Here is a 57,671-nt window from a genome sequence, read left to right as displayed (position 1 = left end):
AAAATTCTATCTCTTTTTCGATATTAAATTTTCACTTTTCAAGAAAAAAATCGGGGAAACCGTTTACGGTATCGGCTGGTTGCCTCTTGGGGGGTATGTGAAGATTGCCGGTATGATCGATGAGAGTATGGATACCGAAGCTATGAAAGAAGAACCTAAAGAATGGGAGTTTCGAAGCAAACCGGCCTGGCAGCGTTTGATCATTATGTTGGGTGGGGTTACGGTAAACTTTATTTTGGCCGTAATTATCTACGTGGGACTCGCTTTTGCCTATGGCGATGAATATGTACCTGCAGATAGTTTAAAAGACGGGTTTTTAGTGACCGAAAAATCCCTTGGTGATAAATTAGGTGTGCAAACCGGGGATAAGATCATTGCTGTAGATGGTAACAAGATAGAGGCCTTTAGGAATATATTGCCCGAAATCGTTTATGGTGAGACCATGACCGTTGTGCGGGATGGGGATACTTTTGAACAGGAAATACCTGTTGATTTTATCGCTACCCTGTCAGAGGATAAGGACAAAGTTCGTTTTTTAAGCTACCGTCTGCCTTTTATCATTAAGGATGTTGCAGAAGGTTCGTTGAATAAAGATGTTGGTTTCCAGGCTTTCGATGAGGTTATAAAGGTAAACGGTACAGCAGTATCTTATGTAGATCAGGTAAAACCCATTTTAGAGGCTAATAAAGGTAAGGAAGTTGTGGTAACCGTAAAAAGGCAAGGTGGTGATCTTGTTGATTTGAACACAAAGGTGAGCGATGAGGCAACCATTGGGGTTCATATTGGCGGATTGACCATGGAGGACTATGCGGAAAGGGGTTATTTTGATATAAAAACGAGGAAATATTCCTTTTTGGAGTCGATCCCAGCAGGAGTTGACAAAGGTGTCTCAACCTTGAGTACCTATATAAAGGGTATGAAGAAAATATTCAATCCGGATACGGGGGCTTATAAAGAAGTTGGTGGCTTTGCAGCCATTGGTGGTTTGTTCCCCGAAAGTTGGAACTGGCCTGTCTTTTGGAACACAACGGCATTTATTTCCATTATATTGGCCTTTATGAACATTCTACCTATACCTGCATTGGATGGTGGCCATGTAGCCTTTTTACTCTATGAGATGGTTACGGGAAGAAAACCGAGCGACAAATTTTTAGAATATGCCCAGATGATCGGGTTCTTTATATTAATAGCACTATTGCTTTTTGCAAATGGTAACGATGTTTATAAATGGTTATTTAAATAGAATATTTATTTAATAAAAGTATCCATTATTTAGGGGTATACTTTCCATTAAGAAACGGATATTCAAATTGCCTACAAGGGTTTGGAAAACCAATTAACAATAATTTAAGATTACCCCCTTCTTTTTATTGAGTATTGTTAATAAATGAAGCAATATTATCTATTGTTGAATTAACATTTTCCCACACAACTTATATCGTAAATAATTTAAGAAAAGTTTGATTAATTACTAGCTTAGAGTGTTAATCAAACTAAAATATTTATGAGAAAAAGAACTATTCTATTCTTTCTTGTTTTTTTAAATGCCATTGCATCATTTGTTATGGCACAGGAAATGATGGTCTCGGGTACTGTAGTTGATGGTACCGGAAATGTATTGCCTGGGGTAAATATTCAGGTAAAAGGAACACAGCGAGGTGCTTCGGCCGATTTTGACGGCAAATTTCAGATTGCGGCCTCTAAGGGTGAGATTCTGGTTTTTTCCTATTTAGGATTTACCAGCAAGGAAATCGAGGTGACAGGGAATCGATTGGATGTTACGTTGGAAGAGGACACTAATGAACTGGACGAGGTTGTGGTAACGGCTTTTGGTGTAGAAAGAAAGGAAAAGTCCTTGGGCTATTCCGTGACCAAAGTAAATACAGAGGATGTTATTTTAGCTGGTCAGGTAAGTGCCGTTGAGGCTTTACAAGGCCGTGTTGCAGGTGTGCAGATCAACCGGGCTTCGGGTTCGGCCGGTGGAGGTGTTGATATTTTGGTTAGGGGAATTTCTTCCATTAATCCTGGGAGAAATAACCAGCCCTTGATTATTGTAGATGGTTTAGCAATCAACAACGATAATATATCGGGGAATGTGTTGCCAAGTGCAGGTTCTAATGCACCAAGTAGTTCTGAGCAATTTGCTTTTTCCAGTAGGTCGGGCGACATAAACCCTGAGGATATCGAAAGTTATAATGTGCTTAAAGGTGCAGCGGCAACCGCCCTTTATGGTGTTAGGGCTGCAAACGGCGCAATTATCATTACCACTAAAAAAGGGAAGTTCGGCAAGGCAAGGATTAATGTTACCATGAACACCACCTTTAGAAATGTGACCAAAGTACCGGAATTACAGACAAAATATAGGGAAGGTTATCTTGGTTCACCCAGAGTGCTTTATACACCAGATACGGAAACGGGTTATACCTTAACCGGTAGCAGCACACCATTCTATTCTTTTGGCCCTGAATACTCAGTTGATACTTTTCAATATGATGATGATACCGTATTGGATTTGAGCAATGATAAATTCCATGATATTTTTGATGATTTGTTCTCTACAGGAATCAATACTCAAGTGAACTTTAATATCAGTGGTGCAGATGATAAGTTCGATTACTTCTTTTCGGTAGGTAACAGCAGCGATCAGAGTATTGTTCCAAACTCGTATTATGACAAGTTATCCTTCAGGTTTAAGGGAGGATATAAGGTAACGGACAATTTCAAGATAAGTTCATCGGTACAATTCACGAATTCCGGAGGGCGAAGGGCGAATGGTGGTGACAAGTCGATTATAAGTTCTTTGGCCTATTATTCACCAACGTTTGACATGAATGATTATAAAAATGCTGATGGCACACAACGTAATTACACGCCTTGGATCGATAACCCCCGTTATTTTGCCGAAGTTAGTGCCTTGACAGATGATGTGAATAGATGGATCGGTAATGTTACCTTTAATTGGAGCCCTTTGGAGTGGCTTAATTTTTCCTATCAGGCACAAATAGACAATTATTCGGACCATCGTAATCGTTTTGTTCCACCTGAATTGGATACAGGCTCTCAGGTTGGTGGTTTTATAGTAAATGAAAACATACTTTTCACAGGTATTGAATCTAATTTTTTGGCAACTATGACCAAGGATTGGAGCGAAGATTTCAACACCACATTTTCTTTGGGTAATCAAATCTCGGATACCAAAAGCAACTATGATCGTATGTATGGTGAAAATTTGAATATTGCGCATTATAATGATATTAGTAATGCTACCATTTTGGATAATTCAAATAGTGTCACCCAAGTTCGTAATGTAGGTTTGTTCGGAGAATTGAAGTTAGAGTATTTAGATAAGTTGTTCGTGACATTTACCGGAAGAAATGACTGGGTGTCCACACTTCCCCAAGAAGACCGTTCGTTCTTTTATCCATCGGTAAGTGGTGCCTATTTGTTTTCTGAGGATATAGCTTCGGAAAGTACCATTTTATCCTTTGGTAAATTAAGGGCTTCATGGGCAGAAGTAGGTAAAGGACCTGGTTTTGGTGATAGTGGGCACTATTTCGTAGCCGATGGGGATTTTCCTTTTGATGGTGTAGGAGGGTTTAGGTCAAGTACCAGTACGGGTTTGAACCTTGTTCCTGAACGAACAAGAACATGGGAAGTTGGTACGGATCTCAGGTTTTTCAAAAACAGGTTGCGGTTCGATTATTCTTACTTCACCTCAAAGGTCAATAACCAGATATTCGATGTGAATATGGCCTATTCAACAGGTTTGTCCTCAGTCACAAGAAATGCAGGGGACTATAAAAATTGGGGGCACGAACTTTTAGTAAGTGGTGATGTTGTGAAAACCGATGACCTAAATGTGGAATTGGTCTATAATTTCTCAACAACCGAAGGGGAGGTAATTGATTTACCCGATGATGTAGAAAGTGTGACTTTTGCCAGTGATGGGGCTCCTGAATTGTACCTTAGGGTCAAGGAGGGAGATAAAATGGGATCCCTTTATGGATACAATTGGACCTATGTTGACGGGGAGCTTTTTATTAATTCCGAGGGCTATCCAGAGATAGATGATAGTGAAGGCTATGTTATCGTCGGGAACGCATTACCTGATTTTATAATGTCTCTGGGCACTAATATCAAATGGAAAAATTTAGGACTCAATTTCTTAGTAGAATGGAAAGAAGGAGGGGATAAATACAGTTGGGCAAGACGAAACATGATTCGTAACGGCACAAGTAAAGTTACAGAATATAGAAACATAGACGATTATGTATTCGATGGGGTTATGGAAGATCCTAATTCCCCCGGTACTTATGTTACCAATACAACACCGACCGCATATGGTTTGGATGAAAGTTATTACAGAAGCTGGACATATTTTACAGGTGCTGCGGAAAACTACCTGCAAGATGCGTCATGGGTAAAGTTAAGGAGTATAGGACTTAGTTATGACTTTACACAATTATTTGGGAAAAAGGATCTTTTTGATAATTTGGTGTTTAGTGTCAGTGCCAATAATATATTGTTATGGACCCCTTATGATGGTTACGACCCAGAAGGAAGTGCATATAGCGCAGGAAGTAACATTTATGGATTCTCAGGTAAAGGGATTCCTTTGACCGAAAGCTATTCCATGGGTCTAAAAATTGGTTTTTAATAAAAAATTTGAAGTAATGAGAAATGTAATTAAAAATATATTTATTGGAACCTTGCTTTTTGGTTTTATAGCCTGTAGCGACGATTATTTTGATGTGAACACACCTTCGGCATCGGTTAACGTTGATGATTTGGGTATGAGCGATCTTTTAGGTCCTGTTATACATAGTACCCTTTATACGCAATACTACGCCGAAACCGTGGCAGGAAATTATACACAGTATTTTGGAGGGTATGGTTATGCCGCGGCGGGATTCTCTGAAATGTCCTCTGCATGGAGTGAGATTTATCTTTATATTTTGCCCAACACAGAGGCAATTAAGGAGAAGGCAGAAGATAGTGGGGCCATACATTATGGGGCCATTGCAGAGATCCTTGAAGCTATCAATATCAGTTTGGCTGCCGATATGTGGGACAACATACCTTATACCGAAGCAACTGACGGAACCGAGAATCCATATCCCGATTTTGATACCCAGGAACAAGTATATGCATCTGCTATAACTTTGTTGGATAGCGCCATCTCTTCACTTCAGTCTGAAGATAACTCAAATATCTCTGTCGGTAATGAGGATTTGATTTATGGAGGGGATATTGACCAATGGTTGAAAGCTGCATTTACCATTAAGGCGAGGTTACAATTACATTTGATAGCAAAGGGAATTTATTCAGCAACAGACGTGTTGGGTACTATTGAAAATGGTTTTACTTCCGTAGATGATGATTTTCAGATGGACTTTCCAAGTGAAGAGTTGAACCCATGGTATTCCAATAACGTTCTCACTAGGAACACGGGTAACTATTATAGGGCTCCCAATGATCAAATTGTAAGTATGATGAATGGTACTAGCTACCCTTTTGAGAGTGGTTTGGTAGATATTGACCCGCGTTTGCCCATTATGTTTCAAAATGATGGTTCTGAAGGTGATCCCTGGAGGGGTTTTGTTAATGGTGGAGAAGGAGAATCCTCTGATGGGGAAGATGCCAATACGTTTTTTAAAGATGGTGGGTATTACACTAATGCTACATCTCCTTTGGCACTTATAACTTATGCAGAGGCCATGTTCATTAAGGCCGAGGCTGCTTTCTTAGCCAATGGGGGTAATGAAACCAGTGTTGGGGCCAATATCACGGCTTATGAGGCATATATGGAGGGAATAACGGCAAGTATGGAGAAATTGAGCGCGGACGGATCAGATTATATGGCGGATAGCGCAGTGGATGTTGGAGTCAATAACTTAATGCTGAACCATATTATGAAAGAAAAGTATATTGCCAATTATTTAAATGTTGAAACGTATAATGATTTTAGACGATATGATTTTTCTAGTGATGTTTTTAAAGATTTAGCATTACGTTTAGAAGGAGAGGGTGATGATTCCGAATATACAGGTCTATGGTATAGAAGGGCCGTTTATCCGGATTCTGAACAGAACTCCAATGAAGATGTTGTTAACGCTAATTGGCAAGAACCTACGGTAGATGTTTGGTGGGCCGAATAATTGGTAAAATATGTGTATTTAAATCGGGGGATTTATTTCCCCGATTTTTTAATTCTATTTTTTTTAATCGCAAAACAGTTTTTGTTTGGCGTATTTGAAAAAAGCATTTATATTTGCACCCGCTTTAGGTAATAAAGCAATGTAAATTCCTCCTTAGCTCAGTTGGTTAGAGCATCTGACTGTTAATCAGAGGGTCCTTGGTTCGAGCCCAAGAGGAGGAGCATAAAAATAGAAAGTCTTTCGAGAAATCGAAAGGCTTTTTTGTTTTGTATAGATACAACAAATGAATTTTCTTCGGTTTTGGTGAGAACCATTGACAAAAACAATTAATTTTTCTTATTTATTGATTTATAGGCATTTGAATGTTGTGTGTGTTCATTTCCGTTCGCAGAACCTACTCATCAAGAGTTTGCGAGGTATGAAGTATTCATGGCTTTTAGATGATAATCACCGGAGTATTTTGAATAGGATAAGTTGCTAATTGAAGAAAACAAGATGTGTTTAAAAGTCTATAAAAACCCTTCCAATGGTTTAACTTTGTTACACTAACCATTCCTATTCATTAACAATATGCAAAATCTATCCGAAGAGCAAAAACGACTAAAAGAACACTATTCAAAAGACAAAGATTGGCTTAAGTGGGGTCCTTATCTAAGTGAACGCCAATGGGGAACTGTGCGGGAAGATTATAGTTCACACGGTGATGCATGGAATTATCTGCCACACGATCATGCCAGAAGCAGAACGTATCGTTGGGGTGAAGATGGCATTGCGGGAATCTCCGATCGTTATTGTAACATCTGTTTTGGGGTAACCCTTTGGAACGGGAAAGATCCTATACTAAAAGAACGTATGTTCGGTCTTTCGGGACCTCGGGGCAACCATGGAGAGGACGTTAAGGAGCTTTATTACTATTTAGAGAACACGCCTTCACATTCGTACATGAAACATCTGTACAAATATCCTCAGAACCGGTTTCCTTATTCAAAACTAGTTGAGGAAAATAGAATACGGGGTAAGGCAGAGCATGAATATGAACTTCTTGATACAGGTATTTTCGATAACAATGAATATTTTGATGTCGTTACCGAATATGCAAAGGACGATGCGGAAGATTTACTTATTAAAATATCGATTAGCAATAGAGGACCTAAAGAAGCACCGGTGTATCTGCTTCCTACTTTGTGGATACGCAATTTTTGGAGCTTTATTGATATGGAGGAAAAACCGATAATCAAAAAGGTTAAGGGGTCATCTTCCGTTTCCATAAGGCATCCCTATGTAGGGGATTATAGATTATATTTTGAAGAACCTTCAAAACTTTTGTTCACTGAAAATGAAACGAATCGTAAAAGGATTTTTGGTGAGGAAAATGACCATCCTTTTAAAAAAGACCTTTTTCATGATGCGGTAATCAAAAATGATTATTCGCTGGCGGAGAAGCGGCGTGAAGGAACAAAATTTTCACCACTCTATGAACTAAGCCTGAAAGCGGGAGAAACCCGGGTCATAAAACTAAGATTAACAAAGGAGCCCGAATCTGCACCTTTTGACAAAGGTTTTGAAGCTGTTTTCTCGAAAAGGAAAGAAGAATCCCAAGAGTTTTTGAATGAGGTGACCCGAAAATCATCCAAAGAACAGCGGGAAATTCAAAAACAGGCCTTTGCCGGACTTCTTTGGTCCAAGCAGTACTATAATTACGAAGTAGAGAAATGGTTAAATACCGATTCGGAAGATAATCCCGTACCTGAACGAACCAATGGGCGCAACAGTAATTGGAAAACTTTAAGAACCCATGATATCCTTTCCATGCCAGACGCTTGGGAATATCCTTGGTTCGCAGCTTGGGATTCGGCCTTTCATTGTGTCTCTTTCGCCATGATAGATCCTGAATTCGCAAAGAAACAGTTGCTACTGTTTACCAAAGAATGGTTTATGGCGCCTAATGGTCAGATACCAGCCTATGAATGGAATTTCAGTGATGTGAATCCGCCGGTACAGGCATGGGCGGCCATTCATATTTACCAAATCGAGGAACGGGACACCGGTAAAGGGGATCTGAAATTCTTAAAGCGAATGTTCAATAAGCTGGCCCTTAATTTTACTTGGTGGATAAACCGTGTGGACAGGTTCGATAAGAATATTTTTGAAGGAGGGTTTTTAGGCTTGGATAATATTGGGGTTTTTGATCGAAGTGGTGGAATCCCGGGAGGCGGTATTTTAGAACAGGTAGATGGCACTTCGTGGATGGCCCTTTATTGTCTTAATATGTTGGAAATTGCCCTGGAAATTGCCATTGAAGATGATACTTTCGAGGATATGGCCATTAAATACTTTGGTCACTTTGTGTTTATCGCAGAGGCTTTGAACAAGTTGCGGGAAGGTTCCTCAGGCTCATGGGATGAGAATGAAGGATTTTTCTATGATACGTTGATTTTGCCCGATGGGCGATCGGTACCCATTAAGGTTCGTTCCATTTCGGGCTTGTTATCCCTAGCGGCAGTACTTAATATTCGAAAAGAAACCTTGGATAAATTACCCCGTTTTCGTGCAAGTATGGAGTGGTTTCGTAAATACCGTAAGGAAAACGCCAAATATCAGGTTATCGAGGATTATGCCAACGATAAAGATGTTTTACTTTCCTTGGTACCCAAAAAGCGTATGGATATTTTGATTAGAAGTATGCTGAACGAATCAGAATTTTTGGGAAGCCATGGTATACGTTCTTTATCCAAAGGGCACGAGAAACCTTATAATATTGAAATTAATGGGACCAATTACGGCATTAGCTATGAACCGGCCGAATCCCAAACGAATCTTTTCGGGGGCAACTCTAACTGGAGAGGGCCTATTTGGATGCCAATGAACTATTTGTTCATCGGTACTTTAAAGGAATATCATAATTACTTTGAAGATGATCTTAAGTTTCAATTTCCATCAGGAAGTGGTAATTATTTGAATTTAAAGGAAATTGGTTTTGAAATTAGCAAAAGGTTAATTGGGATGTTTGAAAAGGATAAAGAAGGTAATCGACCTATTCATGCGTTGGATAAAGAAAAATACAAAGACGAACATTTTAAGGACCTTATTCTTTTTTACGAATATTTTGATGGTAACAATGGCCGTGGTGTCGGTGCTTCCCATCAAACAGGTTGGACCGCATTGGTAGCTAATCTTATCGAAGAGATAAATCGTTCAAAAAAGTGATTTCATCGCTATTTTGTTTTTCATGACAGATAAGGAATTTTAAAGGTTTATGTGGAACAATGTATTAATTCATGGTTTCTAGGTAATCGTTTCTCTTTTAAAATGCTTTTAGCTTTATTTTTAGGATTATTCAATCGGAAAGGGAAAAAGAATACAACACATTAAATCGGTTCTAAAAAGGTCGAAATTTCCTATGTTATTGTATTACTTAAAATTAATTTATCCTGAAAATCATTTCTGTCCTCAATGTTTAAAATCTTCATTACTTAAGTGATTCTTAACTTAAAAATTAGGGTTATCTTGCACAGTAATTAAAACCAATTTAATCGATTGCACAATGAACAAATCAACCAATTCAACCTATCTATTTGCCATAACCATGGTAGCCACTTTAGGAGGGCTACTTTTTGGTTATGATACAGCCGTAATCTCAGGAACCGTAAGCTCATTAGACCATTTTTTCGTAATGCCGTTCGGCTTGGATGAAATTTCTGCCAATTCCCGATTGGGAATGGTAGTATCAAGTGCCCTGATCGGTTGCGTAATAGGAGGTATTTCAGGGGGGGTCATCAGTAAAACCTTAGGGCGTAAAAAAGGTTTGATCCTGGCAGCCATTCTTTTTCTTTTTTCAGCTTTGGGTTCTGCAATGCCGGAAATGTTCTTAAAACCTATTGGCGAAGGGGATCATACCTTTATTTATATTTTCGTGGTATATCGTATTATAGGCGGTATTGGCGTGGGCTTGGCATCGATGCTTTCTCCACTGTATATAGCTGAAATAGCCCCCGCGAATATTAGGGGTAAACTGGTATCCTTGAACCAATTCGCCATTATTTTCGGTATGTTGGTGGTATATTTTGTGAATTACTATATAGCTAGCCAAGGTGATGATTCTTGGTTGAATACTATAGGGTGGCGTTGGATGTTCGCTTCAGAGACCATTCCTGCTACACTCTTCCTTGTATTGTTGTTTTTTGTTCCTGATACGCCAAGGTCATTGGTGCTAAAATCGAAACCAGAAAAAGCATTATCTGTTTTAACTAAAGTGAACGGAGCAGAAACCGCGCAAAAAATTCTTAAAGAAATTCAGGGTACGGTAGAACACCGTTCTGGAAAATTGTTTTCGTTCGGGATAACGGTCATCGTTATCGGGGTGCTACTTTCGGTATTTCAACAATTCGTCGGTATTAATGTCGTATTGTATTATGCGCCCGAAATATTCAAGAATATGGGTTCCGGTACAGATACGGCTTTGTTACAGACCATTATTGTAGGGGCGGTCAATTTATTGTTTACCGTCTTGGCCATTATGACTGTAGATAAATATGGTAGAAAACCTTTGATGATCATCGGGGCATTGGGTATGGCATTATCCATGTTCGGTCTTGGCACCGTATTCTTTTCGGAAACCGTTGGAATAATTGCATTGATCTGTATGTTGGTCTATGTGGCAAGTTTTGCGATGAGCTGGGGTCCTGTTACTTGGGTGTTACTATCAGAGATTTTTCCAAATAAAATTAGGGGTAGGGCATTGGCCGTTGCCGTAGCTGCACAATGGATATCCAACTACTTGGTATCATGGACATTCCCTATGATGGACAAAAACAGTTTTCTTTTAGAAAAATTCAATCATGGCTTTGCATATTGGATTTACGGTGTCATGGGAATCCTTGCGATGATTTTAGTTTGGAAGTTCGTTCCCGAAACCAAAGGAAAAACCCTTGAGGAAATGGAAGGGGTATGGAAAAAATAATAAACGAGAATGTTCTTTCTTGACTATCGAATAAATCAGGAATGATTTTCTGTCAAGCGTATTCGCATTTGTTCAGGAAGTCATTTTCTAAAGACACAATATTAAATGGCACAGTGTAAATCCACTGTGCCATTTATTCTTTCAATTCATAAGCAACAACTATTTTTTATTCTGTTGCTCTCTGATCGAATCCTTTTCTATATCGAATGTATTGGTTTCGATATTGATGTTCCCAGTAGGGTTGGTAGGATTACTTTGTTCTACTTTGCGTTTAAATTTTCTTTTATCTTTAAATACTCCCATATATTATTTTTTGAATTACTGCAAAATCGGATAAGAATTCTTGATGCAAAAATGATTGATTCTTGGTTTCGACTTTAAAATTTTAATTGTCGTCGGTTGCATCATCGATTTCATCTCCGATTTCCTCCGCACCCTCTTCAATTCCGTCTCCCACTTCTTCAATACCTTCTTCAACTTTTTCCTTTGCTGATTTATCTTCCCTACAACCAACAAAAGTTGATAACGATAGTGTAAAAAAAGAGGCTACTATAAAATAAACTAATGATTTTCTCATGTTTTTTTGGGTTTTTAATGTTAATCTGAATGTTTTGATTGTTTATGAAAAGGTCAAATAGGCCAATTAACTATGACTACACCTTTTTTCTTCCGGTCAGTAATGAGATTACTAGAAGTACTAGAAAAATAAAGAAAAGCACCTTTGCTATTCCTGCAGCACCGGCTGCTATTCCACCAAATCCGAATATTGCGGCGATAATCGCCAAAATTATAAAAGTAACTGTCCAACGTAACATAGAGTTTGTTTTAAGGGTTGTTGTTATGTTGATGCTTTATCAACTTAATAATGTAAAGGTCTTTAAATACGTTGGTTTCTTTTGATGTAATCCATTTGATTTTTAACGCATTACGTTTTAGGTTAAAAATTTGGTCAGCTTGCTTTTCTAAGTATGTAGATGGCCGTATCTATTTAATACGTAGCATTATATAATGTTCTACTTATGAAAAACATTTAGGGCCATACTTGTTTCCCGGTATTGCTCTAGGCCTCATTTAAAGTTATGTTAATGCGTTCATACAATGCAACATAAACTTAACCTAAGGTTTAACGTAAGCTAACCCTGTCATGGCTGTTATTCGGTATTTTTGTTTGGCCTCTTTTCGGAGGAGACGTTCTTTGTATGAGTTAGTTTAGTTTAAAGCTGGTGGCAACATTGGCTTTTTTTATATTCATATTTTTCATTTATTTAGTCTCATTGATTTGCCAAAAAACCGGAATACCATATGCCGGAGTTCTTAATGGTCCTTTTTTGGGTTTCAAAATCGATATGGACAAGTCCAAATCGGGGATAATACCCTTCTGCCCACTCGAAATTATCGGTAAAGGTCCATACGAAGTATCCATCAATGGCCAATCCTTCTTTCTTGGCCCTATATACTTCTTTAAGGTATTCTTTAAGGTAAGATTGTCTACGCTTATCATCTACGGTATTATTTATAAGGGTATCTTCAAATGCCGCACCATTTTCTGTGACGATCAATTTTTTTATGCCTTTGTACGCATTGAATTGTGCTATCATAGCGTGTATGCTTTTGGGGTACACCTCCCAATCCATTAGGGTGGTGTGGACATTCCGTTTGGTGGCACTTACAAGTTTTGACCTAATATAGGGCACGGTAAAACTGTGTTTTACGACTTCACGGGTATAGTTTTGAATACCGATAAAGTCATAATCGAATATTAGGTTTTTGCAATCCTCTGGTTTATGGTACTTTTCCAAACGACGTAGTATTTTCAGATCTTTGACAGGATAACCCATTCCCAAACTAGGTTCTATGAACAAACGATTCAATAGAGCATCTGCTTTCTTAGCCGCTTTTATGTCTCTTCTTTTTGTGGAATAAGGAGTAATTTGGGAGCATGAGAAGGTAGTGCCTATAATTGCATTTTCTACGGTTTCACGTAGAATCTTGCCTCCCAGGGCTTGGCATAAAGCCGCATGGTGAACGGCAGGCAAGAAATTCTTTAAGCCCTTTTTCCCTGGCGCATGGGCACCAAGAAAATATCCGGCTCCCGTGAATACCATGGGTTCGTTCAATACGATCCAGTTTTTTACCCGATCCCCGAATAACCGGCCGCAATGCCTTACATAGGTTTCGAACCAATTTAGGATTTCCCTGTTGGTCCATCCGCCTTTTTCTTCCAAGGCTTGGGGAAGATCCCAATGATAAAGGGTTACCCATGGTGTAATGCCACATTCTAGACAAAGATCTATGACACGGTTGTAAAAATCGATTCCAGCGGTATTTAAATTGCCTTGACCTTTCGGTATCAATCTTGACCATGCCAGCGAAAATCTAAAATGGGGAATGTTCATGGACTTCATCAAAAGAATGTCCGTTTTATATCTATTGTAGAAGTCGCAAGCGATTTGGCCGTTTTGGCCTTCATGAATATTTTTATAGTCCATAGTGAAGCGATCCCAGATAGACTCACCCTTATCGTCACTATTGTACGCACCTTCAATTTGATAGGCAGCTGTAGATACCCCCCAAATAAAATCGGGACCGAAATCGGACGATTTTAACCCAAAACCCGACTCAGATGAAAAAGATGGTCCCAAATCTAATAATTCATTTGGCCTACAGAAGCTTCTTGAAGGATCTGGTCAACAATATCCGATGTCATATCTGGATAGTATATGTGGGTTCTATGGTCTGTTTCTATCCAATTGGCCAACGTTTCCAGATGTTTCGTTTTTAAGGATTTCAAAACCGGGACCTGCATTTCTTTAAGTGCCGATGCGTTGCATTGCTGTTCATATTGTCCTTTCATCGGAATTACCATCAATTTCTTTTCCAAGTGTAAGGCCTCGGCTGGAGTTTCAAATCCGGCACCGCATAAAACCCCCTTGCAATTGGCCATACTGTTTATGAATGCTTCGTTTTTTATTTTACGTACCGATATGTTCTTGTAAAAGAAGTCGATATCGGTATGTTTGGAAAAAACCTCCCATTTAACCCTTTTCAATTTAGAAAGTACCTTTAATATTTTATCATCGCTATAAGAGGGGAGGTATACCGTGTAATGGTCACCAACAGATCTTGTTGAATTCCTAACCTCCTGCCTAACGATCGGGGTGAAGATATTATCCGCATAGGACTTAAAATGTAGACCGTAAGATTGGGTCGTAGGAGCATATTTTTTCAATATCATCTTGCCTAAAAGGTCGTTTTTTTCGGGTTTCGGTGCATTTGGCGAAATAACACCTGCTTGATGGCTAAAGCCTACACACTTTTTATTTTTTAATTTACAGGCCCATGCCGATATGGGTTCAAAATCATTAATGATCAAATCGTAATCGGAAACCGGAATACTCTTGATTTCTTTTTGAAGGTTGGAAGAGTTTGTTTTGAGATAGGTTCGCCACATATCAACACCCCCCTTTTTGCCAAATATGAAACTTAAACCCTTTAGTCGATATTTTATAGGGTAAGGTATTTGAACATCAGCTTGGGTACCACTGACCAAAATATCCAGGTCACGGGTTTTTTTATGCAGTAGGGGTATAATGTCCCTGGCCCGGCTTAAATGTCCATTACCGGTGCCTTGTATGGCGTATAATATCTTCATTAAGGTCTTACTTCTTTGATTTTAGGTTGCTACTAGACACTGTAATGGTTTGGAACTCTTGCATCAAACGTTCGAAAAGTTCGTTTTTCTCCAATAATTCGGTAGGATCAAAAACCTCCATATCCCGGGAATGTATGGCAATATCATCATCGTATTTGTATAAATTCCAACTGCCGTTAGTGAATTCAAGTGCTGTTAGGTTTTCTATCCAGTCCCCTGAATTTAAGTACATCACAGAACCTTTGGTAGATGTGACCTTTCGGATTACCGGTTGGTGTATATGGCCGCATATGACGTAATCGAATTCTTTCTCTATCGCAATATCGGCCGCGGTCTGCTCAAAGTCACTGATGAACTTGATGGCCGATTTTACCCCGTTTTTTATTTTTTTGGACATGGAAACAGGACCTTTGCCCAATTTTTTGGAGATGAAATTAAACGCACTGTTCAGAAGGATCAAAAAGTCATAACCCATGGCCCCCAATTTGGCTATCCATTTGGAATGTTGCATGGTAACATCGAACACATCACCATGGAATACCCAAGCTTTTTTGCCATCAACGTTGAGCAATTCCTTATTTGAAATGCTGAAAGATCCCATTTTAAAACCTGCGAATTTCCGAAGCATTTCATCATGGTTTCCGGTAATGTATTGTACTTTTATTCCCTTGGCAACCCATTCTAAAAGCAATTTGATGATTTTCATATGCGACTTGGGCCAGTACCTCTTGCTAAACTGCCAAATGTCAACAATATCCCCATTTAATATGACTCGTTTGGGTTTGATCGACTTTAAATATTTCAGGAGTTCTTTGGCATGGCAGCCATAGGTGCCAAGATGAACATCGGAAATGACCACAATATCAACAGGTCTTTTTTTCATGCTTATAGGGTCTGATTGGTTTGTAGGTATTTTTCACCTTTAGGGGTGAACCATATGTGACTAAACGATCAAGAAGAACATCGATTAGTAAAGATGTAAGTGAAACTGAAATAATTTTCATAACAGGGCTTCAGCTGTACCAAAGGTTTCGAATAATTTTCGATACTTCTGTAAAGCCCTTTTTAAAGTTAGGTTAAGCAAAGTTTAACAATATATTTTTTATGTCTTTTTTTATAACCTTCCCTTAACCTGAAAAAATTCGTTTTCAATGTAATATTCATGAATATTATAAAAGAAAATATTTTGGGGTTATACCAGATGAAATTGATATACAATTTATAAATATATGAGGATACGACCACAGTATGATCTTATTGTAGTAGGAGGTGGGATTCTGGGGACATTTCATGCTTATCATGCGCTCGAAAGAGGTTTGAAAGTGGCCTTGGTTGAAAAAGATGATACTCCGCAAGGGGCAACGGTATGTAATTATGGCCAAGTGTTACCTTCGGGAATGAACAGCAAGTGGCAACTTTTTGGAAGGGAGAGTTTAAGGATATACAAAGAGATACAACAACAGTTCAATATTACAGTACGGAAAGAAGGAAGCGTGTATTTTGCATCTACCCCTGAAGAGGAACAACTACTTGTAGAGCTGAACAGGATAAATAGGAATAACGATTACCCTTCTGTTTTGTTGACTAAATCGGAATGTCTGGATAATTATCCTGGATTGTGCAAGGATTATGTTGCATCCGGACTTTTTTTCCCTGAGGAGATAATGGTTGAGCCCCGATTAATGGTAAATAGGTTACATGATTATCTCAAGGCCGCCGGATTAGTCATTTTTGCCAATTGCAATGTGATAGACTGCGATATCTTGTCTAACGGAATTGAAATACAATGTTCAAACAATAAATCCCTTTCAGCGGCCAAAGTTGTCATTTGTAATGGCACGGATTTTAAGACCTTATACCCGACTTTGTTCAATGAAAGTGATCTTGTGGTTTCAAAGCTACAGATGATGCAGACCAAACCACAACCAAACTATAAATTACCGGGTTCAGTTCTTACCGGTCAATCGATACGTACATATGCAGCATTTCATGAATGTCCTTCGTATGCTGCTATAAAAGCCAAAGAGAAGGAAAATTCCATTAAGGACAAATGGGGGGTACAAATCAGTTTTAAACAAGGTTTGGACGGTTCTGTTATCCTTGGTAATTCTCACGAATCCGCAGATATATCCAAGGTCAATAGATTGGGAATGGATTTGAATGTGGATATTGATAATTTTATTATTGAGGAAGCTAAAAAAATACTTGACCTTCCAACCTATGAAATACAGCGACGGTGGTACGGACTTTATTCCCATTGTAAAACGGCTGATGTTTACCGGGAAACGATAGGCGAAAACATACACATTGTTACTGGGATCGGGAAAAATGGCTTAACCGGTAGTCCGGGTTTTGCAAAGGTGAATATTCACCAAATATTCAATCTTTAGCTGCATTCAAGGCCGCAAAAACAAGGTTTTTTCGATTAAATATGGCTTTGTTTCCAAAAGTGCCGACTTCTTGGCATGCATGTTGTATACAATTTCCCAAAGGAAACAACCTGAAAATGTCCCAAAAAACGGCTATTTTCTTAATAGTAGCGGTACTTTACGGCCATTAATGGTTTGCTTTTGATATATGTGAATTAGAAACCTAAAATATTATATCTTTGAAAACTTGCTCGAAATCACTATATTTCATTGACTTGGGATTAATTACCCCACTTTGGAGTGAAGTTGAATGAACTCGGGTAGAAAGTAAATTCAATTGCCAATAAAAACATCAAAACCTTCTAAATAAAACCTAAATGTCAAAGAACCAAAAGGCTGTAATTAAATTACACGGAAACCAAGACCCAGACTCAAAGATCGAGGCAATCAAAAATCTTATATTCGGTGAGAGTATTGAAGCTTATGATGCTGAATTCGAAGCTTTAAAAGAAGATATTCTCAATAAGAAAAAGGTGTTAGAGGATTTAATCGAGGAAGTTGGGTCCGATTTGAGAAAATCAATCGACGATGTTTCGACAGATGTTAATATCAGGATTACCGACTTGGAGAAAAGTTTGGAAACCAAGATGGAAGATTTGGAGGAAAAAAGTATAGCCAAGGACACACTTGGTAAATTGCTCATAGAATTGGGTGAAAAAGTCAGTAGTAAATAATACGCCCCAACGGCAATTCGAATGAGCGAAAAAGATAGGCTGGAAATTCTTAAGGATATTTTATTCACCGAGGATCGGGAAGATATTGATAAAATCGCCGACCGTATCGAATTGTTGGAGCAAACCTATAACAACAGGGAAAAATTCGCGTCTAGGGTCAATCCCATTGTGGAAAGGCAAATAGATGATTTCGCAAAGAACATACCCAACACCCTTGGCCCTGTAATTACCGAAACCTTAAAGAGGGAAATCCACAACCATAAAGATGAGGTTGTCGATGCGTTGTACCCTATTTTAGGTAAAATGGTCAAAAAATATGTTGCTCAAGAAATAAAGGTGCTATCGGAAAAGATAGATAACCAGTTGAGCTTTATATCCGCATGGAAAAGAAGGTTACGATCATTTTTCGGAGGAAGTAAAGAGAAAGAATTACTATTAAATGACTTATCTTCAGAAAAGGTAGAACAGGTTTTGTTGATAGAAAGGGATTCGGGACTGTTAAAAGCAGGTTACTCCAAGACCGAAACTATTGACGAAGAGATGATCTCCGGAATGCTGACTGCGATTAAATCTTTTGTTGAGGATGCTTTTAACCAGAAAAACCAGGAACTGGAACTTATCGAATACGAGTTATATAATATTCACATACAAAGTTTCGTGAACTATTACGTTGCCGTAGTAATTTCTGGCTCTTATAGTTTAAAGACAAAAGACAAAGTGCAGGATATCATTTTTGATTTTTACCATAATTTCATGGAAATGAACCTCGATTTGATTTATACGAGTCGTCATCTTGAACATCCTGCAGATACAATAAGTACAAAACTCATAGAAAAAAAGCTCGCAGAATATTTTGGCAATGCAAAAATCTAAGAAAATAGTAATACTGGGTCATTTCGGTGTTGGTAAAACATCATTGATCCGCAGATTTGTAGAAGATAGTTTTTCAGATAAATACAAGGTAACAATAGGTGTTCATATCACTAAAAAAGTTGTTGAGGTAAATGCTGATGAATCGGTTTCATTGATAATTTGGGACCTTGAAGGGACAGATGAGGTACAGATGATCAGGCAGGCCTATTTATTGGGCACCCACGGGGTAGTCTTCGTTTTTGATGTTAGTAGACCATCTACCTTCCAAAATTTAAATAGGGATTTAGAAATTGTTGCCCAGAAAACCCCCGACACACCATTGATCGTCGTAGGCAACAAAAAAGATCTGGTAATCAATGATGAACTGCAAATTCTCCTTAAGGACAATGGTATAAAAGCGGATTATCTCACCAGTGCAAAAACAGGGGACAGTGTAAATGAAATGTTCACCCATTTAGCAACGTTATTGAATGACCTCTCTTAAGCAGTACAAAGAACAATACATTAATCAGAACATACAATTTGTCCTTATCGATCAAGAAGGGACGATCCTTGAAAGTGATCAGACATTCATAGAACTGAACTTAGGGGATTATATCTATGAATTACACCCTTTTTTCGCTACATATTCGGCTTTTTTAGATATTTCTGACGAAACGATGACCTATAATTGCGTTCATCTGGAGTTTAATGAAAAAGAGTTCATTACCGATGTAAAAATGATGAAGAAGGGGAAGCTGGTCCTTCTCGTTATTTATAACCTTACCGGGCATTATAACTCGTACCAACAGATTGCACAGGCAAGGAACGAATCTATAATCAATTCGGAATTGGTTGTTCTAAAGAATTTGGAACTGGAAGAAAGGGAACGGTTTAAAAATGCTTTTATCCGTAATTTCAGTCACGAATTAAGAAATCCGTTAACGAGTATAATTTCAATTACCAAACTACTTGAAGGTAGTAAATTGAATAACGAGCAAAGCCAAATGGTCGATTTTCTGAAAGAATCGAATACCAATCTAAAATTATTGCTCGATGACATCATGAGTATAAGCATGATCGCTTCCGGTAAATTACAGTTAAGGAACAAGATATTCAGTCTTATTAGTTTGCTAGAGCTAATCGATTTTACCTACCGGTCAAAAACCAATGGGGGTGCCATTCGTTTTAAAATGGATTATGATAAGAAAATCCCTGAATTTATAGAAGGTGATCGTTTAAGGGTATTCCAGGTTCTTACGAATTTACTTGACAATGCCTTGAAATTTACCGAAGAAGGTACGATAACCCTGAATGTATCGCTTAACCAAAAAAGGGCGAATAAGGTTAGTTTGCGATTCGAAGTTTCCGATACCGGTGTGGGGATACCTTCGGAAAAGACAAATGCCATATTTGAAAGCTTTATCCAATTAGAATCCGAGGGTAAAAAGGAAGGGGCAGGTTTGGGACTTTCAATCGTAAAGGGGTTGGTCGGTTTAATGGGAAGTGAGGTCCATGTAAAATCCGAACTGGGCAAAGGCACCACTTTTTATTTTGATATTACACTTACATATGCTTTAGATCTTGCATCAAAACCGATAGATAGGGCCAAAAAGAAGAATCCTGATATAAGTAAGTTGAAGGCAGATAAAAAATATAAGGTTTTACTGGTTGAGGATGATGAACGAACACAAATGGTATTGTTCAAAACACTTATGGACACCAATTTCTTTTATATTGATTTGGTCAATGACGGGGCGCTGGTTTTCGAGACCGTGATCAACAATTCCTATGACATCATTCTTATGGATGTTGACCTTCCCAATGTTTCTGGGGATCAAATAACCAAATTAATACGTGAATTCCCTTTTAAGAACATTAAAAAAATCCCGATTATCGGGGTTACAGCCAATGTTTTCGAGGAAAGCATTGAGGATTATTTATCATTGGGAATGAATGCCGTTGTAACAAAACCATTCGATTTTGATGAACTCCTTAACACCATGGTCAAGTTTCTTAAGTAAGAAGCACGATACTAGATCAATCAGGGATATTTTTCTTTGCTGATTCTACTTATATTAAGCAAAAAAGTAAGAAAATACCTATAAAAATGTATTACATCGAATAAAACATGCTGTTTATCGACAAATAATTCTCTTCACTCTTTTCTTCAATTTAAGATTAAACACTTGTTTAGATTTGTGTGTAATTAGAATTCAAGGAGAACGATTCTACAGTTATCGAACACATATGAACACATCTATTTTAGTAGAACTATTTTTTGGAATCAGTGTAATTGTCTTTTTAACGACACTATACATTATTCTACCGACTAAATTGCTGAAACGCAAAATAATGATAAAATCAAAAGTTGGTCAGAACAATCTGAATAGGATTATCAGAATGGAAAAGTGAAAATCTAAGGATGGCCGAAAGGTAAAACCTAAAAGACCATCCCAAAAATATTAAGGGATAGAATGCTATACTAACACTAACCGTTTTATCCGTTTAAATCCATTGGAATTTTAATTGGTTTTTCCAATGGACTGAAAAAACCAACCAGGGTTTTGATAGTAATTAAAGTAATTTAGGTTTTAATTAGTTGGTTGGTTTAAAAGACCCTGCTTGCAGGGTCTTTTTTTAATAGAATAAAAGACCCGTAGGGTCAACAACGTTGAATGGACAAAATATAATGCACAATGCCTAATCAGGGAAAATGGAACGATCTTTTAACGTTAAGGAATAATTATTTAAAGGATTCAGGAATTAAGAAGGACACAAATAGGGGCCAAGAAATAAAACGCGCTGGGCGTGATGAGGAATTGTTTGTTGGATCGGCCTTTATTGGCGATGTGCTAAAATTTGAATTGCAAGAAATGCGTAACGAGAATCAGTTGAAAAGAATGGGTTTCGCAATTGAGGAAGAGTAAAATTGCTATGAAAAGAAAAGAGAATGGTTATGGGTTATTAATTCTGTTCAGTATAATGATCATGCTACAGATCCTTAACAACATATTGTAAGCGGTTAAAAATCAATGAAAAAGAAAAAAGGACTGACAAGGACAAAAATTATAATCATAGGATATATCATATAAGCTAAATCCAATTTTTGGACAAGCGTGGTTCAAATCCATGATGTAAGATAATGAGGGTTGTGTTTGTTACGTTCCCCCAGGGATAATTCGAAAGTGATTTCGGTTATCCCTTTTTTTATATACTGTATTCTAATTTAGTATTTTTGGTTTAAAGAACCTTATCCATGAAATATCTAACCTTGCTGGCAGTATTGATCATAGCCTCCTCCTGCACATCCGGAAATAAAAATAACCTAGAAGTAAAAGCCCCGGAAATTTCGAAACAGAAATCACCCGAGGGGTACGATCCCGAAAAACGGCTTGAAGAATTAGGTCTGCAATTGCAGGAAATTTCAGCACCTTTGGCTAATTATGTCCATGCCGTTCGTGCTGGGAACCTTGTTTTTTTAGCCGGTAAAGGGCCAAAAAATGAAGTAGGGGAAACAATCATTGGTAAATTGGGAGATGAGTATAATGTAGATCAGGGTTACGCTGCGGCAAAATCCGTAGGTATTCAGCAATTATCCGTACTTAAATCTGAATTGGGGAACCTGAATAAGATAAAACGTATTGTACAAGTCACAGGTATGGTCAATGCAGTACCTGAATTTAAAGATCATTCAAAAGTAATCAATGGGTATTCGGATCTAATGGTCGATGTTTTTGGTGATAGGGGTAAGCACGCAAGAGCTGCCGTTGGTATGGGTTCATTACCAAATAATATGGCTGTTGAAATTGAAATGGTCGTTGAAATATTTGAAGATTGATCGTCATGGCCAAAACAAAACTTGTTTTAATTGGGTTTCTTTTAAGTTCATATTTCGTATTGGCCCAAAAAGGATATCAACTTATTGAGGATTTACACTATTATAGTATGTCAACGCAGGCAACCGATGCCTATTTAAAAGAGCGCTGTAAGTTAGACGTTTATTTTCCTAAGGACACCACGAACGTCCCTACAATAGTTTGGTTTCATGGTGGTGGACTTGAATTTGGCTCCAAACATATACCAGAAGGTTTATTAAAGAAAGGGGTAATTGTCGTAGCTGTTAACTACAGGTTGCACCCCAAGGTTAAAAACCCCGTTTATATTGAAGATGCGGCGGCGGCTGTCGCATGGGTGGTAAAGAACATAAAGAGATATAATGGCGATGCTTCGAAGGTATTCGTAAGCGGACATTCGGCTGGGGGATATTTGGCGAGTATGATTGCCTTGGACAAACATTATTTAGCAAAATATCAAGTTGATGCCGATAGTTTGGCCGGGATAATCCCTTTCAGCGGTCATACCATAACCCACTTTACAATTCGCAAGGAAAGGGGTATAGAAGGCACACAACCTATTGTTGATGCTTTCGCTCCGCTGTACCATGTACGTAAAAATGCCCCTCCTTTTTTGTTGATAACAGGAAACCGGGAGTTGGAACTATTGGGAAGATACGAGGAAAATGCCTATTTCTATAGAATGATGAAGATTGTAGAACATCCTGATATTGAGTTGATGGAGTTGGATGGGTATGCCCATGATATGGTTTATCCGGCAATACCATTATTACTGAATTTTGTAAAAAAACAAAGGAATTGAAAAGGGAGGTAAAGTGTATTTATTTTAAGTAGCCTCGGCAAGAATCGAACTTGCATCTAAAGTTTAGGAAACTTCTATTCTATCCATTGAACTACGAGGCCCTTGAAATAAGAAGGCAAAAATAAAGTATTTTGGAATAATTAGGTACTTCAAACAAGATTTTTTGAGAAGCATTCAACTGAAAGATAGCTAGGATTATTTTTTCCTCTTCATCCATATTTCGTACATAGGCTCCCCTTTGCTATTATTTCCTTGGTGATGCCAGTCATCTCCCATGATTTTATACCCAAAGGAAAGTTCTGCCCCGACCCGGGAATCATCTTTGGAGAAAAAGGCTATATTCTCTTGATAAACCCCGTCTTTAGAGGAGAAAGAGCCACCACCGGTTCCGTGGAATTTCATGGTGTCGGTATTGTATGCGATCCATTGGAACCTTCCGTCCAATAAGAATTTCAATGTTTTTCGGGCTTTGCTGTCCCCTCTACGCTCTTGTCCCTGGTCTGGCCCACGAATACCGAACAACCATTGCCCATCTAAATCCTGGTTTATTTTTGCAGCATGTTTAAATTGCAATTTGGATTTCATTTCAAGAATCAATTTATTACCATTTTTTTCAAAAGGAATACTCAATTGTCTAATGGAATCTTGCGCATAATTAGAATTGAATTCAAGAAGTACCACTAATTGATTATCCTCGACCTGATAGAATCCCCCAAGGGTCTTTATAAATTTTGCCGGAGAGTTTTCGTAGATCGAATAGGTAAAATAGTTATCGGATAGTTTTACCTCATGGGTGGTGTTTTTGGCTGTTGAAAAATACACTCCTGTTGCGATTTGCGCATAAATAGGAAGTGTAACTGAGCTGACTAAAAAACATAATAAGCAAAATATCGTATTTATTGTTTTCATGTCACTGGTTTTAATTCTAAATATAAGGATTAATTAGCTATGAGTGAATTGGTTAGGTGTAATTGTGGTTGTGAAAATATTTTTTGAAGTATTTTTTTTGTAAAAAGCTTGTTTTATATATTTTTTGATTTTATTTGTACCATCAAACTAGGAACGTACTAGTTTGGTATAAGGCTTTTAGCTGAACATAATGAATAGTGTTTGTATGTTCGGGACTATGGGAATTAGGAAGTCAAACCCATTGTCAGCCCAGGGATTGGGTAACCGGAATTTAAAGCTTACTTCTGATAAGAACTCTACTATCGTCTGCAGCCAGCACGATTATTTTTTCATTCCTACCACGGCGGAACAATTCGTTATTTGATTTTAAAACATAGGACCGGATTTAAAAGGTTTCGATCTTTTACCAAAATTTTATTGTTTTAATTTTAAATATTCATCTGTTCAATGAACACAAAATATATTGATCTAATCGATCAAACATTTGATTTTCCGCAAGAGGAGTTTTCACTCAATAACGACAACTTGCTATTTCATGGTATTCCTCTGAACGAGCTTGTTCAGAAATATGGAAGTCCATTGAAATTCACCTATTTACCCAAAATTTCTGAAAATATAATGCGGGCCAAGAATTGGTTTTCAAAGGCTATCGAAAAGAACGGGTATAAGGGAAAGTACAATTATTGTTATTGTACAAAAAGTTCCCATTTTCAGCACGTGATGCATGAGGCTTTAAAAAATGATATCCATATAGAGACTTCATCGGCCTTTGATATCAATATCATTGAAAACCTAAAGGAAAAGGGTAAAATAAAAGACGATGCATATATTCTTTGTAATGGTTTTAAACGTGAGCAGTACATTGATAATATTGGTCGACTCATAAATTCCGGCCATCGAAATTGCATTCCTATCATAGATAATTATGAAGAGATAGATCTATTGTCAGATGTTGTGGAAGATAATTTCAAGGTAGGTATCCGTATTGCGTCTGAAGAAGAGCCTAAGTTTGAGTTTTATACCTCGCGATTGGGAATTGGATATAAGAACATAGTGCCCTTTTATGAAAACCAAATCAAGGACAATGACAAGGTAGAACTTAAAATGCTCCACTTTTTCATTAACACGGGAATCCGTGACAATGCCTATTACTGGAACGAATTGGCCAAGTGCCTAAAGGTGTATGTAAGATTGAAGAAGATTTGCCCTTCTCTTGATTGTCTTAATATTGGCGGTGGGTTCCCAATAAAGAATTCATTGGCCTTCGAGTATGATTATGAGTATATGGTCGATGAGATCATAAACCAGATCAATATTGCCTGTAACGAGGCAGAAGTTGCCGTACCACATATTTTTACGGAGTTCGGCAGTTTTACGGTTGGTGAGAGTGGAGGAGCCATTTATGAGATCTTATACCAAAAACAACAGAATGACCGGGAAAAATGGAACATGATCGATTCATCTTTCATTACTACCCTTCCAGATACTTGGGCCATAAATAAAAGATTCATAATGTTACCCATCAATAGATGGAACGATGAATATGAGCGTGTACTTTTGGGCGGACTCACGTGCGATAGTGATGATTATTACAATAGCGAACAGAACAGGAACGCTATTTATTTGCCAAAATACAGTAAAAGCAAACCACTTTATATTGGATTCTTCAATACTGGGGCCTATCAAGATTCTATTGGGGGTGTAGGTGGTTTACAGCATTGCCTTATTCCACAACCCAAACATATCATAATTGATAGGGATGAAAATGGGGAATTGACGACTACCCTTTTCAAACCCCAGCAAAAAGCAGAGCAGATGTTAAGTATACTGGGCTATGATAGTAATAACGAGCCCACATACTCCCATAACGGCGCACTAAATGAACAAACAATTCCATCTAACGGATAATAAAAACAAATTAATTTTAAAGAGATGAGTACAACAAAGAATTACGCTGGTATTGCCGACGAATTCGCACAATTGGAAACTTCGAAGGTAGTTTTGATTCCTGTGCCCTATGACGGTACAAGCACTTGGGGAAAAGGGGCCGATAAAGGTCCGGAAGCCTTCTTGGATGCTTCTGAAAATATGGAATTGTATGATATTGAAACCGATTCCGAAGTGTATAAACAAGGTGTTCACTTAACAAAACCGGTATCCGAAGACGATTCTCCCGAATCAATGGTAGATGCTGTACACAAAGTGACCAAGGAATATATTAAACGAAATAAATTCGTTACCCTTTTTGGAGGGGAACATTCAATTTCAATAGGAAGTATTAGGGCGTTCAATGAATGTTTCGACAACCTGACCGTTTTACATATTGATGCCCATGCCGACTTAAGGGAGTCTTATGATGGTTCCCGTTGCAGCCATGCATGTGCGGTGCACGAGGCCAGTCAAACAACAAATCTTATCCAGATCGGAATTCGTTCCATGGATGCTATTGAGAAGACGTTCATGGATGAGGAAAAAACATTTTTTGCACATGATATGGTCAATGATGAATACTGGATGGATAAGGTCATAGACCTAATGACAGAGAATGTGTTCATTACCTTTGATTTAGATGCCCTAGACCCCTCCATTCTTCCATCAACAGGAACACCGGAACCGGGAGGTTTGTTCTGGTACGAGACCTTGGAGTTCTTAAAGCAAGTGTTCGAGGAGAAGAACGTGGTAGGCTTTGATATCGTTGAACTATGCCCCAATGTCCATGATAAATCATCCGATTTTTTGGCCGCTAAGTTGTATTATAAAATGTTAAGCTATAAATTCATGGGCGAAGATGTTGATGATGACTATGATAACACCTATGATGTAAATTATAAATCGGGGAACACCCAATCAAAATTTGAGGATGATGAAGACTAAAGGAGCTATCTCCGATTTTATAGAGAAATATTATTTGCATTTCAATGCTGCGGCTTTGGTCGATGCGGCCAAAGGTTATGAAGCACAATTGCAGAATGGTTCTAAAATGTTGGTGTCCTTGGCAGGGGCAATGAGTACTGCGGAGTTGGGTAAGATTTTTGCCGAAATGATCCGTCAGGATAAAGTTCAGATCGTTTCTTGCACTGGGGCCAATCTGGAAGAGGATATCATGAACCTGGTTGCACATTCCCATTATAAACGAGTACCTAACTATAGGGATTTAACACCCCAGGAAGAATGGGATCTCTTGGAAAAAGGACTCAATAGGGTAACCGATACCTGTATTCCGGAGGAAGAGGCGTTTCGACGCTTACAAGAACATATATTTAAGATTTGGAAAGAAGCCGAGGAAAAAGGTGAACGTTATTTGCCTCATGAGTATATGTATAAAATGTTGCTTTCCGGAGTTTTGGAAGAATATTATGAAATAGACCTAAAAGATTCTTGGATGTATGCGGCAGCGGAGAAAAACCTACCCATTGTTTGCCCCGGATGGGAAGATAGCACCATGGGAAATATTTTTGCTTCCTATGTTTTAAAAGGGGAACTTAAGGCCAGTACCATGAAATCAGGAATAGAATATATGACGTTCTTGGCAGATTGGTATACCGATAATTCAAAGAACGGTATCGGATTCTTCCAGATAGGAGGGGGTATTGCAGGCGATTTCCCAATTTGTGTGGTACCGATGTTGTACCAAGATATGGAGCGCACAGATACGCCGTTCTGGAGTTATTTTTGTCAGATCAGCGATTCGACCACCAGTTATGGGTCATATTCCGGAGCTGTTCCCAATGAGAAGATTACTTGGGGTAAGTTGGATATCGATACCCCTAAATTTATAATAGAAAGTGATGCGACCATAGTGGCGCCTTTAATTTTTGCTTACCTTTTAGACATGTAATTATGGACAAGCACGCACATTTAAAACGAGTAATAGTCGATTTCAAAAAACTTACACCAGAGGTGCTTAAGCTTTTGGTAGAAAGGTATCCCGATGGTTATGATGATCGTAATATCATTTCATTTAGAAATGCCAATGGCGAAAGGGTCGAGGCCGTTGAGGTATTGACCGAGGATACCAAGTATTTGGTAAAGATCAGTGCCAAGCTGGAGTATACCATGGAAAATTACGATGAGGATGATTACGATGACTTTGACGATGACGATCCAGAAGGAGTTCCAGATCCGGATTTACCGGAAGATGGTAATGATGATGATTAGGTTCTAAGAATTCATTGAACGGCTAACTTTCGTTTTGTACAACCTATCTTATGATTAAAAGTCTTTATCCTATGCGGATTAAAGGCTAACCCAATCACCTATCCAAAAATGAAAATAAAAGAAATTGAAAATATCGAATTAAAGTTCCTGGATCTTGATGATTACAAGGAACTTAAGGAAGCTATGTTGTCTTCCTATACCAATATGCCCGGGTCCTATTGGAAAGAGGAACAACTTCGGTTATTGATCGACAAGTTTCCTGAAGGCCAGGTTGTCATAAAGATCAATGGCCATTTGGCCGGTTGTGCCTTATCGATTATTGTTGATTATGACAAGTACGAAGATGACCACACTTATGAGGAGATTACGGGCAACTACACTTTCAATACCCATACTGATGATGGAGATGTATTATATGGTATCGATGTTTTCATAAAACCTGAGTTCCGTGGTTTACGATTAGGTCGAAGATTATATGACTACCGCAAGGAACTTTGTGAGAAATTGAATTTGAAGAGTATTGTTTTTGGGGGAAGAATGCCCAATTTCCATAAATATGCCGAGAAACTTACCCCCAAGGAATATATTGCAAAGGTCAGATTGAAAGAAATTCAGGATCCCGTGCTTAATTTTCAGATCAGTAATGATTTTCACCCTGCAAAAGTGATGAAGGGTTATTTAGAAGGGGATGAAGCATCTAATGAGTTTGCCATTTTAATGGAGTGGGACAATATCTATTACCATAAACCTTCAAAGAAAGCAGCAACGAAGAAAACCATTATTCGGTTGGGCTTGATCCAATGGCAAATGAGACCCTATAAAGATTTGGAGGCTTTGTTGCAACAGGCAGAATACTTTATTGATGCCGTATCGGGATATCGTTCCGATTTTGCTATGATGCCCGAATTTTTCAATGCACCGCTTATGGCCGATCATAACCATTTGTCCACACCGGATGCCATCCGGGAATTGGCCAAACATACAGAGGCCATAGTTCAAAAATTTTCCGAATTTTCTATTTCATATAACATCAATATCATTTCGGGTAGTATGCCCGAAATCGTAGATGGCCGTTTATTGAATGTGGGGTATTTGTGTAAACGGGATGGCAGTGTGGAGCGCTATGAAAAAATACATGTAACACCCGATGAGGCAAAGGTATGGGGAATGCAAGGAGGTAATCAGATAAAGGCATTCGATACCGATTGTGGCAAAATCGGTATTTTAATATGCTATGATGTCGAGTTTCCTGAATTGGGCCGTATTTTGGCCGATGAAGGAATGAATATACTGTTCGTTCCATTTTTGACCGATACCCAAAACGGTTATTCAAGGGTTCGTAATTGTGCGCAGGCAAGAGCCATAGAAAATGAGTGTTATGTAGCGATTGCAGGTAGTGTGGGTAATTTACCCAATGTACAGAACATGGATATCCAATTTGCACAATCAATGGTTTTTACACCCTGTGATTTCTCATTTCCTACCAATGGTATAAAGGCGGAAGCTACCCCAAATACCGAAATGATACTTATCGCGGATGTGGACATTGATCTACTAAGGGAACTTAACCAGTTCGGGGCAGTACATAATCTAAAGGATAGAAGAACCGATCTTTATGAATTGAAGAAAAAGTAAACTTTAACCCGAAATAAAATTCTGGGTTTTGCTTTTTGACATAAAGGTAAAAGACGGGTGTGCATCAAAGTAAATACTTCTAAAAAGTATATCGAATACTAAGAGTTAATAACAAAATAAATTTATGGCGCAGAACGAATTGCGTATTATCGGTAGTGAGGAATGGTGTGTTTTTGATCATTTGGGCATACCGAGTATCAAGGCTAGGGTAGACTCAGGCGCAAAAACCTCATCGCTACAAGCAACCAATATTAAGGTAATCAATAAAGGAGCTCAGGAATGGGTGAAATTTGAGGTAAATCCATTACAGGAAAACAGAAGTATAACCTTGCAGTGCGAAGCTAGGTTGGTCGACAGGAGAATGGTCAAAAGTTCCAGTGGAATATCCGAAGAACGTTTGGTCGTGAAGACTCCGGTTACATTGGGTGAGGATACCTTTGACATTGAATTGACGCTGGCGAATAGGGATACCATGGAGTTTCGCATGCTTTTGGGTAGGGAGGCTTTAATGGACAGGTATATGGTAAATCCTGCTGAAAGTTATAAAGTGCAGTACTTTACCGATGAAGAAATTGACTTAAAATATCGACCATTTTATAAGCAGAAGACCGGATTGAAAATCGCCCTTCTGGCGAGTAATCCCCAACTTTATAGTAACAAACGTATTATAGAGGCGGCAGAGGCTAGGGGGCATGAAATCGTTTTCCTCAATGTTGAATTGGCCTATATGAAGTTAGATGCGCATTCGCCTGAAATTCGATATAGGGGAGGTAATATTCTAAATGAGTTCGATGCGGTCATTCCACGGATCAAACCATCGGTGACTTTTTATGCGTGTGCTTTAATTCGACAATTCGATAATTTAGGAGTGTATTGCCAGAATACCGCTGAAGCTATTACCCAGTCTAGGGACAAACTTTTCGCTTCCCAGTTGTTTTCGAAAAATGACATCCATATTCCGATAACGGGTTTTGCAAAATCCCCCATGGATACCAAGGACCTTATTAAAATGGTCAATGGCGCACCGCTCATCATAAAATTATTGGAAAGTACCCAAGGTAAGGGTGTTGTTCTGGCCGAGACCAATAAGGCCGCTGAGAGTGTTATTAATGCCTTTAAAAGTGTGAACACCAATATTTTGGTACAAGAGTTCATCAAGGAGGCCAATGGGCAGGATATCCGTTGTTTCGTTGTTAACGGTAAGGTAGTCGCATCAATGCAGAGACAGGCCGAAAAAGGGGAATTTAGGGCCAATATACATCAAGGCGGAAAAGCATCGATTATCAAAATTACGTCCGAGGAGAAAAAATTGGCCATAAAAGCAGCCAAAGTGCTGAACTTGGCCGTTGCCGGTGTTGATATAATCCGATCGAACAAAGGACCTCTTTTACTGGAGGTGAATTCCTCCCCCGGCCTTGAGGGTATCGAAAATGCCACAGGAAAAGATATCGCCAATGAAATGATCATGGCCATTGAACGAAAGTTGAAATTCAGTATTTAGAATCAAAAAATCGGCTTCTTAGGGTTCAGGTAGCCTTAAGAAGCTTTCTATTGTTTGTTTTCTTTCAGATTATAGAGCATTTCCCGGGTAGTTCTTTCCAAGTCGAATTCCGATTGCCAACCCCAATGCATACGAGCCATTGAGTCATCGATGCTGTTGGGCCAGGAATCGGCGATTTCTTGTCTAAAATCGGGCTTGTAATCGATTGTGAATCCAGGAATCTCACGCTTTATGCTTTCTGCTATTTCTGCTGGGCAAAAACTCATTCCGGCAAGATTGTACGAGGATCGTATTTTAATAGAATTAGGATGGCTTTCCATTAACATGAGTGTTGCCCTTATGGCATCATCCATGAACATCATGGGTAGTTTGGTGTCCTTTTTTAAAAAGCAAGTATATGTTTGGGAAGAAAGTGCCTTATGGTATATTTCCACGGCATAATCAGTGGTTCCCCCACCTGGCATCGTTTTATAGCTGATAAGGCCGGGATAACGGATACTACGTACGTCTACCCCGAATTTTTGATGATAATAATTACACCAACGTTCTCCGGATTGTTTACTTATGCCATAAACGGTACTAGGTTCCATAATAGTGTTCTGGGGCGTATCGTCCACAGGGGTATTTGGGCCGAATACCGCGATACTCGATGGCCAAAAAATCTTATCTATTTTTTTCTCCTTTGCCAGGTTCAAGACATTGAAAAGAGAGTTCATGTTCAGGTTCCAGGCCCGCATCGGAAATTTTTCAGCAGTGGCACTCAACATCGCGGCCATTAAATATACCTCGCTGATTTCATAATAGGCAATTACTTCTTCAAGCGCATTGTAATCCGTTGCATCCAAAAGTTCAAAAGGTCCCGAATTCATCAAGCTTTCGTTGCCTTCACGAATATCACTTGCTATGACAGTGTTCGCTCCGTGTTTTTTCCGAAGTACATAAGTAAGTTCTGTTCCTATTTGTCCACAAGCCCCTAATATTAAGATGGATTTTTGCATTAAAATGTAGTTAAATGAATACTTGGTAAATATAGCTTTTATTAAAATTTGTACATTCGCTCCATGCATAAATTCTTTATTACCTTATTGGTGTTTTTTGTAGCCGTTTCCTGTAAGGAAACCCAAAAAGAGGAAGTGGATCAAGATGCTTCGGGATACGTAATCAGTACCGAAAAATGGCCAAAAAAACGTTCTTTGGATTCCAAGGCCAGTGCCATTTTACAAGAATGGCCAGAGTTCATGGCTATGGATGTCAGTTTTGATGCTTTGTACAATGCCGGAAATAGGGATGACCTAAGCCTTACTATCGATAATATTATAGAAGAGCAAAAATTGCTCGAGAAATCTACTTATCCGGAACAGTTCGATACACCGCAGATAAAAAGTAGACAGAAAGTATTCAAAACCTATCTACTAAAGGTAAAGGGTGATCTATATTATTATTTGGACCCAGAGGCATCGGTCAATGAAATGATCGATTCTTATAACATTATGCGCCAACAGTTCAACGCAGTGGTCAACCATACTTTCGATGCCCAATTGATATTGGATGATGAATAGGCCGGTATTGCACTTTGCCTAGATAGAACAAATTAAAAAAGTAACAGCACTACCCACTTATTTTTCAAGCAGCAAAAAATAAGGTGAGAATAAAAGGGTTATTTTTTCTCCTCAGTGGGTTCTGCTTTTCTTGCTTCCAAAGCTTGTTTGCTTAAACTCGCCAAGTTAAAGTTAGGTTCTATTTTCAAGGCTTCATCTATTAAGGCAATGGCCTCATCGATTTTAGCTTTATCCTGATTATAGCTTACAAGTGCCTTTAAATGTAAAAATGCGGCCTTCAATGGAACTTCATAAGGCTGTTGTCTTTCGTAAAAAGCGTATTTCATATCGTCCTTGGCGTTGGCCAATCCGTATTCGATATTGGTACTTGCCCCGATATTGTCCCCGGTCTGTATTTTAAGATCGGCCAGTTCATAAGCCAGATAAGCATTAGGGGTTCGTTTGTTCAGGATTTCCATTTGTTCCAAAGCCCTTTTAGGCTGGTTGATCGCTTTTAAGGAAATGGCCTTTACTTGTACGGCCAAGTCAGAATCGGAATCGTTTTTTTCGTAACCAATAGTATTAAGCGCTTGCATATGCTGATTGTTATTGGCATAGATATACGCCAACGTATCTTTTCTTGCTTTTGAAGGGGAAAGCACGTTCAAATGTGTCAACGCATTGGTCATTCCGTTAATATCGGCCTGCATTCTCATTTCTTTGTAAAATGCCTCATAATGTTTTAGAAGTTCGTTATTGGTTTGCGCACTTATCGTAAAACTGATGGCAAATAGGATTACAAAAGCAATCTTTTTCATGGTATTCTATTTTGATAATTTAAAGTGTGCTAAGCTATTAAAATTATTGATAGAAATCTGTTAATGAAACCTTTAATTGGGCATAAAAAAAGCGCCGAAAGGCGCTAGTTCTTTAATCAGAGCTTCATTCTTTCAAGCAGCTGTAAGTTTTACCTCCTTATTGGTAAAAGTACGGAGTAATCCTGCATAAAAACCCATACTTTCAGTGTCTGTGACAATACATGATTTTAGAAATTCCTTTAGATTTTTAAAAAATAGGTTTGCATGTAGAATAGGAAGGGTCATGTTCACTTTTGAAGGTTCATAAAAGGTGTCATCCATTACAATATCCAGGACTATTCGTTTTCTGTGATAGTCGATGGATACATCTGCTGCATTATAATGTTTTTTTAGAAGTGCAACATGTAAGGTTTCGAATTTTTTGGTCGATTGGGGGTTGGCGCAACTTTCGGAAATCAATTTTTCAATCTCCGATTTAATTTTGAGTTTCAATGTTGAATTTTCCATGTCAATCGAATTTTATGGTTTACTTAAAGTTATGCATTTTATCGATAAAACCCCTGTTTAACGAAGGTGTATTAACAAAATATGCCCATAATTGTTGTGAAATGTGTAATTTTTGTGGTGTATTAATTGTAAATTGAAGTAAGAAAAACGTACTTTTTAACAAGAATTAGCCTACTTGAATCTATAATTTTACCTGAAAAACTTGAATTTTGATCATATTTTGGTGAAATAAGTCCTTTTTGATCGGCTATTTGTTGATAGTATTCTTTTTTAGGAGGGTGCAAAGGGTATGCAGCGTTGAAGGTTTCGCCCCACCATTGTTTATTTACAATAGATGTTATGATGCCGATACAATCATTTAAATGAATTAAATTGACAGGGTAGTTGCCATTGCGTAAACCTTCTTTACCAGAAAGCATGTTGATAGGATGCCTGTTTTTATCGATCAAGCCCCCAAAACGGATAATGGTGGTTACAATACCAGGTATTCGTCTAAATAAATACTCTGATACCAACAATTGTGCACCAGCCTCCGTAGTTGGATATGGAGGAGTGCACTCCGTAATTTTTCCTTGGTCTTCCCCATAGACCGATGTACTACTGATAAAAATGATTTTCTTGATCTTTGAACTCTCTACGGCGGTTTTAAGATATTTCATTTTATGCACATAGTTTTCGGCATTGTCACCACGTAATTTTGGGGGTATGTTGATAATGAGGATTTCAGTGTTTTCCAATACTTCCCCAATAGGTCCTTCTAGGCCATTTTCGGACAGCTTTATGGTATATGGTACGATCCCTACCTTTTCTAAGGCTTTCATTTTTTCTTCAGAGGTTGTGGTGCCGTAGACCTTGTAACCTTGCTCAATAAATGTGAGGGCCAATGGCAGCCCTAACCATCCACACCCCATAATGGCAACAGACCTATTCATAATAAAGGGTTTTTGTCCATAAAATGGCATCGTTCAATATAAATGGCATAGGAATGTTATTCGTGGGCCGCTCGGGTATCGTGAATTGTGGATTCGTAAGCAAATCGTTAGAGGCTTCATATAAAGTCAATTCCAATGGGGTGTCCTTTGGTAATGTCAATCGAATTTCGGTGTATTCATTATTGCTAATATAATGTGTGACCAATTTGCCATTTTTTCTATGGGTCAAGTAATATTCGCTTAATTCTATACCATTGATCACGGCTTTTTTAATCTCTACGGTATTCGTAAAGACTTCTAGCCGGTTCACGTTACGTTGTGGTGTTATGCAGAGTTCCAAAACACGTTCGTTCCCAATTAGGGTATCCAAGGTTGTTTCTATCTTGGGTGCAATGATTTCCTTTATCGGCGCATCGGTAACATAGGTAAACCCAGATGAATATTTGCTACTAATGGTTTTGTCGGCTAGTTTTTCGGGAACCTTTTTTGTATCACCTATGTATTGGGATGTCCAATCGGATATCACTTGTTCATAAGTCGCCCATTTTGCATGGTTGCTGTTGGCATCATAAACATATAAAAGGCTCGTCGGTTTGGCATTTTCTTCATTAAAGCCGGAATTTATATGGGCAGACACCATGAAACCCATAAAAAGTAGAAGACCCAATATGCCCAATCGATGCTTGTTCTTGTAAAATCCGAATACCGGTAGAAGCAGATAAAAGGTTAGAGTGGTCAATAGGGTAGTGGCAACCATCATTTTCAATCCCAGTCCAATAGGGAACATTTTTATAAAGGGAGCATAAATGAAGAGGGCGGGTAAGGCTAAGAATACCAGTAAATATGCACTGGGGTTCTTTTGGTTGATAATTACCATGAACGAAACCAATAGGGCATATAGGGGAATAATGAAAAAGCTTGCCCCTGGTAAATATGTACCTACCAATCCACAAATGACCAACCAAATTATAATAGGGGCAACCAAGAGGTTGGGGGTGTTAATATGTTTGAACTTATGATACACCCAAAAACAAATGGCCAAGGAGAAAAGTACAAATGCAGCGATATATGTATGGCCATTATAGGTGAATCCATGTAAAATATCCGCATACGCCGGATACAACCACTTAAGGACCTTAAAACTGAAATAGCCTACGATGCCATTGATGGTCAAAGTGATCAACATGGGGACAAAGCCTAGTAATGATTGACGCGCATCCAATGTTTTTTTTCGGAAACCATTTACTAATAATACCCCAAAAAACAATAAGGCCAAGGCGAACATGGGCCAAATCCATTCAAAGGGATAGGAAACCATTTTAAAAAAGGGCACGTTGAAATAGACGAGATCGTTCAGGCTCTTTAAGTTATTTAAATCGGCGTCCGCAAAATGATATAACAAAGGCATTAGATAGCTGCCTTGGTGGGCAAGGGTATTCCGGTTCAATCGTTCATAAGAATCACGAACGGTATGATAATCGTAATGATCATCGATAAATGCGAAATTTAATCCTTCGATATCCCCATCTTCCCTAAAAACGGTCAGATCGGTATCATTGGGGAGCATTTTATAAATACTGTAGACCAGGGAATTAGCTACGGGAAATTCTGGATTGGCTTTTATGAATTCACTGATTAATTTTCCATTTCCCCGATTGGTCTCGACCAACATATAACTGGGTCCGCCACTGCCACGTGCCTCAAAATTCAAGGTAAGTCCTACTTCCTTGGCCCAAGGATGCCCGTTTACGAACAGATCGGCACCGTTAAGTCCCAATTCCTCGGCATCTGAGATCAATATAATAATGTCGTTTTTTGGTTGCTTATTGCTGGCCAGAAAGGCGCGTACACCTTCTAATATGGTTGCGACCCCACTACCGGCATCACTGGCTCCCAAAGAGGAATGTGGATTGCTGTCATAGTGGGAAAGTAGTAGAAGGGCCTTTCCTTTCCCGGAACCTTTAATACGGGCCAGTATATTGGTCGCCTTACTTAAATTACCCCAATCCCCTGCTGTATGGCCTTCTTGAATGGTGGTTTCCAAGCCCATTGACTTTAATTCGGAAATAATATAATTGCGTACTGTGGTATGGGCGGGGAAACCCACGGCATGCGGTTCTTTGGACATTTTTTCAACATAGGTCAAGGCCCGGTCGGTAGAGAACTCGGTCAAAGGGGCAGTGGCATCTTCATGATAGGATGGCATGGCCGATTTAAAACTCCAATAAACAGCAAATAGAATGAGTAAAAGGGTAATTACTTTTGTAAATCGCTTCATAATAAATACTTGGACTTTAAAAGTATGAAATAATCGAAAGTTCTTCAGTCATATCGATCACTTTATCCTTTCCGATATTTTTTTCTATCTTTAAAAGGAACCTAAATGACAAGAATATGGCTATCAAAAGTTTTCAAGGAATTAGAAAGACAATAAAAAAAGAGTTTGATGCCCCTATTTTGGTATCGGATTATATGAGCACCAAGTTGGTTACTTTTTCACCGGAGCAATCTATCTTAGAGGTTATGGAACAGTTTGCGTCCCATCATATTTCCGGTGGACCGGTATTGGACGATAATGGTTTTTTGGTTGGAATAATCTCGGAAGCGGATTGTATGAAGCAAATTTCAGAAAGTCGGTATTTTAATCAACCGATTCTCGATAAAAGCGTTGAGAAATATATGTCTAAAGAGGTAGAGACCATACCTCATGATATTTCCATTTTTGATGCAGCGGGTATTTTTGATAAGCATAACCGCAGAAGGTTGCCCGTAATGAAAGACGGACTGGTAGTTGGGCAAATAAGCCGTAAAGATGTGGTTATTGCCGCATTAAAACTTAGCGGACATAATTGGAAGTGATCTATTCCCGTTTAACGATCATATAATAATCGTTATCCAACGGCAAATATCCTAAGTCGTATACAAAGTAGTAAGTAGTGCCTTTTTTGGTGGTATAAAGGTTAGTGATGAATTCGAAATCGAAACCTTTGTTCATCAACCGGGTTCTGGTGGTTTTCGTTTTGCCGTCTTTTAACGGAAAGCTATCCAAAATACGGTAATTCTTACGCAGTCGGTTATTTATATTCCGGATGAGGTTTTTGCTGACTTTGTTGATCTTGTTGTTATAGGCGTTTCTGCAATGGTCAGAGCAGAATTTTTTGTCTATACGCCCCTTGACCTCGGTACCACATTCCAAACATTTTCTCTGCATCTTATTGCTCCCTTTTATAATTGAACTTTACTTCTTTTGAAGATCCATCCTCATCACCAACGACGACATACATGTTTATTTCGTTTTCGCTTATTCTTTCTATGGTGAAATCATCGAAATAAATTTTGTCACCTTCTAACTTAACCAGTTTAAAATCTACGGTTTCATCTTTTTCTTCCCATCCTTTCAACGAACCATGAAAATGTTTCAGTTGTAATATCAAGGTTTCATCGCGCTGTTGAATATGGCCCACTTCGTAGAATTGTACCTTACCCTCGGTTACCAGTTTAAATACGAACATCATGGAATCTCCCAAGGGCGGACTCCATATTTCTTCGGCAATGCCACCAAAGGCTTCTCCTTTCCAATGGCCTGTAACCCAAGAAACATCTTCCAAGGTAGCTTTAGGTGGTATGTCGTTATCAGAAAAAGACATTGTGTTTTGGGCAAAGCAACTTACCGAAAAGCATAGTAAAAGTATAGTGGATAATTTCATACAATAACACTTTAGTTCATAGCAATATACGAAATATCGGTTTACGAACGATTGGTATATTAATCGTCGATTTGAATGTCGTACTTGAACAACAGGCCCTCTAACCCTTCCTTGGAAAAACGTGCCTTTTTTATTTTGTTCTGTTCAGGGTCTATTTTATAATTGTAAGCAGTACTGAAATCGGCCTTTTCCAATATGGTATTGTTAAATACCGCTTTTCCCAAATCACAGGATTGGAATATGGCTTGGGTAAGGTCGGCTTCGGTAAAATCAACATCGATCAATTTGCAATGGTCAAATCTGAATTTGGGCAATTTCATGGTATAGAAAGAGGAGAAATTCAATATACAGTCAGAAAAACTGAAGGACATTATGAATTTGTTGCATTGATTGAATTTGACCCCTAGTATTTTACATTGTGTAAACAGAACATCATTGAAGACCGTTTCGACAACATTGGTGTTGCTCAAATTACATTCGATGAATTCGCATTCAGTAAAATTCTGGTTGTCGAGATAACCATCTGCGAAATTGCAATTACTGAAAATACAGTTTTCGTACTCCCCGGTTTGAAGGCGGTTTTTACTGAAATCCTGCCCTTTGAAAGTTTTATCGGCTATAAAAGGTTTTATCATTGCTTGGCCTTTGATCTGGTTCTAAGTTCAATTTTTATTTTCGGGTTCCTTTTTTTGAGGTCATCAATGAAATCATATTTAAGTTTTGGGGATATGATGACATTTTTACCGTTGTCCAGATTTATTTCCAATCGATCCAACGATGCGGCTGGGGCACTAATAGGATTATGGGTTTCGGTAATCCTTGTTATTTGGCTTATTTCGTAGGATTGTTTCAAAAGAAACCCCGATTTCACTTTCAGTATATTACCGTCAATGGTGTAATAGGTCTGATGGAAAAGGTGGGCAATAAAGGCAGCGGTAAGGGTCATGAATAAAAGTCCGCCCCAACTTTTATCCAATATCAGGTTGTAGGAACTAATAATAAAAACCAAGACAATAACGAGCACTAGGCCTATTCCTATTTTTGATTTATAAACTTTCAACAGTCATCTTTTTTTATTCATTTAGGATTATGGCTGGCAATCCTAAGTCATTATATAATTTGTTATATGCTTCCATTTCATCGTTTACGATGGCATTTCTTTCATTTTCATAAGTCTTCCATTCGGCCATAAGGTCTTTAAGTCGCTCTTTAGCCCCTTGGGTCACTTTAGGTTCCGCAACATCCACATAACTCTTTAGCTCCATAAATTCCGCATTGAGTCGGTTATTGAAATTGATTACATCCTGAAAAGTTTTTTGTTTGGGTTGTATTAATTTCCCTTCCCAGGTTTCAATACGCTCAATTAATGATTTGCCCTTTTCCAATAGTTTTTCGGCCTTATCATTGCCTTTCAGCAACTCGGCGTAACTTTTCAATTGTGCTTTTGCCGATAGCATGGATGTAACCGATTCGTGAATACTTTTTATACCACTTTCAATGTGTCCCAAAACAGTTTGTTGTTCCTCGTAGTTGGCTGTTGTACCTTCTACCTTTGGATTCTTCATTACCGTAACTTCTGTTTCGGATGTCAATCCGTCTACGGTCAGTTTTAATTGGTAGGTGCCTGGACCCACTCGTGATCCTGCATAACTACCGTATACGAAAACCTTGTCTACAGCAGGTAGATTTTCTTTTCTGAAATCCCATGTGAATCTATTGAATCCTTTTTTGGATGGAAGTGTTTCTGGTTTGGATGGGCCACCGGGCCATGATTTAAAATCTTTCGGTTTTTTGTTCGTATAGGTTCTTATGGTTTTGCCTTTGTGCAAAACCTCTAATTTCAAATCCAAACTATCGGCATCGGTATCTAAATAGTAATCGAACGTTACTCCGGATTTAGGGTTTTGTCCAAGTCCAGGAACGGGTTTATCGGTATGCCCACCAAATATCAGGTAAGTATCTTTGGGTTTGAAAATACTGATTTGTTTTTTTGGAGAATCCATATTCTGAATGGGCGCAAGGTCATCTAGAATCCAAAAAGAACGACCGGCTGTGGCGGCTACCAAATCATTATCCTGAATGATCAAATCATTGATTGGAACAATAGGCAAATTCAACTGGAAAGGTTGCCAATTTTGTCCGTCATCCAATGAAATGAACAAACCGGTTTCCGTACCGGCATAGAGCAAACCTTTCTTGCGTTTATCTTCCCGAACCACCCGTACGAACGTATGTTCACCAGTTATACCATTTGTTATATTATACCAAGTGGTTCCGTAATCCGAGGTCTTAAAAATATAAGGTTTGAGGTCCATTTGCTTGTAACGCATCACTACCACGTAGGCTGTACCTGGATCATGTGGTGATACCTCAATACTGTTCACGATTCCCTCTTTTAAATTCGGGGGTGTTACATTGGTCCAATTCAGGCCTCCATCTTTTGTAAGATGTATAAGTCCGTCATCACTACCAGCCCATAGTACCCCTTTTTCATGGGGAGATTCAACCAAATACATAATGGTATTATAATTTTCACCACCAGCGGCTTCATTGGTATACGGACCTGAACCAGGCCCTTGTTTAGATTTATCGTTTCGGGTAAGGTCGGGACTTATTATGTCCCAGCTATTTCCGTTATCCATAGATTTGAAAACCACATTTCCCGCATGGTAAATGGTGCTTCTTTTATGTGGGGAACTTATAATAGGGGCATTCCAGTTGTATCGGAATTTAAAATCTTCAGGAGCGTTTCCGAGGGCTAATTCGGGATATTCCTTAATGGGTTTTCCTTCACGAGAAGCCCGAACCCATTTCTCGATGATTCCTTGATAGCAACCTCCGAAAACCACCTCGGGATTATCCGGATCAAAGGCTAAATAGGCACTTTCACAACCAGCGACGGAGTACCAGTCTTTCCAATCGATTCCTTGGTCGTTGGTTCTACTGGCAATCGCAATGGCCGAATTGTCTTGTTGGCCACCATAAACATTGTAGGGCACTAAATTGTCAGTTATTACGCGGTAGAACTGTGAGGTAGGTTGATATTGCTGGGAACTCCAGGTCTTTCCCCCATTATTCGAAACATTGGCACCGCCATCATTCGAATTGATCATTTTATTGTTATCGATCGGGTTGATCCAAAGGTCATGGTTGTCGCCATGGGGTGTGGATAAGGGCTTAAAGCTGTTACCACCATCGATGGATTTAGTTACTGGGGCATTGAGTATATATACCAAGTTTTCATCCTGTGGATCCGCAAAAATTTCCATGTAATACCAAGATCGGGCAATATTGATTCGATCTTTGTTTACTTGCGTCCATTTTTTACCGGCATCATCAGAGCGATAAACGCCTCCTTTCTCACCTTTGGCCTCAAGGACGGCAAATACGCGTTCAGGATTGGCCCTTGAAACAGAAATTCCTGCTTTACCGAATTCTTTGGGCAATCCTTCTTTCATTTTTTTCCAAGTATCCCCTCCATCGGTTGATTTGTACAAGCCGGAATCTTTTCCTCCCGAGGTTATGGTCCAAGGAAAGCGTTGGTGCTGCCACATGGCCGCATATAGGATCAGAGGGTTCTTCATGTCCATAGATAGAGAAGAAGCTCCGGTAATGTCATTTATATAGAGCACTTTTTCCCAAGTTGCCCCACCATCCAAAGAACGGTAGATACCACGATCGGTAGATGGCCCGTACTGTGCTCCTTGCGCCGCAACAAATAGAATATCTGGATTGGTCGGGTGAATAATGATGTCGGAGATATGTCGCGTATGGTCTAAACCCATATGTTGCCAAGTTTTACCGGCATCATTAGATTTGTACACGCCATCACCCATAGAGGTCATGACCCCACGGGCGGCATGCTCCCCCATACCGACAACGACTATATTCGGATTACTTTCGGAAACGGCTATATCGCCAACCGTTCCCGTTTTAAAAAATCCGTCAGAAACGTTCTTCCAAGTAATACCGTCATCAACGGTTTTCCAGACCCCACCACCGGTATTTCCCATGTAATAGGTCATCGGTTGTTTTACAACTCCGGTCGAGGCTACACTTCTGCCGCCACGAAACGGACCTATATTACGCCATTTGAGTCCATGGAACATGGAATCCTGCACGGTGATTACAGGAATCGCTGACTTCTTTTTACGTTTTTGGGATTGTACGGATAGCGGAAAAATGAGTAATGCAAGGAGAATAAACTGCAAGGATTTCATACGGTTGGTTTTTAGGATTTTGACTAGTGCCCGAGAGCTACCTCTGAAAGGTAAGAAACCTATAAGAAAAATGCAGGGTTGAAAAAGTGTTTTCTATTGACTTTAAGTGATTATGTTAAGGATATGGCGCAAAAAAACCTTGATCATTGCTAAAACGGATGGCAATCACCAAGGTTCAATGCGATAAATAAGCTTAATTATTTTCTTTGAGATAGTAATCGCGAAGTATATAAAAAGCCTGTTTTTTCATGCCTTGTTCAGAGATTAGGCCTTTTCTATTGAAATCTTCCTGAATTCGTTTTAAAGGTCTTCTTGAAGAGCGGAAATCCATTAAGATCCAAGGGGATAATCCTGACAAAAATTTAATGTTCCGCATCATTTCAATATTGGTCTTATACACATCGGCTTGGTATTCTTCGGTCCACCGTTCATTTTTATTTCCATGTAAGCCATAGAGCGCACCACCGCCAACTTCGCTCATGATCATGGGCTTGTCGTAAGCACTTGCCCATTTTACCGAAGAACATTTTTGCGGTTCGTCAACGTACCAGCCACAATAATGGTTTATCCCGATAACATCCACAGCTTCACCTAATGGATCTTCGATCATTTTGCCGCCTTCTCCCTCACTCTGGGTGTCCAAGGCGGCGGTTATCAATCGTGTATTGTCCAATTTTCTGGCCTCATTGGCAAGGTTACTTAAGAACGAAAGTCGGGCCTCACCCTCAGGGGTTTCATTGGCCACTGACCACATAAGGATCGCTGCCCTGTTCTTGTCACGGGAAATCATTTCCGTTAGTTGGTTTTTTGCATTGGCATACGTATCCATATTGTCGAATAAGATGGTCCAATACACAGGTATTTCCGACCAGATCATAAAGCCCATTTTTTCAGCCTCACGAACCATGGTCTCACTATGGGGATAGTGGGCCAAACGAATATAATTGCACCCTAGTTCCTTGGCCCATTGCAACAATATCCTGCATTCTTCTTTAGAGGTTACCCGACCAGTTTTAAATGGGGCTTCTTCGTGAATACTTATGCCCTTAAGGAAAATTTCCTTCCCGTTTAGTAATATCTTGGATCCTTGGGTAGATACGGTTCTAAAACCGATGGCATCGGTAAGTTTATCGGCCCCTGTTTTTATGGTTACTTCGTAAAGCTTTGGATTTTTCGGCTCCCATAGGGTGGGTTTTGCTTTTATCGAAAAATTCGCCCTTCCGTTTTTAATAACGGATTTCACATTTTTACGTAGTTCGGGAATACTGATTTCCACGTTATCGTCATCCGTGCTATTTTCGACGGTTACCCAACCTTCAATGTTGTTGGTACTGCCTTTTGCCAATTGAATGGAATAATCGCTTATGTGGGTTTTAGGTGTTGAGATCAAATGAACGGATCGGGTAATGCCACCGTAGTTCCACCAATCTTGGTTGACCGTGGGTACATTTTCACGTTTACGTTTATTGTCCACTTTCACGACTACAAAATTATTCCCCTCTTTCAGCTTATCAGTAACCTCAAACTGAAAAGGTGTATAGCCACCTGTATGGGCACCTATTCGTTCTCCATTTAGGTAAACGATTGCTTCGTAATTAACGGCTTCAAAGTAGAGATAGACCAATTCGTTGGTTTTGGCGGTGTAGTCAAAATCTTTTTTATACCATACGGTACCTTCGTAATAATACAGTTTTTCCATTTGGGTGTTCCAGTCTCCTGGTACCATAATCTGGTAACTGGTGTCAAAATCGTATTCTATTAAATCGGAAGGCGATTGCATTTTGGCATTTTTGAAGTATCCATTATCCATGGGTTGTAGCCTGTGATTGTAATAGCCATTCTCCAACGGGTCAATTATGATATCCCACAAGCCGTTCAAAGAAACTTTTTCCCTTGAATCAATATTTTGAAGTAGATCGGCAAATTCCTTTTCCTGTGAAAAAAGGGTAGTAAATGAGGAGATAAACAATAGGATGATTAAGCTTTTAATTGGTTTCATGTGCATTTTCAATTTCATTTTTCGGGTTGAATGGAACTTTATCGTGACTGATTTAACTAAATATCCGTTTTATAAGTATCTACCAAGGTTATCACTTTAAGATTGTTTTTGAATGAATCTAAATCGTCGTTTTCATTCTTTTCGATGGAGACGGTTTTTTTGGTGTTCGGTAGCATATCAAAATAATTATCCGAGAAATTGGCATCGGATCCAGTAGATAGAAAGACGTTCTTGGCCAATTTTCGGGTACTCAAAGTTACTTCAAAACTATCGGTATTTTCCTTTATCGAGAAAGAAAGTTCCGGATTGGGAAAATCGAGGGATTTGTAAGGGGAGAAATAATGCAAATTCTCCATTTTCACCTTCTCATCAACGATCAATTCACCCTGTAAAAGCACATTTTTCGAAACTGTCCTGTTGACCAAATCATTTTTTGGAATTGAAAAATAGGACTGGGATCGGTTGGGTGCCACAACCACCTCTTTTTCCCGTTGGTTGATTTCATTACCTTCGAAATCGAGCAGGCGAAGCTTCAATTTTGCATCCAGTGGTTGCAGGGAATCGGATACGATGTGTACCTTTAGACTGTCTGTCTGCTCTTCGAAAGTGACCAAGAAATTTTCAAAAGATTTTTTTGCTTCGTAATGAAGGGCCTTCCATTTACCATAATAATCAATACTGGACCAAGAAGCCACTGGCCAACAATCGTTGATCTGCCAGTACAAGCTGCCCATACAGCGGTCCCTGTTTCTTCTGTGGGCCTCAATGCCAACTTTAATCCCATGGGCCTGTAAAAGATGGCTAACGTATAGGAAACTCTCAAAATCTTTTGGTCGTTTGTAATGGCGTAGCATATATTCCTCAATGGTCTCATTACCAATGCTTGATCTTTGGTGCGATTTCATAACCTCTGAATAAATGTCATAATCTTCTGGAATGGTGTATTTTTTAACGCTTGACATTTCTGGGAAGGACTGAAATCCGTATTCAGACATAAATCTGGGAATTTCAGTGGTGTATTTTTCGAACGGTTCTTTGCCCCACCAGACCATCCAATAATGGGCATCCCCTTTTTCCAAGGATTCCGGTTCCCCGAAATCACTTTCAGGGGATGATGGCCAGTAGGCGCGGTTACCATCGAAATTTTGAACCACTTCCGGAAGTATTTTGTGAAAGATATCATCATAGGCCTTCCAAATGGTATCGGAAATTTCGGGAGATTGATTTTCTGTGACCTGATTTTTCCAACCCCAGTTTTCCCAGGCCGAAAGAATCTCGTTATTTCCGCACCAAAGGGCGATTGATGTATGGTTGCGCAGCCTTTTCACATTGTCAATGGCTTCTTGCCTTACGTTGTCAAGAAATCCTTGGTCGCCAGGGAACATGGCACAGGCGAACATAAAATCTTGCCAAACGAGAAGCCCCATTTCGTCGCACATTTGATAAAACTCGTCGTTTTCATAAATACCACCGCCCCAAACGCGGAGCATATTCATATTGGCCTCCTTGGCGGAGGTTAGGATGTGTTCGTAATTGGATTTTTTTGCACGGGGTAGAAAGGCATCTTGGGGAATGTAATTGGCCCCCTTCATAAATACGGGATGCCCATTTACCTTGAAATAGAATGATGTTCCGTAGGCATCGGGTTCCCTGACCAGTTCTACCGTTCTAAGGCCTATTTGATGTGATTTTCGGTCGATATAGGAGTCGGATATAACTTTAACTTCGATATTGTACAATACCTGTTCCCCCATTCCATTGGGCCACCATAGTTCCGGATTTTCTATTTTGAAAGGAATATTGAACTTGTTTTTTCCTACCGCTAACGCAACTTCTTGTTTTTTGATTATGGAATCATTGACAAGGATTTCAATTTCCGATTTTTCGTTGATTTCATTGGCACTCAACTCAATTTGAGCCGTTAGGCTGGCACTTTGGGCCAAGGTGTCTTGTTTAATATAAAGGTCATCGATCTTATGGTGGTTCCAACTACGCAGTTTTATAGGTCTCCAAATACCGGAACTGACAAAACGTGGTCCCCAGTCCCAACCAAAATGGTAACCTGCCTTTCGGGTAAAAATGCTCACTTGTTTATCACCTTCTACCTTACCGATATTTGCAAGATCATTGTCCGATACGGGAATTTTATAGCCCAAGGCATCGTATTTCTCCAATCCTTTTTTAATTGGCGATTCGAATACGATTCGTAAAACATTATTACCCTCTTTCAATTTCGATTTTACCCCGGCCGAATAGGTACGGAACATATTATCGGTCTTTAAGATCAATGTCTCGTTCAGGTAAACGGTACTATAGGTGTCCAAACCTGAAAAATCAAGTTCTATTTCCTGTTTTTCTAGGTCTTCTTTGGTAAGGTTGAAATTTGTTTTGTACTCCCAGTCCTCTTTATCTATCCATTGCAGGTCGTGTTCGTTCAACCGATAATAGGGATCGGGAATTTCCCCGATTTCCATTAGGTCGGTGTGAACGGTTCCTGGAACGGTAGCGCGGTTCCAAAGCGTGTCTTGGGTATTTTTGAAGGTCCAGTTTTGCGCAATTTCAATCTCGGAAACCGATGGATCATTGTCACAACTAGAGAGAAAAACAGTTGCCATAATAAAAAATAAAGTTTGAAGTAATCGAGTGGTTTTTAGCATGGTTTTATTTTTTCATAATGTTAAAGGCACGGCCTTTTAATCTATAGTTCATCAGAAGGTTCGGTCAAGGAACCTTTCTTAATGGTAGAGCCGTTTTTATTCTGTTTTCCCCAATCTTTAAAGGATCGGTGCCGTTATATCGGAAATTTATTGGTGAACAAAATTTCCTTTGAATTTAGGTCAAACGGGTAGGGCTTTCGTATGCGTTTTAAAGTCTATCAAATTTAAAGGTTGATCGCTTTTAAAACAAGTGTTGTGTATTTACAAATAGGTATTTGACAATATTGTACCAGTGTTTGATTATTGATGCCACATACACCAATGATAAACGGATTTTTTATATGAATAGGCAGGATTTTGGATTGGAAACCGAGGCAAACTTCCTCGATTTATCGAGAAGATGCTTCTGAATATTTCAACCTTATGGTTTATACCAAAAGGTTTATAATATAAGGATAATAGATAAGAATGATAGTGACCAAGCAGGAAAGGGCCGCAAAGGTTACCGCACCGGCCGAAATATCCTTAATGAAGCCTATTTTCGGGTGGTTTTCCAAATGAACGAAATCGGCCAATTTTTCCGCCGTAGTATTCAGGCCTTCTACGCTTAGGACAAGGCCAATTGCCAAAATCTGATTGATCCAATCCTGTTTGGAAATATCGCATACGAATCCCAAGATGATCAATACCACGAAAACAATTAATTGGGCAATGATACTATGTTCTGTTTTTATTAAAAGCAGGGCTCCTTTAAGGGCATAACCGATACTTTTGATTCTTCCATTGATAAATTTCCTCATTGGATGTAGTCCTCACCCAGTAGCTAAGGTTTACTAGGTTATTGTTTTCGCCAAAAATAGGATAAAATGTATTACCCTGTAATTGGGTAAAAGGGATACAGTGTTAAGAGTTCATTAATTTTTTATAAGGTATTACGCTGGTTATGGCCGGTTTTCAATTTTATACTGTATTGTGGTTATGAGAATTAATGAGATTATTTTAAGAATGTTTTTAAGATTAATTAGATTAAAGACGTCTGATTTTGACAATAACAAAGGAAATGTTTCAAAAGTTTTGAAGATTGATCAAAACTTAAAAGCTGTTAAAACCAAGTTTATTATTGAAGTATCTTTGACAATGGTTTTAATGGGGTTGTCGACTGCACGCGTAACACTTTTCTAATCAAAAGAATATACCTTTGAATAAGGTCGTTTGGTTTTAATGTTGGGCTTTGGAAACCTAATTTTTTATAATACTTTCTGTTAATAATTCTAACTAAATCATCAATTATGAAGCAATTAATTACAGTAATCGCAGCTGTCTTGGTAAGCACTTTTTCTTATGGGCAGTGGCAATTTTCAGCAAGTTCTGGATATGCCATAGGAAGCGCTGGCATGAAATTGGGAGAACGAGTGAATGTCTCAGAAACAGAAAACTCTTATGGTAGTTATGGTGAAGGGGCCAACGTTCAAGTACGGGGAACCTATTTCTTTAACGAATCGTTTGGAGTGGATTTAGGAGTTGGTTACTTACATGGTACGGATCAAGATGTATCAGTTGTTGATTTACCTAGTACGGAGGTAAATGCAGTGGCCAGGGCCCGTGCTTTCGGAGCTTCAACTTCTGTTGTTTATAGATTTACCAATAACATTTATGGTCGTTTTGGGGCTTTATTGAAATTAGGCGGTAAAACCGAAGCCGTGGTGTATCAAAAATCTGTTTTCTCTGAAGAAGAGGCGGCGGCTTTTGGTGTGCCGGAAGGGTCATATTCCGAAACAAATTATAAAGAGGATTATCACGGACATTTTCCTTTAGGCCTCGTAGCCGCACTTGGTTATAAATATGATTTGAATACGAATTGGAGTCTTTTTGTAGAGGCTGAATACTACGGTATCAGTTTAAAAAGAAAAGATTCCGAACTATCTGAATTCAATACTGATATTGTTTTGCCCGATGGTTCTGTTGCCGTGAGCGGTTATTATAATATGGATAATTTACCCGAAGGCGTTAATAGAAAAACGACTTATGAGGATAGTTTGTCGAATACCAATACAGATACCTCTAAAACACTATCACAAAAAGTACCATATTCCTCTTTCGGACTTAATATAGGTATAACCTATAAATTAGGACGTTCTAAAAAAGAGTAGAGGGCCTAGGGATTTTCTTTTGATCCTTTAAATAAACGACCCCATCAAAACGTTGGTTTTGATGGGGTTTCTTTTTTAAGGGCTGCGCTGTTCCCTTATTCGTACATAGTGGGTTTTTGGTTATTCTATTTCATGCTCAATTAACTCCAAAATAGCGTTCAGATCTTCCATCAAAGGAGCGTAATGTGCTTTTTCCATAGCACTACTGGTAAGAACGAACATTAAAATATTATTCTCGAACGCCCTGGAATCCAATAACCCCAGATTACTGACATCCTGACCGGTTTTTTCGATACCTATTTCTTGGTTTACACCTGTTAGGTCGAATATGACCCGTAAACTGTTGTCATTTGTCCTAAAAATATCAAGTACTTTTTCCCGTTGGATACCGAGTTCGTTTTCTTGTTTGGTTACATCCTCTAAAGTAGATATCCAATTGGTTAATTGTATTCTTAAATCTGGGTTTGAAATGTCTTTTAAACTTCCTGAGCTTATGATCTCGCTTAAAAGGGAGTTGTTGGGATTAAAGGAAATATCGGAAGAAAATGTATTGAACAATAATTGTGAAAACTGTGTTTCGGTAGGGGGATGGTTTTTATCGGAGATATATTGCAATAGTTTTTTAGCTCCCCGGAAATTTTCCTTGTTTACCTCGATCAACGCATTTAACTTGAATTTACTGGTCTTGAACTCCTCTTTTAAGCCATTTAAGTACGTCTGTTCTTTTTCCTTGATTACCCGATTTTGATTGCTATTATCTATGGCAAGGGCTATGAGTATCCCAATCACCACAAGAACAATCTCTCCTATTGCATACAACAGATATTTGCTGAAGTTGTTTTCAGAAATCAAATTTTGTCTAATTTTCCTAAAGAATTTTATCATTGGTTAATGGTTTTCGATAATGACTTATCCTAAAATACGGCACAGGTTAATACTTGTTTTAAGCGGTATAATGATGCACCTAATTAGATGTTTTGTACTTTAAAGATAAATGTAATCTAATTTCATTGTATAGTTTGATTACATTTTTTGTAGCTCTTTTTGCGTGTTGTAGGCTATCAAAGGGTTCGGTAGAGATAAAATTTATCGATTAAGATACCGATTACACGCTCAGACAATGCCGTTTTCATAGTAATTGCTCTGCCTGGCCATACTGATTTCAATCTTGTTTCTCTTCAGTGTATATGTATAGATGTTACTATGGTATTATGCTTTCGGAATAATGAATAAGTGGTTCAATCTCATTTTGTAGCTTTTATTCAGGAAGGGCCATAATTTACAAACAAGGTGGTAGTGCTTGGAAAGTTGCAAGCAAATAGACACAACCTCCTAGAAAAGCCGGTATTAACTGTATTTTGAAAACCCTGTTGGTAGAATTTTTTATTTTAACAAGAATTCTAAAGGAATATGGAGCCTTTTACTCCAGGCATTTTCACTATGGTTTTCTCCAGGGAAATATTTAGTGATCCAATTATCTTCGTTGTATTCTTTTTCGACCATCAACTGGTCTACTTTTTTTTGGATTTCCGGATACAACTTATCCAATGTTTCATCTCCACAATCAAAATAAATCTTATGGCTTTTAGGATTTGGAAGGTTTTTGTTCAAATACGTAATAAATGCATCTGGTATTGGGTTGTTGTCAAGGGTAAAAGTACCTGGCCAATGCGTTGATAAACAAGCAGCCCCTCCAAATACCTTTGGGTATTCACAAATAGCATACATAGAAATTAAACCTCCCATACTGCTACCCATCACATAGGTGTTCTCTTTGTCAGAATAAACCGAATAGGTTTTGTCTATATACGGTTTTAGCTCTTTAACAATAAACTTAAGATAGTTGTCAGATTGAGGACGGAATGTATTTGTTATTGGAACATGAGAGCTTTTAAGTTGGGCATTTACCGTATCTCTTTGACTATTTGATAATAATTCAAATGGTTTTTGCGGAAAATAATCAGAGTGCCTCGTTTCTCCTCCATTCCAAATGCCAACAACAATAAATTTTTCAATCTTATGTGATTGAAATAATTTGGAAGCCACATCATCTACATTCCATGCTTGTTTGTTCCACGAGCTTTCAGGGTCGAATAGCATTTGTCCATCATGCATGTATAACACAGAATATTTTTGCGATGGTGAATAACCTTCAGGCATCCAAATATCAACATTCCTGGGGGTTATATATTTTGACTCGAAATTCTCAATACGTTCAATCTTACCATGAACGACTTTTGGAGGCGAACTTTGTGCTTTTACAGAAAGAATAAATGACAAGACTATAGTGGTAATTATTAATTTTTTCATCTATTATTTGTGTTAAATATGTCTCTGTTTTTTTGATTTATTATTTCCTATCCAAGGCAAAATACCAAAGATTTTGCGGACTTGCTTAAAAGCTTTAAACTTTGGGTGAAGTACCAAAAACCGTATAAACTATCTCCATTTTTGTAACCAGTTTTTATTCGAATACGTGATTCATATAATCTTGATAACGTTTTCCATTTTTTTTATCATTAAGCCGTTTTGTCCATTTTATTAAATTTTCTTTAGGCTCGTTTGTATCTGAAATATTAAATTGTACCAACAGGTTTTTTCCTAATTCTTTTTGAAAGAAACCTTCAGTACGCAGTTTTTCCAATACTTGAACGCAAGTTTCGAATACTATGTTTCTAAAATTTTCAAAGTCTAATTCTTCTTTGTCGGTTTCTACTGAAAGAGTTTGGCATAGGTCATGGAATTCAGCTTTGGCCCCATTAGAGGTAAACCATTCAACAGGTTCAAATTCATAAAAATCCTTGTATTTAGGATCTTGAGATTGCATTTTCTCTAAATGACTTTTAGTATTTGTATAAGGGACCAAGGTCATTGCCCCATCATCACTTATTAATGAAAAAGAGCAAATATCGGAACCATATTTTTGAATATTTTCTTTAAAACTTTTTTTAACGGCAAATTCAATTTTGCTTTTCAACTCTTCGAAATTAAAATCAGTATTCATAGTTCTTTATAATTGGTTATATCACCGCGTTATTTGCGGTCCACATTATCTTATGGAAATATAGTGAAAACGATAAAAAGTTTTAGATGATATTGGCAATAAAACCATGGGTGCCACGGAGTATAAGGGCCAATGAACACCCGTATATTGGGCGACCAACGGTGAATAAACACCCTTAATGCGGCTTAAATGAAGTAGCTTTTCCCGGATTATAGGCTTTTGCAACGGTTACTATTGATTTACTTTCGGGAATTTCTTTGAGATCTACTAAAAGCATTCCTAGTTCGGAGAGATTATAGTGGTTGTTCAGTTCTCTGTTCTGCTTTTCTAAAAATATATATACTTCCTCTAGTTTTTTTATTTCTTGTTCTGAAGCTCCTAAACTATTCAACAGGTTTTCGTTCCCAAAGATCTTCTTATTAAATACCATGCTATGTTTTTTGCTTACGGTAATTTATAAAATACTTCTTGTGAATAGAGGGGAAATGAGAGCCATAAGACGATAAGGAAGGTAAAGGGTTTCCGTATTTCAAAGTTGTAATATAACGATTGGTATTTGTGGTCATACGCACGGAATAGGAATTTATTCCTTCCTGATCCAATACTGGGTCCTACCAAAAAGGGAAACTCCAAGGAAGCCCCTTACTTTCAATTTATTTTTGTTTACCAACTCTAAATAACACTTGTAAATTTTTCCGTTTTCCGGATCTAAAATAGTGCCACCATTAAACTCATCATCATCTTTTTTTATGTTTTCAATAATGACCAGGCCACTAATTGGTTTACCTTTTTTTGTTCCTTTACAATTGTCACAAACAGCATTTTTATCGCTCTTGAAACTTTTGACTATTTTGGCGAAATAGAGATTATCTGTTTTATAAATTTCAATAATCGCTTTTTTCTCCTTGGTTTCATCATCGTAGGTTTCCCATTGTCCGGTTATTGATTGCCCATAGCTTACAAAGCTTAAGGTCATTATACATAGTGTAAATAAATATTTCATGATTATATGAGGGTTTTTTTATTAAGCTTCTTAAGAATTCCAATTTTTACCTAGAACTATTAGGTCCTAAAAATAGAAAAATTAATGTTAGTAATTTGAAAAATGATTTTGGCCAATAATAAATTCCCCCAAGTTTTAAATGGAATTAAAAGTCATATAAAAGCTCCCTCTGGTAGGAACCGTTTTATTTTTTTATTTGATTGATGGCCTCATTGTACAAGTTGGTCATTAGTTCTTCTTGCCCGGTCAATTCCCAAAACCTCAATTGAAATTGGGTTAGGGTCTCGTCAATGTTTTCCATATTGTGGGCATTTGGATCGAAATAATAATCTAATATTTTAATTACGGTTCTTTCGGTTAAAACCTCTTGCATTGAATATACATGAGTCAGTTTTTGGGTTGTATCAAAATCAAATTCTGATATAATTCCTGTTGATTTGGCCGATTCCCAAGCGGTATTTGTTAATATAGCATCAATTAAACTCTCATTGTTCGTTAATACACCAAGATTAAGAAATTCATGTTTTAATAGTTCGGTTTTCAAACTGTCATTACGCCCTTCAACTAATTCAGTAATGCGATTTCTTATTTTTATATGTCGCTCTTTCCATTTATTGATTATTGCCGAATTTCGATATAGTTCTTTCTTAATGCTTTCAATGGCTATTGTCTTTTTTTTATTGGTTTTGTGGTCATCAACTAATTTATTGATAAACAAAGCGAATAAAACACTAAAGACAATCAATAAACCTTCCGCTAAATATTTCTTAAGATTATTCATTTTTTCCTGTATTGTATGTGAAACATAGAGTGTATAAAGGCATTAACTTATCAGATGAATTTTGATTCGAATTTTTATGTATTGTTTTTCTTTTTTATTTAAAAAGCCAAATTTTGAATTTTCCGCTATGGTAAAATTTCAATTTATCGGTTTTGGTTTAAAGCTCAGTACTTTGGGTTGAGCTTCGAAATATGTCTTAACAATGGCCGCTGTTAGTTCCTGACCTTATAGTTCATTCTCTTTTAAATCCTTGGCTAAACTTGCGATTTTTAATTTTATATTCCGCTTTACATATTTTAAATCAGCTGAATTATCAATCATTAATTGGCGCATATAGTAATTTATATGCTCAAGAATTGCGATAAAATTGGCAAATAACCCCCATAAAATTAAGTTTTCAGGTATAATTTTCCAGTCGTTTTGATATAATTGAATTGCAAATATTAACGGAATCAGGCCAATTAATATCAAATTTAGTTTTTTAGAAATCCTGAAAATATTTAGGTTTTTTTCTTGATTGAAGGGTTTGTTCATTAATCTATATAACTTTAATTTCCAATAGTATTGTCCTTGAATCAGTATTATTATACAAATTAAAATACCATACAACAGAAAAAATATATTTGAAAATGAGTTATTAAAAATTAGATAAACGAAAATAGCTGGGAAAGTCACAAAAGCGTGAAATCTTTCCATAGGATAATAACTCTTTAGTCTTTTTATCAGTTTTTGTTTGCTCATATTATTTATGGTATGAAACTATGCCAAGTAGGTCAGAAAGGGAACCTATCGTTTCCATCTTTACACAGGGCCAAAGCCCTTATTGTTTATAGGTGTTATGACTGTTGCCCAAGTTAAGAAAAAAGTCTTTATCGATTATTGCCGATCGGGAAGGGGGGCGTAACTATAGGTAAGCAAGCAAAGAAGTACTATTAGGAAAAACTGTTTGCCCTACAACCTGAGGAAATACCTGAAATTCATCGGGAAACGAGCGAAAAGTGGGATGGGAATGCTTGCTTTGTCATTTTTTATAAAAAACAGGTGCCAAGAACTTGAAAGAACACTTGTAGGCCCCCTAAAAATCTAGATTGCCCAGTGTCCTAAAAACAAAAAGCCCCTAAAAAGGGCTTAAAAGAGGTCTTTTTTTTGCTGTTCAAGGGCTTGTGCAACGGTTACCATTGTTAGCAAAAGTTATTTTCCGTCCGATATTATTTTTATTTTCTTAATGCCAATTACGCCATAAATAGAATTATCTGCATTTTGTTTCCATTGAATCTTATCATAGACGGGCTCCTTAATAAGTTTCCCTTCGAAATTAATTAAACCATACTTGTTGTTTTTTTTGATTGATAAATATTGAGAAGAATTAATATTTCTGATTTCTTCAAATTCTTCATCTGTTAACAAACTACCCTTAAAATCGAATAATTTAAAGTTCTTGATTTCCGACGCAATAATTCTGCTACTATTGATAGGCTTAATAACTTTAAATTTATTTTTCAATATAATTTTTCCATTCATGTCCATAAGTCCTAATTTATTATTCATCCTAGTCTCAAACAAACATTGGTCAACAAAATTGATATTATCAAAATTTAGTTGTTTTATTAAAGGCAGGCCTTTATTGTCTAAAAGTTCCCTTGTACCATCCTTTGTTCCAACATGCCTTGACCCACATTTTTTTGAGCTAATAGTGAATAGTTTATCATATTCAAAAGGAATTAATAAATTATTCTTGATGTCAACTACACCATATTTGTTGTTTTTCTTTACTACGATGAAATCAGGTTGGTCAATGACGATACGTTCATATATCAAAGGTAATAACTCATTATTTTTTTCATCTAATACCCCCCATTTGTTCTCACTGGTTATAGCATTATAAACATCATAATCATTCCAGTAATATAATTTGAAATATAGTGGAGGAATGCTAACGTTCCCATTGATGTCAACAAGTCCAAATTTATCATCTGATTTAAATATAAAGTATTTGGGGATACGATTTTTCCAAATGGCTTTCTGAATATCATTTCCTTTCGTGAGTTTCATTAAAGATGTACCTTTTTTATCAATAGCTCCCACCTTTCCATTCTTAGTGACTATGAAGAAATTATCTTTGTGCCATCTAATATCGTCGTACTCATTCGTAATAATGACCTTTTCTTGGAGATTTATTATTCCGTATTTGTTTTTGTCCCTTATTTTTAAAAAATCATGGTAGTGCGGCTGAATAAATTCTAATTCTTGATACTTGATAGGTATAATAATTTCGTTGCTACTACTTATCAAGCCTATTTTATTTTTTTTTATTGCTTTAATACGATTACGGCTTATATCTCCTGAAAGACTATCATACTCGTATGGCACTATAACTGTCCCGTCCTTTTTTACGATGCCATATTTATTGTTTTTAGTTTGGAATTCACCAAAGTCAACTTCTCCAGGATTATTTGGCGAAGTTGCTTCCATAACTTCATTTGTTTGAGCCATCATTAACGATGAGAATATAAAAAGAACTAATATTACTTTTGGTTTAATCATAATTTGGGTCATAATTTTTGCTAACGTGTTTGTGTATGGAAAGTTGCGTTTTTGTGTGCGAGGATTTTCCGAAGGAAAATCAGACGTAACAAAAATGCAACGACCTTTGGTTAAGCACTAATTTAGCAATTTTTTATAGCATCGATGAAAAAGCAGTAAGTCGAGTATCTTTAAAATGAACAAAAAATTAAAGATATGGTTACTCAAATTACTGCTGTACCGAA

General features: G+C 38.0%; 51 protein-coding genes and 2 tRNA genes (1 of these 53 running past the window's edge). 23 read left to right on the top strand and 30 right to left on the bottom strand.

Annotated features, from left to right (window positions below; translation table 11 throughout):
- The 6 genes from rseP to xylE all read left to right on the top strand — a co-directional run.
- A protein-coding gene (gene rseP, locus GJ691_RS08135) for an RIP metalloprotease RseP (RefSeq protein ID WP_154365681.1) crosses the window boundary here: on the top strand, positions 1–1,243 show its 3' portion. It extends 113 nt beyond the left edge of the window; only the last 1,243 of its 1,356 coding nucleotides appear in the window; its start codon lies off the left edge, out of view; the stop codon is at positions 1,241–1,243.
- A 261-nt stretch (positions 1,244–1,504) separates the two neighbouring features.
- On the top strand, positions 1,505–4,657 hold the full coding sequence (locus GJ691_RS08130; RefSeq protein WP_246200145.1) for a SusC/RagA family TonB-linked outer membrane protein: 3,153 nt from the start codon (positions 1,505–1,507) through the stop codon (positions 4,655–4,657).
- Between the two features lie 16 nt (positions 4,658–4,673).
- A complete protein-coding gene (locus GJ691_RS08125; RefSeq protein ID WP_154365679.1) occupies positions 4,674–6,158 on the top strand; it encodes a SusD/RagB family nutrient-binding outer membrane lipoprotein in 1,485 nt (494 codons plus the stop codon).
- Positions 6,159–6,305: 147 nt separating this feature from the next.
- Positions 6,306–6,379 (top strand) — tRNA-Asn (locus tag GJ691_RS08120).
- 349 nt (positions 6,380–6,728) lie between these two features.
- Complete coding sequence (locus tag GJ691_RS08115) at positions 6,729–9,365, top strand: MGH1-like glycoside hydrolase domain-containing protein (RefSeq protein WP_154365677.1); 2,637 nt, start codon at positions 6,729–6,731, stop codon at positions 9,363–9,365.
- Positions 9,366–9,702: 337 nt separating this feature from the next.
- Entirely contained in the window at positions 9,703–11,118 is a 1,416-nt protein-coding gene (gene xylE, locus GJ691_RS08110; protein WP_154365675.1) for a D-xylose transporter XylE, read from the top strand.
- Between the two features lie 159 nt (positions 11,119–11,277).
- On the opposite strand, the gene GJ691_RS19485 is transcribed toward xylE, so the two are convergent.
- The 6 genes from GJ691_RS19485 to GJ691_RS08085 form a co-directional block, all read right to left on the bottom strand.
- A complete protein-coding gene (locus tag GJ691_RS19485) occupies positions 11,278–11,421 on the bottom strand; it encodes a hypothetical protein (protein WP_179955065.1) in 144 nt (47 codons plus the stop codon).
- An 82-nt stretch (positions 11,422–11,503) separates the two neighbouring features.
- Positions 11,504–11,695, bottom strand: a complete 192-nt coding sequence (locus GJ691_RS08105; protein WP_154365673.1) for a hypothetical protein — start codon at positions 11,693–11,695, stop codon at positions 11,504–11,506.
- Positions 11,696–11,771: 76 nt separating this feature from the next.
- Positions 11,772–11,933: a DUF1328 family protein gene (locus GJ691_RS08100; RefSeq protein ID WP_154365671.1), complete on the bottom strand. Its 162-nt coding sequence runs from the start codon at positions 11,931–11,933 to the stop codon at positions 11,772–11,774.
- A 456-nt stretch (positions 11,934–12,389) separates the two neighbouring features.
- The gene (locus tag GJ691_RS08095; RefSeq protein WP_154365669.1) at positions 12,390–13,760 is read right to left on the bottom strand and encodes a GH1 family beta-glucosidase; all 1,371 of its coding nucleotides are present in this window, start codon (positions 13,758–13,760) and stop codon (positions 12,390–12,392) included.
- A gap of 2 nt (positions 13,761–13,762) precedes the next feature.
- A complete protein-coding gene (locus tag GJ691_RS08090; protein ID WP_154365667.1) occupies positions 13,763–14,770 on the bottom strand; it encodes a glycosyltransferase family protein in 1,008 nt (335 codons plus the stop codon).
- 7 nt (positions 14,771–14,777) lie between these two features.
- Positions 14,778–15,653, bottom strand: coding sequence for a UDP-2,3-diacylglucosamine diphosphatase (locus GJ691_RS08085; protein WP_154365665.1), 876 nt, complete (start codon positions 15,651–15,653; stop codon positions 14,778–14,780).
- Positions 15,654–16,005: 352 nt separating this feature from the next.
- Between GJ691_RS08085 and GJ691_RS08080 the strand changes: the two genes are divergently transcribed.
- From GJ691_RS08080 to GJ691_RS08045, 8 genes are all read left to right on the top strand, one after another.
- Entirely contained in the window at positions 16,006–17,160 is a 1,155-nt protein-coding gene (locus tag GJ691_RS08080) for a TIGR03364 family FAD-dependent oxidoreductase (RefSeq protein ID WP_179955076.1), read from the top strand.
- 356 nt (positions 17,161–17,516) lie between these two features.
- Entirely contained in the window at positions 17,517–17,873 is a 357-nt protein-coding gene (locus tag GJ691_RS08075; protein WP_154365661.1) for a fructose 1,6-bisphosphatase, read from the top strand.
- A 21-nt stretch (positions 17,874–17,894) separates the two neighbouring features.
- A complete protein-coding gene (locus tag GJ691_RS08070) occupies positions 17,895–18,746 on the top strand; it encodes a cell envelope biogenesis protein OmpA (RefSeq protein WP_154365659.1) in 852 nt (283 codons plus the stop codon).
- Positions 18,733–19,230 (top strand): Rab family GTPase, encoded by a 498-nt coding sequence (locus GJ691_RS08065; RefSeq protein WP_154365656.1) that lies wholly within the window; start codon positions 18,733–18,735, stop codon positions 19,228–19,230. The genes GJ691_RS08070 and GJ691_RS08065 overlap by 14 nt, the downstream gene beginning before the upstream one ends.
- Positions 19,217–20,749: a hybrid sensor histidine kinase/response regulator gene (locus tag GJ691_RS08060; protein WP_154365654.1), complete on the top strand. Its 1,533-nt coding sequence runs from the start codon at positions 19,217–19,219 to the stop codon at positions 20,747–20,749. The genes GJ691_RS08065 and GJ691_RS08060 overlap by 14 nt, the downstream gene beginning before the upstream one ends.
- 675 nt (positions 20,750–21,424) lie before the next feature.
- Positions 21,425–21,655 carry a hypothetical protein gene (locus GJ691_RS08055; RefSeq protein ID WP_154365652.1) on the top strand — a complete coding sequence of 77 codons (231 nt, stop codon included), beginning with the start codon at positions 21,425–21,427 and terminating at the stop codon, positions 21,653–21,655.
- Between the two features lie 329 nt (positions 21,656–21,984).
- Complete coding sequence (locus GJ691_RS08050; protein ID WP_154365650.1) at positions 21,985–22,566, top strand: RidA family protein; 582 nt, start codon at positions 21,985–21,987, stop codon at positions 22,564–22,566.
- A 5-nt stretch (positions 22,567–22,571) separates the two neighbouring features.
- Positions 22,572–23,384, top strand: coding sequence for an alpha/beta hydrolase (locus GJ691_RS08045; protein WP_154365648.1), 813 nt, complete (start codon positions 22,572–22,574; stop codon positions 23,382–23,384).
- Positions 23,385–23,413: 29 nt separating this feature from the next.
- On the opposite strand, the gene GJ691_RS08040 is transcribed toward GJ691_RS08045, so the two are convergent.
- Positions 23,414–23,485: transfer RNA gene (locus tag GJ691_RS08040), tRNA-Arg, on the bottom strand.
- Between the two features lie 94 nt (positions 23,486–23,579).
- Positions 23,580–24,293 carry a hypothetical protein gene (locus GJ691_RS08035; RefSeq protein ID WP_154365646.1) on the bottom strand — a complete coding sequence of 238 codons (714 nt, stop codon included), beginning with the start codon at positions 24,291–24,293 and terminating at the stop codon, positions 23,580–23,582.
- A gap of 447 nt (positions 24,294–24,740) precedes the next feature.
- Between GJ691_RS08035 and GJ691_RS08030 the strand changes: the two genes are divergently transcribed.
- From GJ691_RS08030 to rimK, 6 genes are all read left to right on the top strand, one after another.
- Positions 24,741–26,201: an arginine decarboxylase gene (locus tag GJ691_RS08030; RefSeq protein ID WP_154365644.1), complete on the top strand. Its 1,461-nt coding sequence runs from the start codon at positions 24,741–24,743 to the stop codon at positions 26,199–26,201.
- 24 nt (positions 26,202–26,225) lie between these two features.
- Positions 26,226–27,167: an agmatinase gene (speB, locus tag GJ691_RS08025; protein WP_154365642.1), complete on the top strand. Its 942-nt coding sequence runs from the start codon at positions 26,226–26,228 to the stop codon at positions 27,165–27,167.
- Positions 27,157–28,131 (top strand): deoxyhypusine synthase family protein, encoded by a 975-nt coding sequence (locus tag GJ691_RS08020; protein WP_154366179.1) that lies wholly within the window; start codon positions 27,157–27,159, stop codon positions 28,129–28,131. The genes speB and GJ691_RS08020 overlap by 11 nt, the downstream gene beginning before the upstream one ends.
- Before the next feature lie 2 nt (positions 28,132–28,133).
- Positions 28,134–28,451: a hypothetical protein gene (locus GJ691_RS08015; RefSeq protein ID WP_154365640.1), complete on the top strand. Its 318-nt coding sequence runs from the start codon at positions 28,134–28,136 to the stop codon at positions 28,449–28,451.
- A 108-nt stretch (positions 28,452–28,559) separates the two neighbouring features.
- Positions 28,560–30,086, top strand: coding sequence for a bifunctional GNAT family N-acetyltransferase/carbon-nitrogen hydrolase family protein (locus tag GJ691_RS08010; protein ID WP_154365638.1), 1,527 nt, complete (start codon positions 28,560–28,562; stop codon positions 30,084–30,086).
- A 124-nt stretch (positions 30,087–30,210) separates the two neighbouring features.
- Positions 30,211–31,587 carry a 30S ribosomal protein S6--L-glutamate ligase gene (gene rimK, locus GJ691_RS08005; protein WP_154365636.1) on the top strand — a complete coding sequence of 459 codons (1,377 nt, stop codon included), beginning with the start codon at positions 30,211–30,213 and terminating at the stop codon, positions 31,585–31,587.
- A 47-nt stretch (positions 31,588–31,634) separates the two neighbouring features.
- Here rimK and GJ691_RS08000 read toward each other — a convergent pair whose 3' ends face one another.
- Entirely contained in the window at positions 31,635–32,585 is a 951-nt protein-coding gene (locus GJ691_RS08000) for an NAD-dependent epimerase/dehydratase family protein (RefSeq protein WP_154365635.1), read from the bottom strand.
- 63 nt (positions 32,586–32,648) lie between these two features.
- Between GJ691_RS08000 and GJ691_RS07995 the strand changes: the two genes are divergently transcribed.
- Positions 32,649–33,146: a hypothetical protein gene (locus GJ691_RS07995; protein WP_154365633.1), complete on the top strand. Its 498-nt coding sequence runs from the start codon at positions 32,649–32,651 to the stop codon at positions 33,144–33,146.
- A gap of 98 nt (positions 33,147–33,244) precedes the next feature.
- Here GJ691_RS07995 and GJ691_RS07990 read toward each other — a convergent pair whose 3' ends face one another.
- The 4 genes from GJ691_RS07990 to GJ691_RS07975 form a co-directional block, all read right to left on the bottom strand.
- A complete protein-coding gene (locus GJ691_RS07990) occupies positions 33,245–33,943 on the bottom strand; it encodes a hypothetical protein (protein ID WP_154365630.1) in 699 nt (232 codons plus the stop codon).
- A 132-nt stretch (positions 33,944–34,075) separates the two neighbouring features.
- Positions 34,076–34,450: a hypothetical protein gene (locus tag GJ691_RS07985; protein ID WP_154365628.1), complete on the bottom strand. Its 375-nt coding sequence runs from the start codon at positions 34,448–34,450 to the stop codon at positions 34,076–34,078.
- Between the two features lie 122 nt (positions 34,451–34,572).
- Positions 34,573–35,382 (bottom strand): Rossmann-fold NAD(P)-binding domain-containing protein, encoded by an 810-nt coding sequence (locus GJ691_RS07980; protein ID WP_154365626.1) that lies wholly within the window; start codon positions 35,380–35,382, stop codon positions 34,573–34,575.
- Entirely contained in the window at positions 35,375–37,660 is a 2,286-nt protein-coding gene (locus tag GJ691_RS07975) for a M28 family peptidase (protein WP_154365624.1), read from the bottom strand. The genes GJ691_RS07980 and GJ691_RS07975 overlap by 8 nt, the downstream gene beginning before the upstream one ends.
- 116 nt (positions 37,661–37,776) lie before the next feature.
- Between GJ691_RS07975 and GJ691_RS07970 the strand changes: the two genes are divergently transcribed.
- Positions 37,777–38,241, top strand: coding sequence for a CBS domain-containing protein (locus tag GJ691_RS07970; protein ID WP_154365621.1), 465 nt, complete (start codon positions 37,777–37,779; stop codon positions 38,239–38,241).
- Between the two features lies 1 nt (position 38,242).
- Here the strand turns inward: GJ691_RS07970 and GJ691_RS07965 are convergent, their stop codons facing one another.
- The 8 genes from GJ691_RS07965 to GJ691_RS07930 form a co-directional block, all read right to left on the bottom strand.
- Positions 38,243–38,593, bottom strand: a complete 351-nt coding sequence (locus tag GJ691_RS07965) for a hypothetical protein (protein WP_154365619.1) — start codon at positions 38,591–38,593, stop codon at positions 38,243–38,245.
- Between the two features lies 1 nt (position 38,594).
- Positions 38,595–39,089, bottom strand: coding sequence for a DUF6265 family protein (locus tag GJ691_RS07960; protein ID WP_154365617.1), 495 nt, complete (start codon positions 39,087–39,089; stop codon positions 38,595–38,597).
- Between the two features lie 59 nt (positions 39,090–39,148).
- Positions 39,149–39,724, bottom strand: coding sequence for a pentapeptide repeat-containing protein (locus GJ691_RS07955; RefSeq protein ID WP_154365615.1), 576 nt, complete (start codon positions 39,722–39,724; stop codon positions 39,149–39,151).
- A complete protein-coding gene (locus GJ691_RS07950) occupies positions 39,721–40,149 on the bottom strand; it encodes a PH domain-containing protein (RefSeq protein ID WP_154365613.1) in 429 nt (142 codons plus the stop codon). The genes GJ691_RS07955 and GJ691_RS07950 overlap by 4 nt, the downstream gene beginning before the upstream one ends.
- A 13-nt stretch (positions 40,150–40,162) precedes the next feature.
- Positions 40,163–43,309: a VPS10 domain-containing protein gene (locus GJ691_RS07945; protein ID WP_154365611.1), complete on the bottom strand. Its 3,147-nt coding sequence runs from the start codon at positions 43,307–43,309 to the stop codon at positions 40,163–40,165.
- A gap of 193 nt (positions 43,310–43,502) precedes the next feature.
- A complete protein-coding gene (locus tag GJ691_RS07940; RefSeq protein WP_154365609.1) occupies positions 43,503–45,308 on the bottom strand; it encodes a glycoside hydrolase family 2 protein in 1,806 nt (601 codons plus the stop codon).
- Positions 45,309–45,364: 56 nt separating this feature from the next.
- Complete coding sequence (locus tag GJ691_RS07935; RefSeq protein ID WP_246200144.1) at positions 45,365–47,923, bottom strand: beta-mannosidase; 2,559 nt, start codon at positions 47,921–47,923, stop codon at positions 45,365–45,367.
- A 470-nt stretch (positions 47,924–48,393) separates the two neighbouring features.
- Entirely contained in the window at positions 48,394–48,765 is a 372-nt protein-coding gene (locus GJ691_RS07930; protein WP_154365605.1) for a diacylglycerol kinase, read from the bottom strand.
- Positions 48,766–49,254: 489 nt separating this feature from the next.
- Here GJ691_RS07930 and GJ691_RS07925 point away from each other — a divergent pair, with 489 nt between their 5' ends.
- Entirely contained in the window at positions 49,255–50,115 is an 861-nt protein-coding gene (locus tag GJ691_RS07925) for an outer membrane beta-barrel protein (RefSeq protein ID WP_154365603.1), read from the top strand.
- A gap of 120 nt (positions 50,116–50,235) precedes the next feature.
- Here the strand turns inward: GJ691_RS07925 and GJ691_RS07920 are convergent, their stop codons facing one another.
- From GJ691_RS07920 to GJ691_RS07880, 9 genes are all read right to left on the bottom strand, one after another.
- Positions 50,236–51,000, bottom strand: a complete 765-nt coding sequence (locus GJ691_RS07920) for a DUF6090 family protein (RefSeq protein ID WP_154365601.1) — start codon at positions 50,998–51,000, stop codon at positions 50,236–50,238.
- 79 nt (positions 51,001–51,079) lie between these two features.
- Positions 51,080–51,196 carry an integrase core domain-containing protein gene (locus tag GJ691_RS19895; protein WP_425481738.1) on the bottom strand — a complete coding sequence of 39 codons (117 nt, stop codon included), beginning with the start codon at positions 51,194–51,196 and terminating at the stop codon, positions 51,080–51,082.
- A gap of 302 nt (positions 51,197–51,498) precedes the next feature.
- Positions 51,499–52,425 (bottom strand): alpha/beta hydrolase, encoded by a 927-nt coding sequence (locus tag GJ691_RS07910; protein ID WP_154365599.1) that lies wholly within the window; start codon positions 52,423–52,425, stop codon positions 51,499–51,501.
- A gap of 154 nt (positions 52,426–52,579) precedes the next feature.
- Positions 52,580–53,119 carry a DUF4303 domain-containing protein gene (locus GJ691_RS07905; protein ID WP_154365597.1) on the bottom strand — a complete coding sequence of 180 codons (540 nt, stop codon included), beginning with the start codon at positions 53,117–53,119 and terminating at the stop codon, positions 52,580–52,582.
- Positions 53,120–53,294: 175 nt separating this feature from the next.
- Positions 53,295–53,549 carry a hypothetical protein gene (locus GJ691_RS07900; protein ID WP_154365595.1) on the bottom strand — a complete coding sequence of 85 codons (255 nt, stop codon included), beginning with the start codon at positions 53,547–53,549 and terminating at the stop codon, positions 53,295–53,297.
- Between the two features lie 153 nt (positions 53,550–53,702).
- Positions 53,703–54,122: a DUF2147 domain-containing protein gene (locus GJ691_RS07895; RefSeq protein WP_154365593.1), complete on the bottom strand. Its 420-nt coding sequence runs from the start codon at positions 54,120–54,122 to the stop codon at positions 53,703–53,705.
- A 184-nt stretch (positions 54,123–54,306) separates the two neighbouring features.
- Positions 54,307–54,903, bottom strand: coding sequence for a hypothetical protein (locus GJ691_RS07890; protein WP_154365591.1), 597 nt, complete (start codon positions 54,901–54,903; stop codon positions 54,307–54,309).
- 225 nt (positions 54,904–55,128) lie between these two features.
- On the bottom strand, positions 55,129–55,644 hold the full coding sequence (locus tag GJ691_RS07885) for a hypothetical protein (RefSeq protein WP_154365589.1): 516 nt from the start codon (positions 55,642–55,644) through the stop codon (positions 55,129–55,131).
- Between the two features lie 450 nt (positions 55,645–56,094).
- Positions 56,095–57,447, bottom strand: coding sequence for a WG repeat-containing protein (locus tag GJ691_RS07880; RefSeq protein ID WP_179955064.1), 1,353 nt, complete (start codon positions 57,445–57,447; stop codon positions 56,095–56,097).
- Between the last annotated feature and the right edge of the window lie 224 nt (positions 57,448–57,671).

The sequence above is a fragment of the Maribacter luteus genome (assembly GCF_009674825.1).
Lineage (GTDB): Bacteria > Bacteroidota > Bacteroidia > Flavobacteriales > Flavobacteriaceae > Maribacter_A > Maribacter_A luteus.
The sequence above is the reverse complement of the archived record's forward strand: the minus strand, read 5'-3'. Positions and strand labels throughout refer to the sequence as shown.

What these genes read in the sequence shown, in the direction of transcription:
- GJ691_RS08130 (WP_246200145.1), top strand. Translation starts at nt 1,505, where the DNA reads ATGAGAAAAAGAACTATTCTATTCTTTCTTGTTTTTTTAAATGCCATT.
- GJ691_RS08125 (WP_154365679.1), top strand. Translation starts at nt 4,674, where the DNA reads ATGAGAAATGTAATTAAAAATATATTTATTGGAACCTTGCTTTTTGGT.
- GJ691_RS08115 (WP_154365677.1), top strand. Translation starts at nt 6,729, where the DNA reads ATGCAAAATCTATCCGAAGAGCAAAAACGACTAAAAGAACACTATTCA.
- xylE (WP_154365675.1), top strand. Translation starts at nt 9,703, where the DNA reads ATGAACAAATCAACCAATTCAACCTATCTATTTGCCATAACCATGGTA.
- GJ691_RS19485 (WP_179955065.1), bottom strand. Translation starts at nt 11,421, where the DNA reads ATGGGAGTATTTAAAGATAAAAGAAAATTTAAACGCAAAGTAGAACAA.
- GJ691_RS08105 (WP_154365673.1), bottom strand. Translation starts at nt 11,695, where the DNA reads ATGAGAAAATCATTAGTTTATTTTATAGTAGCCTCTTTTTTTACACTA.
- GJ691_RS08100 (WP_154365671.1), bottom strand. Translation starts at nt 11,933, where the DNA reads ATGTTACGTTGGACAGTTACTTTTATAATTTTGGCGATTATCGCCGCA.
- GJ691_RS08090 (WP_154365667.1), bottom strand. Translation starts at nt 14,770, where the DNA reads ATGAAGATATTATACGCCATACAAGGCACCGGTAATGGACATTTAAGC.
- GJ691_RS08085 (WP_154365665.1), bottom strand. Translation starts at nt 15,653, where the DNA reads ATGAAAAAAAGACCTGTTGATATTGTGGTCATTTCCGATGTTCATCTT.
- GJ691_RS08075 (WP_154365661.1), top strand. Translation starts at nt 17,517, where the DNA reads ATGTCAAAGAACCAAAAGGCTGTAATTAAATTACACGGAAACCAAGAC.
- GJ691_RS08070 (WP_154365659.1), top strand. Translation starts at nt 17,895, where the DNA reads ATGAGCGAAAAAGATAGGCTGGAAATTCTTAAGGATATTTTATTCACC.
- GJ691_RS08065 (WP_154365656.1), top strand. Translation starts at nt 18,733, where the DNA reads ATGCAAAAATCTAAGAAAATAGTAATACTGGGTCATTTCGGTGTTGGT.
- GJ691_RS08060 (WP_154365654.1), top strand. Translation starts at nt 19,217, where the DNA reads ATGACCTCTCTTAAGCAGTACAAAGAACAATACATTAATCAGAACATA.
- GJ691_RS08055 (WP_154365652.1), top strand. Translation starts at nt 21,425, where the DNA reads ATGCCTAATCAGGGAAAATGGAACGATCTTTTAACGTTAAGGAATAAT.
- GJ691_RS08050 (WP_154365650.1), top strand. Translation starts at nt 21,985, where the DNA reads ATGAAATATCTAACCTTGCTGGCAGTATTGATCATAGCCTCCTCCTGC.
- GJ691_RS08045 (WP_154365648.1), top strand. Translation starts at nt 22,572, where the DNA reads ATGGCCAAAACAAAACTTGTTTTAATTGGGTTTCTTTTAAGTTCATAT.
- GJ691_RS08035 (WP_154365646.1), bottom strand. Translation starts at nt 24,293, where the DNA reads ATGAAAACAATAAATACGATATTTTGCTTATTATGTTTTTTAGTCAGC.
- GJ691_RS08030 (WP_154365644.1), top strand. Translation starts at nt 24,741, where the DNA reads ATGAACACAAAATATATTGATCTAATCGATCAAACATTTGATTTTCCG.
- speB (WP_154365642.1), top strand. Translation starts at nt 26,226, where the DNA reads ATGAGTACAACAAAGAATTACGCTGGTATTGCCGACGAATTCGCACAA.
- GJ691_RS08020 (WP_154366179.1), top strand. Translation starts at nt 27,157, where the DNA reads ATGAAGACTAAAGGAGCTATCTCCGATTTTATAGAGAAATATTATTTG.
- GJ691_RS08015 (WP_154365640.1), top strand. Translation starts at nt 28,134, where the DNA reads ATGGACAAGCACGCACATTTAAAACGAGTAATAGTCGATTTCAAAAAA.
- GJ691_RS08010 (WP_154365638.1), top strand. Translation starts at nt 28,560, where the DNA reads ATGAAAATAAAAGAAATTGAAAATATCGAATTAAAGTTCCTGGATCTT.
- rimK (WP_154365636.1), top strand. Translation starts at nt 30,211, where the DNA reads ATGGCGCAGAACGAATTGCGTATTATCGGTAGTGAGGAATGGTGTGTT.
- GJ691_RS08000 (WP_154365635.1), bottom strand. Translation starts at nt 32,585, where the DNA reads ATGCAAAAATCCATCTTAATATTAGGGGCTTGTGGACAAATAGGAACA.
- GJ691_RS07995 (WP_154365633.1), top strand. Translation starts at nt 32,649, where the DNA reads ATGCATAAATTCTTTATTACCTTATTGGTGTTTTTTGTAGCCGTTTCC.
- GJ691_RS07990 (WP_154365630.1), bottom strand. Translation starts at nt 33,943, where the DNA reads ATGAAAAAGATTGCTTTTGTAATCCTATTTGCCATCAGTTTTACGATA.
- GJ691_RS07985 (WP_154365628.1), bottom strand. Translation starts at nt 34,450, where the DNA reads ATGGAAAATTCAACATTGAAACTCAAAATTAAATCGGAGATTGAAAAA.
- GJ691_RS07980 (WP_154365626.1), bottom strand. Translation starts at nt 35,382, where the DNA reads ATGAATAGGTCTGTTGCCATTATGGGGTGTGGATGGTTAGGGCTGCCA.
- GJ691_RS07975 (WP_154365624.1), bottom strand. Translation starts at nt 37,660, where the DNA reads ATGAAGCGATTTACAAAAGTAATTACCCTTTTACTCATTCTATTTGCT.
- GJ691_RS07970 (WP_154365621.1), top strand. Translation starts at nt 37,777, where the DNA reads ATGGCTATCAAAAGTTTTCAAGGAATTAGAAAGACAATAAAAAAAGAG.
- GJ691_RS07965 (WP_154365619.1), bottom strand. Translation starts at nt 38,593, where the DNA reads ATGCAGAGAAAATGTTTGGAATGTGGTACCGAGGTCAAGGGGCGTATA.
- GJ691_RS07960 (WP_154365617.1), bottom strand. Translation starts at nt 39,089, where the DNA reads ATGAAATTATCCACTATACTTTTACTATGCTTTTCGGTAAGTTGCTTT.
- GJ691_RS07955 (WP_154365615.1), bottom strand. Translation starts at nt 39,724, where the DNA reads ATGATAAAACCTTTTATAGCCGATAAAACTTTCAAAGGGCAGGATTTC.
- GJ691_RS07945 (WP_154365611.1), bottom strand. Translation starts at nt 43,309, where the DNA reads ATGAAATCCTTGCAGTTTATTCTCCTTGCATTACTCATTTTTCCGCTA.
- GJ691_RS07940 (WP_154365609.1), bottom strand. Translation starts at nt 45,308, where the DNA reads ATGAAACCAATTAAAAGCTTAATCATCCTATTGTTTATCTCCTCATTT.
- GJ691_RS07935 (WP_246200144.1), bottom strand. Translation starts at nt 47,923, where the DNA reads ATGGCAACTGTTTTTCTCTCTAGTTGTGACAATGATCCATCGGTTTCC.
- GJ691_RS07930 (WP_154365605.1), bottom strand. Translation starts at nt 48,765, where the DNA reads ATGAGGAAATTTATCAATGGAAGAATCAAAAGTATCGGTTATGCCCTT.
- GJ691_RS07925 (WP_154365603.1), top strand. Translation starts at nt 49,255, where the DNA reads ATGAAGCAATTAATTACAGTAATCGCAGCTGTCTTGGTAAGCACTTTT.
- GJ691_RS07920 (WP_154365601.1), bottom strand. Translation starts at nt 51,000, where the DNA reads ATGATAAAATTCTTTAGGAAAATTAGACAAAATTTGATTTCTGAAAAC.
- GJ691_RS07910 (WP_154365599.1), bottom strand. Translation starts at nt 52,425, where the DNA reads ATGAAAAAATTAATAATTACCACTATAGTCTTGTCATTTATTCTTTCT.
- GJ691_RS07905 (WP_154365597.1), bottom strand. Translation starts at nt 53,119, where the DNA reads ATGAATACTGATTTTAATTTCGAAGAGTTGAAAAGCAAAATTGAATTT.
- GJ691_RS07900 (WP_154365595.1), bottom strand. Translation starts at nt 53,549, where the DNA reads ATGGTATTTAATAAGAAGATCTTTGGGAACGAAAACCTGTTGAATAGT.
- GJ691_RS07895 (WP_154365593.1), bottom strand. Translation starts at nt 54,122, where the DNA reads ATGAAATATTTATTTACACTATGTATAATGACCTTAAGCTTTGTAAGC.
- GJ691_RS07890 (WP_154365591.1), bottom strand. Translation starts at nt 54,903, where the DNA reads ATGAATAATCTTAAGAAATATTTAGCGGAAGGTTTATTGATTGTCTTT.
- GJ691_RS07885 (WP_154365589.1), bottom strand. Translation starts at nt 55,644, where the DNA reads ATGAGCAAACAAAAACTGATAAAAAGACTAAAGAGTTATTATCCTATG.
- GJ691_RS07880 (WP_179955064.1), bottom strand. Translation starts at nt 57,447, where the DNA reads ATGATTAAACCAAAAGTAATATTAGTTCTTTTTATATTCTCATCGTTA.